We start from the raw sequence: 51,822 nt of genomic DNA, 5'->3' as shown, positions 1-51,822 counted from the left end.
CCCGCCCGTGAGTGTGGTGTCGCCACCGACCCGCACGTCAAAGCCCCCGTCCCCCGCACGCAGGGCCGACTGCTCGGCCACGCTCGCAAAGTCGCTGTCGATCTTCGCCTGGCCCACCTGCACGCTGCCGGCAAAGCCGTAGCCGATGGTGACTGAGCCACCTGCGCTCTTGTCGCGGCTCTCAAAGGTGCTGATGTCCTGCAGGCTCTCGATCACCAGATCCCCGCCCACGTCCGCCACCACCCGCTCACCCGAAGCAACGGCCCCCTTGAGCGTGGTGTCGTCGCCCGAGCGCAGCGTGAGCGTCTCGCCCGCGGACAGATGCGTGTTGCTCCAGATCAGATCGTCGCCCTCGGCGTTGCCGCGTGCGGCGCTGGCGTTGGCGGTGATGCCGAAGGCAAAGCCGTCCGAGCCGTAGGTGATGGCCACGCCCACTCCGCTGCTGCTGCTCTGGCTGGAGCGCTCCACGCTGGCGGTGTTTGCGGCGGCGAGCAGATTGATGTCGTCCTCGGCGATCAGGGTGAGGTCGCGCCCGGCGCTGATCTGACTGCCCTGCACGGTGATGTCGCTTTGCTCGCCTGCGCCGCTGGCGCGAATTGTCACATCGCCCCCGGCCGCCACAGTGGAAGCGGCGGCGGTGTCGGTCGTGACGCTGCTCGTGTCCTTGCTCTTGCTGCCGCCAACGGTAATGGAGATGCCCACGCCGCCACCCGAGGTGTTCGGGTTCTGCATGCCCTGATAGGCGTTGTATGCGGTCAGCGCGGTGGTGGCCCCGGCCAGTGCCTGCATGCGGCTGTCGTCGGTGTCTTTCGAGGCGCTGTGCATCTGCTGCGCGGTCTGCACGGCGGTGATCACCGGGGCGGTGATGGCAATGGTCAGCCCGCTTTGCTTGGTCTTGGTCTCCTGCGTGTGCAGGCTGCTCTCGCGCGCTTCGACGATGTCGACGCGTTCGGCGGCGATGTTGATGTCGCCTTGCGGGGCGAGCACGTCGGAGCCGACCTGGCGGTAATTCTGGCCGGCGAGCAAGGTGACGTCGCCTTCGACGCTGCCCACGGTGCTGCCTCGGGCGAGCGTGGTGGTGGTGTCGGCCTCGTTGCTCGAAGCGCGCGAGCCGATGGTCACGCCCACGCCGCCGCCGCTGAACATGCCGGAGGTCTTCTCTTGCAGGATGTGGGTTTCGAGGTGGGTTTCCTCGGCGGCTTCGATGGTCAGGTCACGCCCGGCCACCAGCGTGGTGCCGGAGGTGGACACCACGTCGCTGCCGCGCACCGACAGATCCTGGCCGGCGACGAGGGTGACGGTTTCGGCCGACAGGGTGCTGCCGACCGCGGTGGTGCTCTCGAAGCTGTCGCGCTGGTACTTTTTGGACGACGACAGGAAGCCGCTCTTGGACTTCTCGAAGGAGATGTCGCTGTAGTTGTGCTCGCTGCCGGCGTCGATGGTGATGTCCGCCGCCTGTGCGGCGATGCCGCCCTCGGCGCTGGAGAGGTTGGCGGCTGTCATGTCGATGCGGCCCGTTTCCATGTTGGCCGAGAGCACGATGTCGCCGGTGGTGTCGATGCGCGTGCCCACGTCGGTGCGCGAGCCGCTGTTGTTGATGTCGCGGCCGGCGCCGGTGTGATTGCGGGTGGCCTCGGTGACGGTGCCCAGCATGAGGTCACCGCCGGCCAGGATGCGGGTGGAGCCGGCATCCGTGCCGCCTTCGCCACTGGCGGCGGGCGCGTTGTTGAGCAGTTGCGCGGCGATCAGCGAGATGTCGCCGACCGCGGCGAGCTGCAGCTTGCCTCCGGGCTGCTGCACGTGCAGCGTGGCGACCCGATCAATGTGTGTGCGGGTGAAGTCGCCAGCCGCGAAGTTGTCGGTGTCGCGCGTGGTGCTGGCGATTTGCAGGTCGGTGCCGGCCGACAGGCTCATGGACTGGCCGGCGGTGATGTTGCCGCCGATCACGCGCAAGTCGTTGGCGGCTTCGAGATGAACGATGTCGCCGTGGATCTGGCCTCCACTGTGCGTGATGCGGTCGGCCTCGAGCACGACCAGCTTGCGGCCGGCCAGCGTGCCGAGGTTGGCGACCTGGCCGCTGGTCTGCACGTTGAGTATGTCACCGGCCAGCAATGCGCCGTCGGGGCGCAGGTCACCCACGCCGGGGCGGGCGTAGAGCTGCGGCACCAGCGCCCGGGCGGTCTGGCCGTCGGGCAGGGTGATGTCGCGTTCGACCAGCCAGACCATGTCGGTGGTGAGCGCGGCCATCTGCGCGGCGGTGAGGGCGACGCCGGGGACCAGGCCCCATTCCTGCGCGTAGGTGATGCCGGCATTCATCAGCGCCACGTACTGCGCCTCGTCACTGGCGTAGCCGTCGAGGAAGCGGTGGCCGGTGAGGCCGGCGATCTGCTCGCGCAGCAGTTGCTGCTCGTGGAAGCCGTCGCCGAGGCGCTTCTGCATGCCTGACGGGTCGAGGCCAAGCTGACCCAGCATGTAGTCGCTGGAGATCCACTGCCCGTAGTTGGCAAAGCGCGGATCGGTCTCGATCAGGTAGGTGGCGGTCGGGTCGGTAGCCGGGCGGAACAGGGTGTTGCGCCCATAGGCTGCGCCACCCGCGCCGCCGACCGAGAGCGGGGCAAGGGTGGTGCCGCTGCCGGTCACGCTCTGGTTGTCTTCAAGTCGCGCGATGTCGAGGTTGAAGCTCTCGAGGATGGGTGCGGGGCTGAAGGCGTGCTTGCCGCCGAACTCCAGTTCCTCGTCGTTGCCGTCCCAGTCGCGGAATTGCCGCCAGCCGTCGTAGGACGTGGTACGGGCGCCTTCGCTCGAATGGTTGATCAGGTCGCCGCCGGTGTGCACCAGCGCCCCGCCAGCCAGGATGCGGCTGTCGTGGTTGTCGACGTTGCCGGTCAGGTACAGGTTGCCCCCGGCCACCATGTCGCCGGGGCGGGACGACTCGACCCGCGTGATGGACTTGGTCTCGGTGTATTCGTAGAAGGTGTAGTCCTCGAAGCGGCCCACGACCACGCCGTCGACGACGTAGGGCTGCTTCTCCACGCGGTGGTTGAAGATGCTCGGGAAGAACGAGACATCCAGCCGTTGTGACCAGCCCTCGGGCTGCACTTCCTGGATGAGCCGGCTCTCCAGCACCTCTTGGCTGGTGACGAGGCCGGCGTTGCTGTTGTGGATGTCGGCGGCGGCGATGTCGAGTGTACCCAGCGCCTCGATGGTGGCGCCGTGGTTGCTCGCCAGCGTGGCGCTGCCGGCGGCGCGGCCACTCTCGTCGAGTTGCCCACCAATGGTCAGATCGCCGGCCGAGAAGATCAGCGCGTCGTTGCGGTTGGTGAGCGTGCCCACGCCGATGTCGAGCCGGTTGCGCGCGGCGATGACCGGGGCGACATCGCCCTCTTCGTCCTGATGCAGGACGTCGGTGGCGATGGCCAGATCACCACCGTAGATGCGCCCGCCCGCGAGGTTGTCGCTGCGCGTGGTGGCGATTTGCACCGTGTTGCCGTCGATCAATCCGCGGTTGGTCAGCGTGTCGGCGGTGAGGTCGACGTTGTCACCGGAGAGGCTGCCGGCGCTCTGGTTGTCGACGCTGTCGGCGGCAAGTTGCAGTGCGCTGCCCGCTTCGATGCGGCCGCGGTTGCTCAGGGCGTTGGCAACATCGAGCGTGACATTGCCGTTGGCCGCGACATCACCCTCGTTGTCGAAATCCCCGCCCAGTTGCAGGCTCAGGTCGCCGTGTGACAGCAGCGACCCGTCGCCCGTGAGGCTGGCGGCGGCCACATCGAGCTGCTCGCCGGCAATCAGTAAGCCGCCGGTGTTGGTGATGGCCAGCGTGCCCTGCGGGTCGCGAATGGCGACTTCCTCGAGCGCGCTGATCAGGCCATTGCGGTTGTCGAGGCTGCCGCTGCTGGTGATCTCGATGTCGCGGTCGGCGCGCACGGCGCCGTGCTGGTTGTCGATGGTGCTGGCCGTGATGCGCACATCGCGCCCTTCCAGGCCCAGATCGTCGGCATGCGTGTTGGCGTTGTCGAGCGTTGCGATGGTGATGTCCAGCGTCTGCGCGGACGAGATCAGCCCGCGGTTGGTGGCGTCGGCCGTAGTCAGCCGGATGTCACCGGTGGCGCTCATGATGCCGGTGTTGGTGAGCAGGCCATTGGCGGTGACGACGATCTCCCCCGCGCTGGCGCCGATCTCGCCCGCGTTGCGCACGCCGACACCGGCTTCGGTGCCGATCAGGGTGATCTTGCCGGCGTACATGCCGCCCAGCGCGGCCACGTCGATGGCGAAGGCGGGCGCGGCATCGCTTGCGGCCACATCGACGCCGGGCGTGCCGTCGGGCGCGCGCAGGCCGGGGCCGACGGTGAGGGTGAGGTCATTGGCCCAGATGCCGGCGTTGATCTCGACGGCGCGGGCGATGATCGACGCAAAGTCCGCACGCAGCGCATCCATGCCGGCGCCTTCGATGATGATCTGGCCGCCTTCCACGCGGTAGCCGTCAAGGCGGCCATCGAGCATCACGGCCTGGCCGGTGGTGAGCGTGGCGCGGTCGGCGTTGATGAAGCCGCAGCCGTTGCAGGTGATGCCCGAGGGGTTGGCCACGACGATTTCGGCGCGCGTGCCGGCGATTTCGATGTAACCCCGCAGATGGCTGGGATCGCTGGAGTTCACCTCGTTGAGGATGATGCGTGCCGAGCCGGAGCTGAGGTTGACGTTGCCTTCCACCCAGCCGCCAAGCTGCGTCTGCGCGTTGGTACGGGCGTTGTTGAGAATCACGCCCTGCTGCTCGACGTCGAACTGCGAATAGGTGTTGCGCGACACGCCGGCCGAGGTGGGGCGGGCGATGTTGACCAGCGGCACGCCATTGGTGGCGGCATGCACGTGCGGCTGCTGGCCGGTCGGGGCGGTGGGGTCGGCCACGATCTGGGCGTGGGCGGGCCAGGCCAGCGTCAGCAGGGTGGCCAGCGTGAGTTTGCGCAAGGCCGAGGTGGCGGTGCGCGCAGGCCCGGCGCCACGGCTGCGCGGCGTGCCGCCGCTGGAGCTGCGGGCGCTTTCGGCAACGACCATGAGCTGGCCGCGGTTGCGGTTGAAGACGATGCGGTGAAGCGTGGCGTTCATGTCGTTACCTGTGCGAGAAGTCCGGGCGCAGCGGCGCCGTCAGAAGGTCCAAACGAGGTTGAAACCGGAAGCGGTGGAGCCGGTGCTAAAGCCGCCGGGCTTGTTCAGCGGCCGGCCGGTGAAGACTTCGTACTGCAGCGCGCGGTAGCTGCCGCGCAGGCCGATGACCGCGCCGGTGAGGCGGCGGCCAGGCTGGCTGGCAGCGGCGTCGCCGCCGGTGCGGCCGTGGTCAAGGCCGACAAAGGCCGACTGCCCGCTGTCGCCCAGCGCTACCGACAGCTCGTTGCGCAGCAGCCAGCCGCGCTCGCCGGAGAGCACCTGCTCGCCGTCGAAGCCGCGCACGGTGTGGCGCCCACCGATCGAGAACTGGTCTTGCGGCAGCAGCCGGCTGCGCTCGCGCTGGCCGCGCAGGTCGGCCTGGTAGCGCCATCGGGTATTGCCGAGCTTGAACGGCACGCCGAAGCTGGCGCGGGCGGTGAGAATGCGCGGGCGGTCGGCCCCCTCGCCGTACTGCGCGCGGAATGCGCCGGTGCCGTGGCGCCACGTGGCTTCCACATCGAGCGTGGCTGCGCCGAGGTAGGCGCGGTGCGCAATGCTTGCCTCCCAGCCGGCGCTGCGGCGGCGCTGCACCAGGATTTCGGCGTCGTCGATGTAGTTGCGTGATTTGCGCAGGTACGCACCGAGCGACAGCGTGGTCTTGCCGGTGGCGCTGCGCTGCACGACGCGCGAGGCGCGTAGGTCGAAGCGCTCGCTGCGGCCGCTGTAGCGGTAGTCCTGCACGATGCCCGCCACTGTCTGGTGGTAGTCGTGGGCGCTGGTGTTGACGCCGAACAGCCAGTAACCGAACGGCACCGAGTAGTGCAGCGAATGCCCTTCGGTGCCGCGCCGGCCACGCTCGCCGCCGCCCAGGTCGTGGATCAGGCTGGCGTGGAACAGGTCGCCCAGCCCCAGCGGGTTGTGCCAGGCGAGGCTCAGCGCGCCCATGTACTTGCCGGTGCTGCGCGAGCCGGAGTCATCCAGCGCGAGGCTCAGGCGCAGCGGGAAGTTCTGCTTGCGTTCGATCACGATGTCGCTCTCGCCCGGCGCCTCGCCCGGCTCGATGCGGATGTCGGCATCGCCGCTGGGCAGACGGCGCAGGTTCTCCAGCCCCTGTTCGATGTCGCGCAGATTGAGCAGCTCGCCGGTCCGTGCCGGCATGGCGGCAGCGGGGTGTATGCGGCCGGTGCTGCCGTCGGCATAGCGCACGCTGCGCACGCGGCCGGGCACCACGGTGAGTGCGAGCGTGCCGCTGGTGAGGTCCTGCTGCTGGGCCAGCACGCGGGTGGTGATCAGGCCGTCGGCCACCAGCGCGTTCTGCACGCGCCGCATGACTTCGTTGATTCCTTGCGTGCCCAGGCAGCGCCCGATGGCCGGGTCGGCTCCGCCGGTGACGTCGGCCAGCAGGCGCGCGGCATTGCCGTTGGCGCCGGACAGCTCGACGCGATCGATGCGGAAGCACGGTGTTTCGTTGTCGGGAATGCGGCCGTCGCTTGCTGCGGGCGGGGCCTGCAGCCACACGTCGGTGGATGCATCGAGGCGTTCGCGCAGGGCCTCGTCACGTTCCTGCTGGCGCTGCAACTGGCGGGCTTCGATCTCGGCTGCGGTCTGGGCGTGGGCGTCGGGGGCCCCGGTCAGCAAGGCTGCAGCAACGGAAAGGACGATGGAAAGTGAGGGGAGTGTGCCGCTACGTGTGCTGAAAATGCTTTCTGCTGCCTGCATCCGTCAAACATTCCATGGTGAGCCTGTGAGCGCCACCGGAAGCGGTTTGCGGAATCAAGGCGGGTTTTGAGAATGCGAGGAGGATATTCGTAAAGGATATTTATGACAAGTGCGGTACGCCCAAAGTGATACCGCCCGGGGGCAAACGGGAGCGCAACGTGACGTGCGCCGAGCAGCCGTGTTAAGTGGCAGCGGCTCGGGTCGAAACGGGGAACGCGGGATTGCCTTGTGTCGGGCGTTCGGGCGTGAATGAGTGCGGCGGCGCTCGGCCAACGCCCTGTTTTCGCTTACAATCGCGCCTTCGTCCTGACCGAACCCCTCCCATGTTTTCCGGAATCGTGGCCGCCCAAGGCCGTATCGTCGAACTCACTCCGCTTGCCGATGGCGTGCGTCTGGTGGTCGACGCCCCCGAACTTGATTTGTCCGACGTGATCCTCGGCGACAGCATTGCCAACAGCGGCGTGTGCCTCACCGTGGTTGCGCTTGATGGCGGTCGCATGAGTTTTGACGTGTCGCGTGAGACGCTCAACTGCACCGTCGGGCTCGATGCCGTCGGTAACGAGGTGAATCTGGAAAAGGCGCTGCGCCTGGCCGACCGGCTGGGCGGGCATCTGGTGACGGGTCATGTGGACGGCGTTGGCGATGTGCAGCGTTTCGAGCCGGTGGGCGAGAGCCACGAGCTGGTGATCCGCGCACCGCAGGCATTGGCCGGCTACATCGCGCGCAAGGGCTCGATCACCGTCAATGGCGTGAGCCTGACGGTGAACCGCGTCGAGGGCGCAGACTTCTCGATCAACCTGATCCCGCACACGGTAGCGGTGACCAATCTCAAGCATCTGAAGGCAGGCAGCAAAGTGAACCTCGAAATCGACCTGATCGCGCGCTACGTTGAACGTATGCAGGCCTGGCGTGCGGAGGCCGTGGTATGAGCGATCTGGCTCCCATCCAAGACATCATCGAAGACATCCGCCTGGGCCGCATGGTCATCCTGGTGGATGAGGAAGACCGTGAGAACGAAGGGGACGTGGTCATTGCGGCGGAGTTCATCACGCCCGAAACCATGAACTTCATGGTCAAGCATTGCCGTGGTCTGGTGTGCCTGACGCTGACCGACGCGCGCTGCCGTCAGCTCGGGCTGGAGCAGATGGTGCGCAATAACCGCACTCCGCACGGCACGGCATTTACCGCCTCGATCGAAGCCGCCACCGGGGTGACCACCGGCATTTCGGCGCACGACCGCGCCCGCACCGTGCAGGCTGCCGTGGCGCGCGCCGCGCGCCCGGACGACATCGTGCAGCCGGGCCACATCTTCCCGCTGCGTGCGCAGCCCGGTGGGGTGCTGATCCGTGCCGGTCATACCGAGGCAGGCTGTGACCTGGCCCAGCTGGCCGGGCTGGAGCCGGCCGCGGTGATCTGCGAAATCCTGAAGGACGACGGCACCATGGCCCGCTTGCCGGACCTCATTCCGTTCGCGCAGGAACATGGATTGAAGATCGGGACCATCCGCGATCTGATCGAATACCGCGCCGCCAATGAATCGCTGGTCACGCGTGTGACCGAGAAGGAAGTCGTCACGCCGCAGGGCAAGTTCCGCCTCTCGGCGTTTGAAGACCGCACGTCGGGTGATGTGCACTTTGCGCTGACGCACGGCAACATTCGCGCCGACCGCGACACGCTGGTACGGGTGCACGAGCCGATCTCGGTGGTCGACTTCCTCGACCCGGCGAGCGGCGCCCACAGCTTCCCGATCAACGATGCGCTGACCCGCATCGCCGCCGAGCCGGCGGGTGTGGTGGTGCTGCTGTACCGCCCGCAATCAGGCCGCGACCTGCTCGCCGGTCTGCAGGGTGAAGAGCGCCCCGCAGCACGCTGGGATCCGCGCCTGTTCGGCGTCGGCGCGCAGATTCTGCGCGACTTGGGCGTCGGCCGCATGCGCCTGATGGCCAACCCGCAGAAGATCCCGAGCATGGCCGGCTTTGGCCTTGAAATCACCGGCTTCGTCGATCAGGACTGAGCCGCAATTACCGGAAAACCAATGTCCCGCTTCCACAACATTCCTGAAACCGAGATCAACCTGGACGGCCGCGGCCTGCGCGTCGGCATCGTCATGAGCCGCTTCAATCAGGACGTGTGCGAAGGCCTGCTGTCGGCCTGCAGCGACGAACTGATCAAGCTTGGTGTTGATTCCGCCGCGATGCAGATCGTCACCGTGCCCGGTGCGCTGGAGATTCCGCTGGTGCTGCAGACCATGGCCAAGAGCGGCCGTTTTGATGCGCTGGTAGCGCTCGGTGCGGTGATTCGCGGCGAGACCTATCACTTCGAGATCGTCTCCAACGAGATGGCCGCCGGCATCAACCGTGTCGGGCTCGATACCGGCATGGTGATCGCCAATGGCGTGCTGACCACCGAGGACGACGATCAGGCGCTGGCGCGCATGCGCGAGAAGGGCGAGGACTGCGCCCGTGCAGCGGTCGAGATGGCGCGACTGCTCAAGGGGCTGAAATGAGCGGCAAGGCGGCCCGTCGACGCGCGCGCGAGTTCGCGCTGCAAGGGGTGTACCAGTGGCTGCTGTCGGGCAACTCGGTATCCATGATCGAAGACCACGTGTCCGAAGTCAGTGGTTTCGACAAGGCCGATCTGGCCTTCTTCACGCGCGTGTTGCGTGGCACCGTCAATCACGCGGCCGAATTGCGTGAGGCGTTTGCTCCGTTCATTCACCGTGGTGTCGAGGAGCTGTCGCCGGTCGAGCACGGCATTCTGCTGATCGCCACCTTCGAGCTGAAGAACGACATCGAGACGCCGTATCGCGTGGTCATCAATGAGGCCATTGAACTGGCGAAGGAATATGGCGGCACGGACGGCCACCGCTTCGTCAACGGCGTACTCGACCGTCTGGCGGCCGAACTGCGCAAGATCGAAGTGGATGCAGCCCGCAAGGCGCGCGAAAGCTGAGAGAAACGCGGCTGCGCAGGCGCCTGCCGGTGTAGCCAGAAGCGAAAAGGCCCTGCCGGTTGGCAGGGCCTTTTCGCTGATCGGTGAAGCGCGCTTACTTGCCGTTGACGGCAGACTTCAGCGAGGCGCCGGCGGAGAACTTGGGCACCTTGGAAGCAGCGATCTTGATGGTGGCGCCGGTCTGCGGGTTGCGGCCGGTGCGCGCAGCGCGAGCGGAAACCTCGAAGGAACCGAAGCCCGTGAAGGCCACTTTCTCGCCCTTGGCCATGCGCTCGGTGATCAGATCCAGCACGGCGGACAGGGCACGATCGGCCTGAGCGCGCGAAACTTCCATGCGGTCAGCCAGGGCTTCGACAAATTCACCTTTATTCATGCTTTTCCTCGATCAGAGTTTGAGTGTTTAAAACCGTTATCCCGCCGGGATTCCGGCAATGCGCGGTGAGTGTTCGGCGGCTTTCGGGTGTCCTTGGAGGTCTTCCCCTAAAACCCGATTCAGCGCTCCGCGCGCCTCCCTGCGAACCCAGCGCGAATGGTCTCTCGCGACTGAAATTCAGGCAGGGACAGTCTGCACAACGGCGCAGGATCACACAAGACCTTTTTTCGTAACAGCGCGGGTTTGCGGCCCGTTTGCCACATTCCGAAGGCGAATTCCGGATTCCGAAGGCACCCGCGGGCTTGCTACCATGACACGGCTTACAAAATGCGAACGGAGTAGTGCATGCAGATCGTCCAGTCCAATGGCCTGAATTTCGCCCTCGAACGTCGCGGCAGCGGCGACCCGCTGTTGTTTCTCGGTGGTACCGGATGGGACCTGCGCGACCGGCCGAATCCGCTCGACGGCCCGCTGGCAAAGCAGTTTGAGGTGATCCTGTTCGACCAGCGTGGCATGGGCCAAAGCGACAAACCGGCGTGCGAATACAGCATGGCCGACTACGCCGAGGACGCTGCCGGCATCCTCGACGCGTTGAGTATTGCTTCGGCGCATGTGGTGGGCTTCTCCTTTGGCGGCATGGTGGCGCAGGAGTTGGCCATTCGCCATCCCGGCAAGGTGCGCCGGCTGGTGCTGGCCGGCACTACCTCGGGTGGGGCGGGAGGTTCGTCGTACCCGATCCAGGAGTTTCTCGATCTGGACGCCGAAACCCGCGCCCGGCGCGGCCTGGAAGTGATGGACGCGCGCTTCACGCCAGCGTGGCAGGCCGATAACCCGAAAGAGGCCGCGCGCCTGATCCGCGAACGCATGATCCTCGCCGCTCGCCGCGCCGACGACGTCGAACTGGAGGCCGCCAAACGGCGTCAGCTCATGGCGCGTGCGCAACACGACTGCTTTGACCGGCTGCAGAACATTGTCGCGCCGACACTGGTGATTGCGGGCGAACACGACGGACAGGCGCCGGTCGAACTGGCGCGCAATCTGGCTGCCGGGATCGGTGGCGCCCGCATGGCAGTGGTGCCCGGCGCGCACCACACCCTGCTCGGTGGCAGCCCGGATGCCTATGCGGCCATGCTCGAATTCCTCAACGCCGACTGAGCTCGCGGAACCTTCCTAATTCTGACATGTCAGTTGTCCGCCGATTCTGATGACGTGCTTGAGCGCGCTCGGTCGGCGGACCGAGTAGGCGCTCAAGATCGCAGCGCATTACGCCGATAGCCCTTCAGTAAATCGTTTTTTTCTGATGAACGGCTGGACATGACTTCGCACCCTGGAAGAAGACTGCTGATCTGTGCTCTGGCATTGCTGTGGCTGGGCTACAGCGCCGCCGTGCTGGGCTGGCACGCCTGGACTTCGCCTGCTGCTGACGTCTGTATCACCCGCTGAAACGTCGCACTGCGGAGAGCGAGATCATGCATGGCAGGGAATTGACTACTGAGGAGTTGTTGCGCGCGCAGCGGCTGTCGGCTGACCGTGTGATGCTCGTCAGTCTGGGTGTGCTGTTGCTGATCAGCCTCGGGGTGGCTTACGCCACCGGCTCCTGGCTGGTGGCGCTGGCAGTCGGGCTGCCGGCGGTGGTGGTGCCGGGCCTGATCTATCACATGGCGCCGGGCAGCGTGATCAGCCGCAGCGTTTTCGCCTGTGCGCTGATGATCTTCTCGGCGCTGACCATCCAGCAGACCGGCGGCGCCATCGAGGCCCACTTCGGCATCTTCGTGCTGCTCGCCTTCCTCTTGTACTACCGTGACTGGCGGCCGATCCTGGCTGCGGCCGTGCTGATCGCCTTGCATCACCTGTCGTTCAATTACCTGCAGGCGGCTAACCTCGGCATCTACATTTTCGATTCCGGCTCATCTCTCGGGCGCGTGCTGGTGCATGCGGCCTATGTGGTGGTCGAGGCGGGCATGCTGATGTACATGGCCGTGCGGCTGCAGGCTGACAGCATGGAAGCTGCGCATGTGGCTGCTGCTTCGCGCGCCATTGGCAGCGGCGACCTTGCGCAGCGTATTGAGGTAGGCGATGGTGACTCGTTGCTGGGCGCGGTGGAGCAAATGCGCGTCGAACTCGCACGCACCATGGGCGAGGTGCGCGAGGACTCCGAAACCGTGGCCCGCATCGTGTCGTCGCTGACCACGCTGGCTGACGAAGTCGACCGCATGAGTTCGCGGCAGCGTGATGAGACCGGCCATCTCGCCGCGGCTATCGCCGAGATGGAGTCGGCCATGGAAAGCCATGCCGAGGAGGCTGAACGCGCCCGCAGCATTGCCTTGCGTTCCGGCACGCTGGCGCGCGACGGCGGCACTGTGGTGCGCGCGTCCATCGACAGCATGATCGACATCGAACGCAGCATTCGGGACTCTTCGGTCAGCGTGGAGGAGCTCGGCTCGCGCAGCGCGCGCATCGCCGAAATGGTGCAGCTCATTGGCGACATCGCCGCCCAGACCAATCTGCTCGCGCTCAACGCGGCAATCGAGGCTGCGCGCGCCGGTGAGCAGGGCCGCGGCTTCGCCGTGGTGGCCGACGAAGTGCGCAAGCTCGCCGAACGCACCTCGACCGCCACCGGTGACATCACCCGCCTCATCGACGACATCGACATTGCCCGCAAGCGGGCGCTCGAATCCATCAGCCAGGCGGTCGAGCGCGCCAGCGCAGGCGCGGTGCATGCGGGCGAAGCCGAGACCAGCATCAACCGCATCACGGCTGAGTCGGGCGAGGTCGAACACGCCATCGAGGAGATCGCGGTGACCTTGCGGCAACAGCTTGCCGCGTCGCGCCGGTTGGCCGAGAGCGTGAACTCCGTGGCAGATATTGCGGAACGCTGCAACGCCGCCGCTCGCAGCGTCAATGGCGAGGCCACTGCATTGGGCAGCGCCTCGGGCTCGCTCGAAAACGTGGTGTCGCGCTTTCGCATCGCCTGATTCGTCTCCAGCGGGGCGGCTTGTGGCACAGTAATGCCCGCCATGCGACCAGCCCGCGCCCTCATTGATCTCGACGCCCTGCGTCACAACTATCGTCTCGCCAGAGCGCGCCACGGCGCGCGCTCGCTTGCCGTCATCAAGGCCAACGCCTACGGGCATGGCGCCGTGCGATGCGCACGGGCGCTGGCCGACGCCGATGGTTTTGCGGTGGCATTCATTGACGAGGCGCTGGCGCTGCGCGAGGCCGGTATCACCCAGCCCATCCTGCTGCTCGAAGGCGTGTTTTCGGCCGACGAGCTGATACGTGTTTCCGCCCTTGATCTGTGGCCGGTGATGCATCACGCCGCCCAGATCGAGATGATCGAAGCGGTCGGGCTGTCGCGGCCGATCGACGTCTGGCTCAAGATCAACAGCGGCATGAACCGCGCGGGTTTCGAGCCGGACGAAGTGCGCGGGGTGTGGCAGCGTCTCAAGGACAGCGGCAAGGTCGGCGCGATCACCTTCATGACCCATCTGGCGCGCGCGGATGAGCCGCAGGTGATCGTCACCCCGGAACAGACGAGGTGCTTTGACGCTGCCATCCGTGATCTGCCCGGAGCGCGCAGTCTGTGCAATTCGGCCGGCATCCTGGGCTGGCCGCTGGCCCATGCGGAGTGGGGGCGGGCCGGCATCATGCTCTACGGCGCCGATCCCATGCCGGGTGAGGGCAACGGCTTGCGGCCAGTGATGACGCTGGAAAGCGCGGTGCTGTCGGTACGTAATGTGCCGGCTGGGGCGCCGGTGGGCTACGGCGCGCGTTTCCGCACCGATCGCCCGACGCGTGTCGGGCTGGTAGCCATGGGCTACGCCGACGGCTATCCGCGCAGTGCGCCGGACGGTACGCCGGTGGCCGTTGACGGTGTGATGACGCGCCTGATCGGGCGCGTATCGATGGACATGATGACGGTCGACCTGACTGACGTCGCGCAGGCCGGGCCGGGTAGTCGGGTCGAGCTGTGGGGGCCGCAGGTGTCGGTTAACCGCGTCGCCGAGGGCGCCGGCACAATTGCCTATGAGGTGCTGTGCAACGTCAAGCGCGTGCGCTTCGACTACCGCGGCTGAACCTCACTCCGCCCAGCGCATCACGATGCGCTCGCCGCTTTGCGGCGCCAGATCGACAGTCTCTTCAAGCATGACCCCGTTCAACTGTGCGCGGATGCGATAGCTGCCGGCGCGCGTGACGTCGACGTGGGCAACCGGGCCGCAGCGCTCGTTCGAGGCCACGGCCCCTGATTGCGCGGTGTCGACCGAAGTGCGCACGTCGGCGACATAGCCACCGTCTTTTGTCGCGAACAGGATCGTCAGTGAATGCGACTGTTGCGCCTGACGCATCGCCTGCGATTCGTCGATGCCGACGCCCCCGCACGTGAGAACGATCTGGGGTTCTTGCGCGGCAAGCGGAAAAGCCACCCCGAGCAGCATCGCAAACAGGGCGGGGCGTAGCGGTGAAGTGATGGTTTTCATTCGAGCACCCGATCAATGACCAGTTCAATGTTGGTGGCGCCAGGCGACACCAGTTGCGTGGCGCTTTCCAGATCGCCCGAGCGTGGCGCGGCGTCGCCGTTCATCGAGATGCGCGCAGCCACCACGATCTGGTCGGGCAGCGGGGCATCGCTGATGCGCTGGGCGTTGCTGAAATCAAAGCGCGTCGGCAGCGCCGAAGCCGGGATGCGGATGGCCGCGTAGGGCATGCCACCTTCCGGCGGACGGGCGAAGATGTACACCACGGCGTCTGCCGGCATGCGGCTGTCGGCGAGTCGTTCGGCCAGGCTGATACTGCCGTCGACGCCAAGCAGACGTGCAGAGGGTGGCACATCGAAGAGCTCCATGCCACCCCGTGAGCGCGCTTCGTTCACGCTGGCGATTACTGAAGCATAGGCCGGATCGCTTTCCGGCACTTCCTTCAGGATGCGTTCCCAGTAGGCTGAAGCGCTCTTGTAATCCTGACGTTCAAAAGCCGCCGCGCCGGCCAGGGCGAGCGCCTTGAAGTGGGTCGGAGCGATTTCCAGCGCGCGCTCGATCAGGCGGCGCGGCTCGCCTTCGAAGTCGCCCTGCCGCGCGGCGACCAGCAGATCGGCCCATTCGGTCAGCACTTCGGGCGAATCCGGCGCGTTGTCGCGCAATTTGGCCCAGGTCTGAGCGGCTGTGTCGAACTGGCCGAGCATCATGTAGGAGCGGGCCAGCATGATCCAGCCGGTTTCGTCGGAGGGATCGGCCTCGAGCCGCTGGGCCAGCTGTGCAACCAGGCCGGCAAACTGCTCCGGCGTGACGTCTTCCGGGTTGGTCTGCGCGACGTGGGTTTCGGGGTTCAGTGCATCCGGTTCGCCGATGAAGCCATACACCAGCAGCGCCGACAGCGGCACGACCAGAATCAGCGCAAGCGCCCAGCCGGCGGCAGGGCGCTGATCGGCGCCGTCCTCGACCACCAGGCCTTCTTCGAGCACGCGCTGCTCGATCTCGGCGCGGCTGCGTTCAAACGCGGCGTCGTCGATCTTGCCGGCGGAATGCTCGGCTTTGAGATCCACCAGCTGTTCGCGCAACACCCCGATCGTGACCTCGGCCTGCGCACGCTTGGCAGCGTGGGCCCGGCGGCGCGCACCGCGGCCGAGCAGCGGCGGCACGAGCAGCAACAGCGCGCATGCGACCAGCAGGGCGGAAAAGAGGACGAATTCGATCACGTGCGGGACTCCGGCGGGGTTTCGTTGTCTGTGTCGCCGAGCAGGGCGCGTGCCTGACGGCGCTGCGCATCGCTCAGTTCGGGCGTGCTTGCCTCGGCGGCGCGGCGGCGCAGGCGCAGGCTCAACCAGCCGAGGCCGAACACGCCCAGCGCGGCGGGCCCGAGCCACAGCAGCAGGGTATTGGTGCGGAACGGCGGGGTGTACAGCACGAAGTCACCATAGCGGGTGACGAGGAAGTCGACGACGTCCTGCTCGGTCTTGCCGGCGGCGAGCTGTTCGCGCACCTGATTGCGCAGGTCGACGGCGAGCGGTGCGCGTGAGGCGGCAATGGTCTCGTTCTGGCACACCAGGCAGCGCAGCTTCTGCGACAGCTCGATCACGCGCGCTTCGAGTTTGGGGTCTTCGGCTACCGGCGTGGCTTCGCCCGCGGCAAAAGCGGCAGTCGAAAACGCAATGGCTGCGACCGCCAGCAGGTGACGCAGCGAATCAGCTTTCACGGGACAGCTCCGCGATCTTCGGCAGCAACACGTCGCGTAGTACGCCGGCGTGCAGCGGGCCGATGTGCTTGTAGCGAATCACGCCCTGCTTGTCGATCAGGAAGGTCTCGGGCGTGCCATACACGCCGTACTCGATGCCAATGCGGCCGTCGGCGTCGACCACGTTCATCGCATACGGATTGCCGCCGTCGCGCAGCCAGTTGATGGCGGCGTTGCGTTCGTCCTTGTAGTTGAGCCCGATCACCGGGATCACGCCCTCACGCTTGAGCTGCACCAGCAGCGGGTGCTCCTGTCGGCACGACACGCACCACGAGGCCCACACATTGAGCAGGAAAACCTGCCCGCGCATGTCGGCTAGTTTGAACTGCTGCTCGGGTGCATCGAGCCGCGGCGCGCTGAACTCGGGCGCAGGCTTGCCGACCAGAGGCGACGGGACTTCGCGCGGATTGAGCGTCAGCCCGTAGGCCAGAAAACCGGCCAGCGCGATGAACAGGGCCAGCGGAACGAGGAATTTGGCTTTCATGGTGGTCTTCATCCTGCCTGTACGGATGCGGCCGAGGCCGGATCGGCCGCGTCGCGTTCGGCGAGTTTGCGGTAGCGCCGGTCCATTGCCGCGAAGATGCCGCCCAGCGCCATCAGGATGCAGCCCAGCCAGATCCAGCTGATGAACGGGCGGTAGTGCAGGCTGACGATCCACGCCCCGGTTTCGACCTGGTCACCCAGCGAAACATAGACATCTCGCAGCGGGCCTACATCGATTGAAGCTTCGGTCATCGGCATGCCTTGCGCGCGGAACTGGCGTTTCTCTGGCGTCAGCGTTGCGATCATGCGGCCGTCGCGGGTGACTTCAATGACGGCGCGGTCGGCATCGTAGTTCGGGCCAGCGATCTCTTCGGCGCCCAAAAAGGTGAAGGTATAGCCGGCCAGCTGCGCCGTTTGCCCGTCGCGCATCTTGACGTCGAGGTCTTCCTCGAGACTGCCGACCATGGTCACGCCGATGACGAAGATGCCGATGCCCAGGTGAGCCGTCCACATTCCCCACCAGGCGCCCGGGATGCCGCGCAGGCGGTTGCCCAGCGGCGTTCCCGGTCGTTCGCCGAGGCGGCGCCGCAGCAATTGCACGCTGGCAAGCAGCACCCAGGCCGACAGCGACAGGCCCAGCACGGTGCGCCACGTCACGTGGTCGATGGCCAGTGCCACGCCGCCGCCAATGATTACGCTGGCCAGCGCCGAGAGCCACAACATGCGGCCGATGCGGGCGGAGTCGTCGCCCTTCCAGCGCACGAAGGGGCCGATCATCATCAGGATCAGCACCGGCGTCATCAGCGGCACGAAGGTGGCTTCGAAGTACGGCGGGCCGACCGAGATCTTTCCCATGTTGAGTGCGTCGAGGAACAGCGGGTAGAGCGTGCCGAGCAGCACCGCGCTACAGGCCACGACCAGCAGCACGTTGTTGCCGAGCAGGGCTGTTTCGCGCGACACCAGATCAAAGCTTCCGCCGCCCGAGAGTTTCGGCGCACGCCATGCAAACAGCGCCAGCGAGATGCCGATCACCAATACCAGCAGTGCCAGGATGTACAGGCCGCGCGCCGGATCGGTGGCGAAGGCGTGCACCGAGGTAATCACGCCCGAGCGCACCAGGAAGGTGCCGAGCAGCGACAGCGAAAAGGCGCTGATGGCCAGCAGTACGGTCCAGCTGCGGAAGGCGCCACGCTTTTCGGTGACGGCCAGCGAGTGGATCAGTGCGGTGCCCAGCAACCACGGCATGAAGGAGGCGTTCTCGACCGGATCCCAGAACCACCAGCCGCCCCAGCCCAGCTCGTAATAGGCCCAACCGGAGCCAAGCGTGATGCCAGCGGTCAGGAACACCCAGGCCACCGTCGTCCACGGGCGCGACCAGCGCGCCCAGGCCGCATCCAGCCGGCCCGTGAGCAGCGCCGCGATGGCGAAGGCAAAGGCCACCGAGAAACCCACGTAGCCCATGTAGAGCAGCGGCGGGTGAATGATCATGCCCGGATCCTGTAGCAGCGGATTCAAGTCGCGGCCCTGTGCAGCGGCCGGCAGCAGACGCTCGAAGGGGTTGGAGGTGAACAGCGTGAAGGACACGAAGCCGGCGCTGATCCAGCCCAGCACGCCGACTACGCGCGCCATGAAGGCTTCGGGCAGGTGGCGGCTGAACACCGTTACGGCCACGGTCCAGCCCGACAGCGCCAGCGCCCATAGCAGCAGCGACCCTTCGTGGTTGCCCCATACGCCGGTGATCTTGTAGATCAGCGGCGTGTCGCTGTGCGAGTTGGCTGCCGCCAGACGCACCGAAAAGTCGCTCTGGATGAAGGCCCAGGTCAGACAGGCGTAGGCAAAGACCAGGAACAGGAACTGGCCGTGGGCGGCCGGGCGGCCTATCGCCATCAGGGCCATGCGATTGCCGTGTGCGCCGATCATCGGCACGATGGCCTGCACCAGCGACAGCACCAGTGCGAGGATGAGGGCGAAATGTCCCAGTTCGGCAATCATTGCTGCACGCTCTCCGCGGCCTTCTTCATCTGCGCCGCGTCGAGCGCGTACTGCGCCTCCACCGGCATGTAGTTTTCATCGTGTTTGGCCAGCACTTCGGTGGCCGTGAAGCGGCCGTCCGTTCCGAGCTGACCCTGAACCACCGCGCCCTTGCCCTCCTGGAACAGGTCGGGCAGCGTGCCGCGGTAGGTCACCGGCACGGTCTGCGCCATGTCGGTGATGACGAAGGCCACGGTCAGGCCGTCGGGCTGGCGCTGGATCGAGCCGGCCTCGACCATGCCGCCGACGCGGAAAGTGCGGCCCTGCGGCGCCTTGCCGGCCACGACTTCGCTCGGGGTGTGGAAGAACACCAGGTTTTCCTGGAAGGCGGTCAGCACGAGCGCAACCGCCCCGACCAGAAGGGATACGGCGCCGCCCAACAACAGCAGGCGCTTGCTACGCGGTTTCATCGAACAATCTCCTCGTTCCCGCCGGGCGCCGGATGGCCCTTGGGTGCCGCGCGGCGCAGCCTGAGCAGCCGGCGCGCGGTGTCGTTACGACGGCGAAACAGCAAGAACAGTTCCACCGCGACGCACGCTGCAGTCACGCCGTAGCTGCCCCACACGAACATTGCTGATCCGCCCATGTCCCAGAACGCGCTCCACGATTCCCACTGCATCACTTGCTCCCCACGCGTTCAAGCTCGGCGCCAACCCAGTCGGTATGGCGCTCGCGCTCGAGAATGACGCTGCGCACGCGCCAGAAGGCCACGGCAATCGTGTAGGCCCAGGCTGCGATGGCCATGATGAGCATGCCCATCAGCATGGTGGTGGCCATCGACGGCGCCTTGTTCAGGCTCACCGAGGCGCCCTGGTGCAGGGTGTTCCACCACTGCACCGAGAAATAGATGATCGGCACGTTCACCGCGCCGACCAGCGCAATGATGGCGCCTGCGCGATCCGAGCGGCGCGAATCCTCAATGGCCTCGGTCAGAGCCATGTAGCCCAGGTAGAGGAACAGCAGCAGCAGTTGCGAGGTCAGGCGCGCGTCCCACACCCAGTATGTGCCCCAGGTCGGCTTGCCCCACAGGGCGCCGGTCCACAGGGCGATGAAACAGAAGATCGCCCCGGTTGGCGCCAGTGCGCGCGCCATCATGAACGACAGCCGGGTGTTCATGACCAGCCCGACGGCCGACCAGAAGGCCATCACCAGATACACCAGCATCGACATCCAGGCCGCCGGCACGTGGATGAAGATCACGCGGTAGACGTCGCCCTGCGTGGCGTCGGTGGGGGCTACGAAGAAGCCGATATATAGCCCGATCACGGTGAGTACCAGCGCGATGCCCGCGAACCACGGCGCGAGCATGCCCGCCACCGGGTAGAACACCTGTGGCGAGGCAAAGCGCAGCAGGCTCCGTCCGCGCAGGTCCTTGTTGTCGAGATCTCTCATGCAGGGCTTCTCATTCCACAGCAATTCTCAGGGCCGCCGCACACGCGAACGGTGCCAGCGCCAGCGCGCCGAGCAGGCCGCCGCCGAGCAGCAGCAGGTGTGCCGTTGCGCCCACGCCGCCTAGCAGGGCATCGACCGCGCCTGCACCAAATATGAGCACCGGCACGTACAGCGGCAGCACCAGCAGTGCCAGCAGCACTCCGCCGCCGCGCAGGCCCAGTGTCAGCGCTGCGCCGATCGCACCGATCAGCGCCAGGATGGGTGTCCCCAGCGCCAACGATAAGGTCAGCACGCCCAGCGCTTCCTGCTCTACATCAAACAACAGCGCCAGCAGCGGTGCGGCCAGCACCAGCGGCAGGCCGGTCACGATCCAGTGCGCGGCGATCTTGGCGGTTACCCACAGCGCGGCTGGTTCAGGGGTAAGCAACAACTGCTCCAGCGTGCCGTCGGCGTGGTCCTGCGCGAACAGCCGGTGCAGCGACAGCAGCGTCGACAGCAGCGCCGCGACCCACAGCACGCCCGGCCCGATGGCGCGCAACTGGTTGGTTTCGGCGCCGACGCCGAACGGAAACAGGCACACCACGACGACAAAGAACGCAAGTGTAACAAGCACATCGGCCCGCCCGCGCCACGCGAGCATCAGATCGCGACGAAGTACCGCCGCGAAGGCGCCGCCGGCGCCGCTCAACATGCGACCTCGGCCAGATCGAGGACGTCGGGTGCGCGCTTGAATGGTGCGTCCTGATGGGTCGTCATCACCACCGCGCCGCCCGCTTCGCAATGCGCTTCGAGCGTGTCTGCCAGGTCGGCCACGGCGGCTACATCGAGTGCGGTGAAAGGCTCGTCGAGCACCCACAGCGGGCGCTCGCCGGACACGAACAGCCGCGCCAGCCCGACGCGGCGGCGCTGGCCCTGCGACAGCACCTTGGCTGGCAGGTCGATCTGCGCGCCGAGTCCGATGCGTTCCAGCGCGGCGATGCAGCGCGCGTCATCCGCCGCCTCGCCCCCGGCATGGATGGCAAAGCGCAGGTTTTCGAGCGGAGTCAGCAGATCGTTGAGGGCCGGCGCGTGGCCCAGGTAGAGCAGATCGGAATGGAAGTCGTCGCGGCAACGGCGGATGTCTTCGTCGTGCCAGTGTACCGAGCCATATTCGGGCGTCGCCAGCCCGCACAGGATGCGCAGCAGACTGGTCTTGCCTACGCCGTTGGGGCCGGCCACGCGCAGCATGCGGCCCGCGTCGAGCGCGAGGCCGAGTCCGCGAAACAGCAGGCGATCACCCTTGAGGCAGGCGAGGTCAGTGGCGACAAGCATGGGGCGCAATTGAACCATAGCCGCCCGAAATCAGGGAAAACTTATATGAGCCGAAACTCATACGCACCGCGGCCTCAGCCCATTTGATCCGCGATGTCGACCAGCGCGCCGACGATGTCGCTCATGGTCACGATGCCGACCAGTTCGTTGTCGGCGGTGACCAGTACGCGGCGGATGTCGAAGTTGCTCATCAGCTTGGCGGCGTGCTTGACCTCGAGCTCGCGCGAGACGGTCAGCGCCGGCTTGGCGCAGATGTCGTATACGTTGAGCAGGTCGATGTCGCCTTCCTCGGCGACGATGGCCTTGAGGATGTTGTTGTAGGTGATCAGGCCGAAGGCGTCGTGCGGGTGACGCTTCTCGACGGCCAGAGCCTTGACTTTTCTTTCCTTCATCACCCGCATCGCCTGGCGGATGGTTGCAAGCGGCGAGATCGTTACGACCTCGCGCACCATGATGTCCTTGACCAGCATGTTTTCCTCCTCGGGCTGTTTCAGCCTCAGATGTCGTCCTTGAGTTTTTCCTCGAACAGCGTGATCTGCCCCATGTCGATGCCGGCGATGTGTTCGAGCGGGATCGTGAACACCACGCCGCGGCTGTTGGTCTTGAGATCCAGCTCGCGCGTGAGGTTTTTCATCACCGCCAGCGAGAGCTTCTTCTCCAGCACGAACACCAGCACCGACTGGCTGCCCTCATAGGTCAGGCCGAAGAAGGTCTTTTTCTCTTTCGCCCCGATGCCGCGTGCATCGAGAATGGTCACGCCGCCCGCACCGGATTCCTTGGCCACGTCGATGGCCTTGTCCTCCAGATCGTCGGCGAGGATCGCAACGAGTACCGAAAACTTCACGATGTCGCTCCTTCGTCTTTGTGCGTGGCCCGCTCGGCGATGATCGCGTAGAGCATGACGGTCACGATGGGAAAAATCGACGCGAATGCGATCAGGCCAAAGCCGTCGATCAGCACGCTGCGTCCCTCGATGTGCGTTGCAAGCCCGATGCCCAGTGCGGTGACCAGCGGCACCGTCACTTCCGACGTGGTGACCCCGCCCAGATCAAATGCCAGCGGCACGATGTACTTGGGCGCGAAGGCGGTCAGCGCGATCACCAGCGCGTAGCCACCCATGATGTAGTAGTGGATGGAATCGCCGGTGATGATGCGGTGTACGCCGATGGTGATGCCGGTGGCCACACCCAGTGCCACCAGCAGGCGGATGCGGTTGCCGTTGAGCTTGCCCTTGGCGGCTTCCTCGGCCTGGCTGCCGATGGCGATCAGGGCCGGCTCGGCCATGGTGGTGGCAAAGCCGATAGCGAACGCGAACAGATAGACCCACAGCAGGGTGTCGAGTGCCACCAGTTGCGTGGCCATGCTGGTACCGATCGGGAACAGCCCGAGCTTGAGGCCGACCACGAAGGCGTACAGCCCGACGATGACCAGCACGAAGCCCACCACCACCCGCGGCAGGTGCGGAATCGACTTCTGTAGAACCATGTACTGGAAGAACAGGATCACCATGATGATCGGCGCTACATCGCGGAACATGCTGGCCAGATCGGTCAGCATGCCCAGCGCGTAGCTGCCAGCGGTCTTTTCGACGATCTGCTCGTCGGCGAAAGCGACTGCGCCGGCCGCTGCGCCCGCGACGTCGGCGACCTCCGCGAAGTTGTACACCCAGATGCCGTAGAGCTGCACCGAGATCATCGGCACCATCACCGCCAGCGCCACCAGCCCGAAGCCGTGCATCAGCGGATTGCGCCCGCGCAGCGACGCCGCCAGGCCGATGCCCAGCGCGGCGATCAGCGGCACGGTGACGATGTTGGTGGTGACCCCGCCCGAATCGTAGGCCAGCCCGACGATTTCCTCCGGCGCGAAGAAGGTCACCGACACCACCAGCACGTAGCCGATGATCATGTACCAGTGCAGCGACTGGCCAAGGATGGTGCGCAATACGCCGATGGCCACCACGCAGCCGACCGACAGCGCCACCAGCAGGCGCAAGGTGAGTCCGTCGATGCGCCCCTCGGAGATGGTCTCGGCCTGCGCTGCAACGGCGATCAGCGCCGGCTCCGCGACCACCGCCGAAAAGCCCAGGCAGAAGCCGAACACCATCAGCAGCGGCAGCGAGCCGCGCCGCGCGAAATCGTTCGACAGCCCCTTGCCGACCGGAAAGATGCCCAGCTCCAGCCCCTGCAGGAACAAGGCCACGCCGAACACCACCACCAGCAGGCCGAAGCTCATGCTGGCCAATCCGTCCGGCAGTTCCTGCATGACCGCGAGCTGGAAGAACAGGACGACCGCAATGATCGGCAGCAGATTGCGGAAGGAGTGCTTCAGGTGCGCCAGAAACTCACGCATCGGAGGAGTGCTTCCCGAGACCGGCCGGGCCGCAGACGAGCATGGGGGCGGCGCGCCAAAGGGCGTCGGCCAGGGTCCGGCCCAGGGCACGCTCTTCGCATTCGGCAGCAATGGCCGTGACCGGCAGGCGGATTCTCATTTGGTGTTTCACGTGCCCAGGAGAGTTTCGATCGGGAGGCGCCGGAGGCGGCAGCGGGCCGGATGAAGTGCGCGGCGATGCCTGCATGCAGCAATTCATTCAGCGTTTCCCTAACACTTCGAAATGATACATGGCGCAGATGAAGCCCCATTGACATGTATCAACGGCACCGCCGCGAGTACCATGACCTTTCACCAATGCATCGGGAGTACGCCATGGGTATGGAAGTCGGAGGCATTCTGGGCCTCATCTGGCTGGTCATCATCATCTGGGCCATCGTCAAGGTCGCCAAGAGCGGGGCTGGATCGTTTGCCAAGCTGTTGTGGATTCTGATCCTGCTGTTTCTGCCTTTCATCGGCTTGATCGCCTGGTTCCTGCTCGGGCCGAAAGGCAACTAGCTGCCCGCAAATCGGCCATGGCAGCGGAATGGCGGCGTTTCATGGATAATCGGGCGGTGACATGTCACCGCCCCGAAAAGGCCTTCGCCGTTCATGACGCAAACGCCACCGACCGCAAGCGACGAATCCTCCCCGCAATTCCATTTCAGGGACATGCATCTGCAGCCGGGCGACCGCCTGCAGATTCACTGCCCTAGCCATCCCGACCGCGCGCGACACATCTCCCGCGTGGTCGGTTTCGTTGACGATCTGAGCCTCATCGTCACGGTGCCCGCGCCGCGCGGCATGCGCGCCGAGTTCATCGAGAGCGAAGTTGTCGTCGTGCAGGCCTTCTCGCGCAACAGCGCCTTCGCCTTCAAGTGCACGGTGCTCAACGTGTGCCGCCGGCCCTTCGATTACATGCATCTGAGCTTTCCGGACCGTATCCAGGGCAGCGTCATCCGCAATGCCACGCGCGTGCGTGTCGGCATCGAGGCGCAGGCGGCGCCCTCGGCCGGGGATCCGGTCACGGCCAGGCTCGGCAACCTCAGCGCCACGGGCGCGCTGGTGGTGGCGCCGTCGGTGCTGGGCGCGGTGGGCGACAAGCTGCGCCTGGCCTTCAAGGTGAAGCTGCACGACGTGGTCAGCGATATCGCCGCCGATGCCGCCATTCTCAAGGTGAGTGGCGAAGAGGGGGCTCATCAGTACGGCGTCGAGTTCGGCGAAATGCCGCCTCACGAGCGCATGATCCTGCGCAGCCTGATTTACCAGCAGATGATAGAAAATCCACGAACCATCGTGTGAAACCGCTGCCGCGGGGCGGGACGCGCGTGCCGCCAAGTTAGACTGGCGCCACGAAACTCCTTCTGGAGAGCAGTCGGATGCGGACAGTACGGCGCGGTTTCCAGTGGGTCATGTCGCGGCGGACGTTGCTTGCAGCGCCCGATCAATGCGCCGGGGCGCGCATTAGGAGTGACCAATTGGTGGCTTTGCTGCGCAAGCTGCAGCGGCCTGACGCCGCCGCATCCTCGGCTGCGACGATCACTGCGTCCATCGGCATCTCGCCGCATACCCACAATGACGAGAACGTCGAAACCCCCTCGCGCTGCTCCGACCGTGCCACGTGCAGCGTCAAGCAAGCCGGGCGCGACAAGATGATGTTTGCCACATGAAGACTTCCGCCTGTCCCTGCGGCAGCGGCCGCCCGCTGAGCAAGTGCTGCGCTCCGTTGCATGCCGGGGCGCCAGCGCCAGATGCCGAGGCGCTGATGCGCTCGCGCTACAGCGCCTGGGTGCTGGGCGACATGGACTATCTACGCGCCACCTGGCACGCCGACACCTGCCCGCCAGATCTGACACCCGATGCTGGCCAGCTGCGCTGGCTGGGACTCAGCGTCAAACGCCATGGGCTCACCGGGCCGGCTGCGGCCGAGGTGGAGTTCGTTGCCCGATATCGCGTGGCGGGACGCGGCGCGCGCATGCACGAGATCAGCCGCTTTGTGTGTGAGGGCGGTCGCTGGCTGTATGTCGATGGCGACGTGCTGGAGTAGTGTACGTTCTGCCGTATTGCATATGCCGAGCGGCGCTGCTCGCTGCACGGGGTATGCTTTTCGGGTGTTCGTAAGGGGCGGCCGCGACAGAGCTGTTCCGCGCTGGGTGAGGGTAACAGTGATTGAACGGTCGACCAGTCGCGAACGCGTCTGCATGACGACCCGCCGGGCGCGCAATACGCCCTGGGGGGGCTGACGCGTGCCCCCTGTGCATCGCTTCGGCGCCGCCACCATTGCCATGATTTACGCCGCCTTTGCGGCCTTGTGGATCGTCGCTTCCGGCACGCTGCTCACCGTTGCCACGGCGGACCCGGTGCTGCAGGGGCGTATCGAGATCGCCAAGGGCATTGTCTTTGTGCTGGTCAGCAGCGCCTTGCTGTACTGGTTGATCCGCTCACGGCGCGAAGTACCGCCCGATCCGTCCGATGCCGCGGTCCACGAGCCGACCGGCGCCGACGTCTACCAGCTGGTCATCACCAGCGTGCTGATTTCGTTGGCGGTGCCGTCGATCAGCCTGGCCGTCTTTGCGCTCAATGCCCGGCAGGTCGAGCTCGACACCACACGCAGTCTGCAGGCCATTGCCGGATCCACCGCGCAACACATCGAAGGCTGGCTGTCCGAGCGCCGCGGCGACGCCGCCACGCTGGCGGCCAGCCGCGGCTTCATCCGTCAGGTGATCGAGCTGCAGGCCGACCCGCAATCGTCGGAGCGCACGGTCGTGCTGGAGCGTCTGAGTTCTCTGCAACGCGTGTTCAACTACGAATCGGTGACGCTGCTCGACGCGCTCGGCAAACCGATGCTTACTGCCGGCAGCCCTTTCGTACCCGATGCCGTACAGCTCGGTCTGGTGGGTGCGGCGATCGCCGCCGGCGAGGCGCGCATGGACGATCTGCGCCGTGATGGCGATCGCGTCCATCTGTCGTTCGCCGTGCCGCTGCACGACGAGAAGGACGGCCGTACGGTGGCCGTGGTGGTATTGCGATCCGATCCGGGCCACTTCCTGTACCCGTTGGTCAGTTCCTGGCCGTTGCCCGGCATGAGCGGCGAATCCCTGCTGGTGCGTGCCGAGGGCGATGGCGTGCTGTTCCTCAACGAACTGCGCCACGGCGATGCCAAAGCCCTGTCGCTGCATCTGCCGTTGGGCGATACCCGGCGGGCTGCGTCGGCGGCGCTGGCGGCTGATGGGCCGGGCACCATTGTTGGCATCGACTACCGCGACGAAACGGTGTTGGCGGCCTGGAGTCCGGTCGGCGGCACCGCCTGGCGTCTGGTGGCCAAGATCGATCGCGACGAGGCATTGCGTCCGGCCTGGGTCACCGCCTGGTGGACGGCGGCCGTGGCGCTGCTCGGCGTGATCTTTGTGGCCCTGGTGATCCTGCAGCTGTTCCGACAGCAGCGCGCCACCCAGCGCATGCAGCTCGAATTGCAGGCCGACCGTCTGCTCAAGCATTTCTACGATTTGCCCTTTGTCGGCATGGCGGTGAGCGAGGCCGGCTCGCACCGCTGGCTGCGCTACAACGATCATCTGTGTCACATGTTCGGCTACGACGTGCGGGAGTTCGCCGATCAGACCTGGGAGAGCCTGGGTCATCCCGAGGACGCCCAGATCGGCGCCGACGACCTGGCGCGCATGGAGCGCGGCGAAGAGGACAGCTTCACTTTGGAGAAGCGGTTGCTGCGCAAGGACGGCAGCGTGTTCATCGCCTGTCTCGACGTGAAGGCCGTGCGCAAGCGCGATGGCACGCTCGACCATATCGTCACCACCGTCGAGGACGTTACCGAAGCCCGCCGCACCGAGGAGGCCCTGCGCGAGAGCGAAGAACGTTTCCGCACGCTGCTGCACAACGTGCCGTCGGTGGCCGTGCAGGGTTATGCGCTGGACGGCACCACGCGCTACTGGAACCGCGCGTCGGAAGCGCTGTACGGCTACACCGCCGAAGAGGCCATCGGCCGAAACCTGCTCGACCTGATCATTCCGTCCGAGCTGCGTGAGCCGGTGCGCGAGGCCATGTCCCGCATGGCCGCAACCGGCGAACTGATTCCGGCCTCCGAGCTGACGTTGATGCGCAAGGATGGCTCCGCAGTCACCGTGTTTTCGGCTCACGTCGCCGTGCATGTGCCGGGGCGCGATGTCGAGATGTTCTGCATCGACGTCGATCTGAGTGCGCGCAAGCAGGCCGAAGAGGCACTGCGTGCCCGCGAGGCCGAGTTCCGCACGCTGGCCGAGGCCACGCCGCAGATCGTGTGGGTCACGCTGCCGGACGGCAATCACATTTATTTCAACCGGCACTGGATGGAATTCACCGGCCTCACGCTCGAGCAGAGCATGGGTTTCGGCTGGAACCCGGCCTTCCACCCGGAGGACCGCGAGCGCGCTGCAAGCTTGTGGCAGCAGGCCATCGACAGCGGCGAGCCCTACGAAATCGAATACCGCTTGCGTCGTCACGACGGCGTGTACCACTGGATGCTCGGCCGTGCCCTGCCGCTGCGCGACGAGGTCGGCAACATCGTCAAATGGTTCGGCACCTGCACCGACATCGACGACCTCAAGCGCACCGTTGAACGCCTCGACGAGGCGCAGCGCATCGCCCGTCTTGGCGACTGGGAATGCGACCTCGACACCGAGGCCATCCGCTGGTCGTCGCAAATCTATGAAATCTTCGGCCGCGATCCGGCCCTCGGCCCGCCGGCCGATTTCAACGAGAACGCGCTGCTGTTCGATGCCTCCACGCGCTCCACCGTGAACGAATACGTCGAGCGCGCCATCTCGACCCGCAGCACACAGGCCTACGAGCTGCGCGTGCTGCGTGGCGATGGCAGCGAACGCTACATCAGCGTCGTGGCCGTACCGCGCGAGGACGAAACCGGCCGAGTGGTCGGCCTGTTCGGCACCGTGCAGGACATCACCGCCCAGAAATGCGACGAGTTGGCCCTGCGTTCGAGGGCGCAGCAGCAGGTGTTGGTGGCTGCGCTGGGCCGGCTGGCCTTGTCCGACACCGAGTTGGGCGATGTCTATGATGCCGCCGCCGCGGCCGTGGCCGAAGGCCTGAGCGTGGAGTTCGGTCGGGTGCTGGTGGCGGCTGACGACGACGCCTTCGACATACGCGCCGGCGTAGGTTGGGCGCCCGAATGGTTGGGCCGCCGTGTGCATTGCGGCGAGGGCAGCACGCACGTCGGATTCGTCGTCGAAGCGCGCGGCCCGGTCATTACCTACGATTTCCGCGCCGAAGGCCGCTTCTCCGAATTCGGCATGCTGGCGGCACACGGCGTTGTGAGCGGCATCGACGTACCCATCGGGCACCCCGACAAGCCGCTCGGCATCATCAGCGCCTATTCGCGTGCCACTCACCGCTTCTCGCCGGACGACATCGGTTTCGTGCAGAGCATCGCCAACACGCTCAACACCGCCATCGAGCGCGCGCGTTCCAACGAGCGGCTGACCTACATGGTGCAGCACGACGCCCTCACCGGCCTGCCCAACCGCCTGCTGCTGACCGACCGTCTCAACGTCGCCATGGCGCAAGCTGAGCGTAGCGGCAAGCGTCTGGCGCTGATGTTCATGGACCTGGATCGCTTCAAGAACGTCAACGACGTCTTCGGCCACGAAGGCGGCGACATGATCCTGCAGGAAGTGGCCCGACGCTTGCGCGGCGCGGTGCGCGCGTCCGACACCGTGAGCCGCCAGGGCGGCGACGAATTCCTCGTCGTGCTGCCCGAGATTGACAGCGACGAGGACGCCGCTCGCGTGGCCGAAAAGCTCATCGCCGCCGTGTTTGAACCCTACGAGCTGAACAACACCGAAGTCGTGCTCGGGGCCAGCATCGGCGTCGTGTGTTTCCCCGAAAACGGGCGCGAAGTCGAATCCCTGCTGCGCAACGCCGACGTGGCCATGTACGCCGCCAAGGATCAGGGGCGCGGCCGCTACCAGTTCTATTCCGCCGAGATGAACGCCCGCGCCCACGAGCGCCTGCTGCTTGAAGCCGATTTGCGCCACGCGCTGCAGCGCGGGGAACTGTTCCTCGCCTACCAACCGCAGGTGAATCTGGCCAACGGCGCCGTGGTCGGCCTCGAAGCCCTGATGCGCTGGCGCCATCCCGTGCGCGGCCTAGTGTCGCCCGCGCAGTTCATCCCCATCGCCGAGGATTGCGGCCTGATCGTGGCCTTCGGTGCCTGGGCCATGGAAACCGCCTGCCGCGATCACGCCCGCTGGATTTCCGAAGGGCTCATCGACGGCACCATGGCCGTAAACGTTTCCGCACTGCAGTTCCGCCAGGGCGACTTCGTCGATTCCGTCTCGCAGGTGCTCGCCCGCAGCGGCCTGTCGGCCGATCGGCTCGAGATCGAAGTCACCGAAAGCGTCGTCATGCGCGACATCGACGAGGTGCGCGCCAAGCTCAATGCGCTCGACGCGCTGGGCGTAAAGCTCGCCATCGACGACTTCGGCACCGGTTACTCCAGCCTCAGCTACCTCAAGCAGTTCCCCATCTATCGCCTCAAGGTGGATCAGTCCTTTACCCGCGGCCTGCCCGACGACCGCGAGAGCGCCGCCATCACGCAGGCCATCATCGGCCTGGCGCGCAGCCTCGGGCTCGACGTGCTGGCCGAAGGCATCGAAACCGAAGGCCAGGCCACGTTGCTGCGCTCCATGTTCTGCGACGCCGGCCAGGGCTACCTCTACGCCCGACCCATGCCGGCCGAAGACTGCACCGCCTATCTGCGCACACACGCTCCCGCCTGAGCCGCGGCTGTACCTCTCCCGCGTGCTTTGCTAGTCTTGCCCCCCTCGCGACCGCTGCGGCGGCCGCCAAGTACTGGAGCATTGCATGTCTTTTGTTGTCTATCTTTCCGGAGAAATCCACACCGATTGGCGCGACGAGATCCGCCGTGGCGCCGCCGCTCGCCGCCTCGACGTCACCTTCACCTCGGCCGTTACCGACCATGAAGCCAGCGACGCCGCAGGCGATTCCCTCGGCCCGGAGAGCGCTGGCTACTGGCGCGACCACAAGTCTTCGCTGGTGAACTCCATCCGCACCCGCAATCTCATCGAAAAGGCCGATCTGGTCGTGGTGCGCTTCGGTGACAAGTACAAACAGTGGAACGCCGCCTTCGACGCCGGCTACTGCGCCGCGCTGGGCAAGCCCTACGTCACCCTGCACGCCGAAGACATCATCCACCCGCTGAAAGAGGTCGACGCGTCCGCCCAGGCCTGGGCCGCCACGACCGAGCAGGTGGTCGACATCCTCGCCTACGTGCTGCGCGACTGATTCGGTCGCCTGGCATGAAAAAGCCCGCCAATCGGCGGGCTTTGTTTTTTGTGGCAGGGGCTGTCAGCGCAGGCTGGCCATGTGTTCCACCAGCCGGTCGTTGGCCTTGCTCAGCAAGTCCTGGCTCAGCGTGCGGTAGCGCTCGACGTCGGCCTGCACCTCGAAATCGCGCCGCTGGCTGGTGCCCATGCCGGCCAGCGCGCGGAACACGTTGAGCCCGATCTCCGCGCCCTTTGCTCCGTCGGAGGTGGTCTGCACCATCGTGCCGAACTTCTCTTCGGCGTACATGGGCTGCCCCAGTTTCATGCTGCTGGAGTGATTGGCGGCGAGCATGCCTTCGCCCCCGAAAATCGAAATGCCGCCTTCCGGCGCCAGCGTCAGCGCCTGGCCCACCTGCACGCTCGCACTGGAGCGGAAGCTGCCGCCATAGCCTTCCGAGCCGGCGAAGTCGATCACGTAGTACACCGACAACACCTTGATGCCGGTCTTGCCGTACTGCGTCGAGGCTGCCGTCGAAGCGTTCGAGAAACCGAAGCCGCCGATCTTGTCTGACTCGCCCAGGAACCAGTACAGGTCGCCGTGGCTGCTCGGCGCAAAGGTCGCCATCTCCGTCTGGTCACCAAAGAACGAAGCGGTTTTACGCTGTGGCGACTCTTCCGGCTTGGCCTTGGCAAAGTCGGGCTGCGCCTGCAACTCCTCGCGGCTCGTCACCGTGTAGCCGGCCTTCGCCATGCGCGCCACGAAGTCCGCGTAGGCCGCGTCGGTGATGGCCTGCATTTGCGCCTCATCCACGCCGGTCAGCTTGATGCCGGCCGTCGCGTTGCCGCCATAGCCGCGCCCGGCCTTCTTCAACTCGACCTTGCTCTGCACGAAAGACACCTTGAACGAGGCAATCGCCAGCTTGCTGGCTCCCTTGAACGGCGCCTCGCGCTCCACCTTGATTTCGTCCGCCACCGCCAGGCCCATGAAGCCAGAGCGCTGCTCCGACGGCTTCTTGACCTCATCCGTGCTGGTCACCGCCGCGCAAGCCGACAGCCCCGCAACCAGCACCGTGATTACCCCGCTGCGCATCTTGCTCATGCGAATCCACCTCGTGAATGTCAGAAGAAAAGCGGCCCCGGCAAGCTCGGGCGGCAGATCGAGTATGCCGCAGCGCGTGAGGGGGCTATGGGCGTGGCGAGCGGGAAGTTAGTCAATACTTCACAGAGTTGTCGTGATTTCGCGGAGATGGCCATGTCGCATTGAGCCGACTGGGTTCCCCCGCCAGGTGCGCGGCGGGTGAGCAGCGCCTGGAGATCCGCAAGGGATTGTTTCGGAAGCCGCTCGCGGGCGTGCAACTCAGCGAAGCCTGGAACGACCGCAAACCCCCGACCCAAGCTCCATGCAGCGCATGCGTTCAGGCAGCTTGCGCCGAGCCTGCAGCGCCGGCCGGGCACGCCCGTTGCCTGTGGAAGTCGCAGGTGGCCGCTTCATGTTCGAGCGAATGCCGGCAGGAAAGTGTGGCCGAAAAGCGGTGGCCGCTCGCTTCGCTCCCATGTGGCCGCGCAGGCAAAGGCGCCAGGGGTCCGCCAATCAACCGATCAAGGAGAACTTCGGATGCAGAAAAAGTCGGAACGGTATTCCAAGTTTGCAAAGGCAGCGGCGCATTTCTGCGGCCGTCCCCGCGTGTTCCTGCTGGCCGTCGGAGCCATTCTGCTGTGGGGGGTGTCTGGCCCCTTCTTCGGTTTCAGCGACACCTGGCAGCTGGTGATCAACACCGGCACCACGATTGTCACCTTCCTCATGGTCTTCCTGATTCAGAACACGCAGAACCGCGATACCGAAGCCATGCAGGTGAAACTCGACGAACTGATTCGCGCTACCAAGGGCGCGCACAACGCGCTGCTGGACCTCGAAGAGCTGGGGGAGGATTCGCTCGAGGCCTCGCGCCAGAAGTATGAGGCACTCGCAAAGGCGGCCCGCGGCGAGGACGAGGGCAGCAAGCGGGGTGCACAGGGGGCGGAGATCTGAGTCCGGCGGCTCTCCCGATCAATGGGGTCAGACGTGACGCGTCACCTCGACACTTCGCATCGCTGCACTTTTCTCCCGCTGCGGCTCTCGCGCACTGGGCGTCACCGGGTCCAGCAGGCGATCGCCCTGCGCATCCCGAATACGCGTCACCAGCCCCATGCGGTTCATGCGTGCGATGAACGGGCGCGGATCGAGCTCTTCGACGTTGGCCATGCTGCCGGTGTCCCAGCGGCCTTCGGCGATCAACAGGGCGGCGGCGACTACGGGGACGCCGGCGGTGTAGGAGATGGCCTGGCTGCCGACTTCCTCGAAGCAGGCGGCGTGGTCGCAGACGTTGTAGATCAACACTTCTTCAGGCTTGCCGGCCTTGTGACCGCGGATGACGTCGCCGATGAAGGTCTGGCCGGTGTAGTCGGCGGCGAGCGATGCCGGATCGGGCAGCACGGCCTTGACCACTTCGAGCGGCACCACGCTCTGGCCACGAGCAGTGCGCACGGGCTGTTCGGAGAGCAGTCCGAGGTTCTTGAGCACGCTGAAGACGTTGATGTAGTGCTCGCCAAAGCTCATCCAGAAGCGGATGTCGGGCACGCCGAGGTTCTGCGACATGGAATGCAGTTCGTCGTGGCCGGTGAGGTAGCAGGTGGCCTTCCCGGTGATCGGCATGTCCCATTCCTTGCGGCGCTCGAACATGGCGTTGGCTTGCCAGGCGTTGTTCTCCCACGACCAGACGGTGGAGGTGAACTCGCGGAAGTTGGTTTCCGGGTCGAAGTTGGTGGCGAAGTAGCGGCCGTGGCTGCCGGCGTTGATGTCGACGATGTCGATGGAATCCACGCGGTCGAAGCACTGATCCACCGCATAGCGTGCGTAGGCGTTCACCACGCCGGGATCGAAGCCGACGCCCAGCACGGCGGTGACGCCGGCTTCACGGCAGGCCTGACGGCGTTTCCACTCGTAGTTGGCGTACCACGGCGGGGTTTCGCAGACCTTGGCGGGGTCTTCGTGGATGGCGGTGTCGAGGTAGGCGGCGCCGGTGTCGATGCAGGCCTGCAGCACCGACATGTTCACGAAGGGCGCGCCGACGTTGATGACGATGTCGCTGCGCGTGGCGCGGATCAGCGCGCTGGTGGCGTCCACATCCATGGCGTCGAGCTCATGGGCCTGCAGCAGGCCGGGCTCCTGCAGGCTGCCCTTGTCGAGCACCGACTCGATGATGGCGTGGCATTTGGCCAGCGTGCGCGAGGCAATGTGGATGTCGCCCAGCGCGGCGTTGTTCTGCGCACATTTGTGGGCCACCACGTGGCCCACGCCACCCGCTCCGATGATCAGGACATTGCGCTTCATTGAGTTGTTTCTCCTCATCCGCTGTGTCGCCTGCGTTCAGGACAGGCTGCTGACGTAGTCGTCGTACGAAAAGTCGCGCACCAGGCGCACGCTGCCGTCCGTTTCACGGATGGCGATGGACGGCATATGCACGCCGTTGAACCAGTTCTTTTTGACCATGGTGTAGCCGCCGGCATCGCCGATGGAGATGCGGTCGCCGACCTGCAGCGGGCGCTCGAAGCGCGCCTCGCCAAAGATGTCGCCGGCCAGGCAGGTCTTGCCGCAGATCTGGTAGAGATGCTCGCCGCGGTCGGCGCCGATGGGCGCGGTTTCGCGGTAGATCAGCAGATCGAGCATGTGCGCTTCGGTGGAGCTGTCCACTACCGCCAGCTGTTTGCCGTTGAAGCCGGTGTCGAGCACGCTCACTTCCAGCGTGGTGGTGTGGCGCACGGTGGCCTCGCCCGGCTCCAGATACACCTGCACGCCCCAACGCTGCGCGAAGCTGCGCAGGCGTTCGCAGAAAGCGTCCACCGGGTAGCCCGGCGCAGTGAAGCGGATGCCGCCGCCCAGGCTGACCCACTCCAGCTGCTGCAGGATGTCGCCGTAACGCTGTTCGACTTCACCCAGCAGCGCGTCGAAGCGCGCGAAATCACCGTTCTCGCAGTTGTTGTGGATCATCACGCCGCTGATGCGGCCGAGCACTGCGCGGAGGCGCGCCGGGTCGGATTCGCCCAGCCGGCTGAAGGGCCGCGCCGGGTCGGCCAGATCGAAGCCTGCGTGGCTGATGCCGGGGTTCAGGCGCAGGCCGACGGGTTTGTCGCCAGCATGCGCGGCGAAGCGTTCGAGCTGGTTGATGGAGTTGAAGATGATCTTGTCGCAGTGCGCGACGACTTCGGCAATTTCGTGGTCGGCAAAGGCCACGCTGTAGGCATGCGTCTCGCCGCCGAATTTCTGCTGGCCCAGCTTCACTTCATACAGCGATGAGGACGTGGTGCCATCCATGTGCTCGCGCATCAGGTCGAACACCGACCAGGTGGCGAAGCATTTGAGCGCCAGCAGCACCTTGGCACCGGAGCGCTCGCGCACGGTGTCGATGATGCGCAGATTGCGCAGCAAGGCGGCTTTGTCGATGAGGTAATACGGGGTGGGAAGGGTGTCGTGCATGGGATTCGTCATGGTTCGCCGTGGGCCGTCACGTGCTTGCGGCCGTTCTTGCCGGCGCTGCTCGTGGAGTCGCCAAGGTGGTCGATGACCACCGTCGGTCGGTCGGGAAAGCTCGCCACCAGCGCCAGCTCGCCGCCGATGCTCTCGACGTAGTGGCGCAGCGTGGACAGCAGCAGATCGCTGCGTTTCTCGAGCCGCGAAATCGTGTCCTGGCCGACGTGCAGCGTCGTCGCCAGATCATCCTGCGTCAGCCCGGCGGCCTTGCGCAGCTCCTTCAGACTGGCGCGCGGCAGGCCGCCCGGCGTCGGGAACTCGAGCACATCGGCAGCGCGCTTCTTCCCCATGAGGCATACCTTGGGAGTCGTGTGGGACCCGGATTATGTCTCAAAAGCCATATGGCTCCAAGGGCATATCTTGTGCTGGAGTGCGAGCCCGACGCGTTGCGCGTTGTTTTCACGTGTTTACGACTGCAAGATGCAAGGCACATGCGGTGCAGTGTGCTGCGCATCACTGCCATCACCATGCTGGGGAGACCACCGTGAACATCAAGCCCATCCAGTCCGGCAAGCTGCGTGGTGCGGGCTACGACGTCCGCACGCGCACGCTGCGCATCGAGCTCGAAGGCGGCGTGCTCATCGACTACGCCAACGTCGGTGAGGAGATCTGGCGCCGGCTGGAAAACTCGTCGTCGGCGTGGAGCTACTACCGCGACAACGTCGAAGAGGAATTCGCCGGCAAGCGGGTGTCGGAGCGAGCTGGCGACAAGAGGAATCCGCTCGACGACCTGTTCGGAACGTAAGCTGTTCGGAATGCCTTTGGCATCGCATGGCGTAGCCATGCCATCAGGCTACGCCCCGGCCTGTTGCGCTGGCGTGCAGTGAATCCGGAATGGGAGCTTGGTCATGGCGCTATTCGAAGCCGCCTCAGCGGCGATTGGAGAGCTTGTCGCTTGTGCGGTGGGGTATATCCTCGGCCGCAGGTTCCAGCTGGCGCCGGATGAGGCGCGACGCGTGGGTGAGTGGGTGGTGATCGGAGCCCTCTGCACCGCATTGGTTGTCGTCACGCTGGCCTACGGGTGAGGCGTGCCGTTGGTCGCATCGCCGCTGCGGTTTCAGTTCCTTGCCAACCCCGCCTCATACCAGCCGCGGCTGCGGTTGACCACGCGCACCAGCCACAGCATCACTGGCACCTCGATCAGTACGCCTACGACGGTGGCCAGCGCCGCACCGGAGTCGAAGCCGTACAGCACGATGGCGGCGGCTACAGCCAGCTCGAAGAAGTTGGACGCGCCGATCATCGTCGATGGACCTGCCACCGAATGCGGCGCCTTGAACGTGCGGTTGAGCCAGTAGCCGAGCGCGGCGATGAACAGCACCTGCAGCAGGATGGGCACGGCCAGCATGCCGATGATCAGCGGCTGGTCGATGATGGCGCGGCCCTGGAACGAGAATAGCAGCACCAGCGTGGCCAGCAGCGCAAGGATCGAGAACGGGCCGATGCGCTCCAGCGTGCGCTGGAAGAAGGCCTCGCCGCGCTTGAGCAGTTGCGCGCGGATGAATTGCGCAATCGCCAGCGGGATCACGATGTACATCACCACCGACAGGAACAGCGTCGCCCACGGCACCGGAATGGCCGACACGCCCAGCAGCAGCGCCACGATCGGCGCGAAGGCGAAGACCATCACCAGATCGTTGAGCGCGACCTGCGTCAGCGTGAAGTTGGCGTCGCCGCGGCACAGGTTGCTCCACACGAAGACCATAGCCGTGCACGGCGCGGCGCCGAGCAGGATGAGGCCGGCGATGTAGCTGTCCAGCTCCTCGGCCGGCAGCCACGGCGCGAACACGTGGCGGATGAAGATCCAGCCGAACAGCGCCATCGAGAACGGCTTGACCGCCCAGTTCACGAACAGCGTCACGCCGATGCTGTTTTTCTGTTTGCGCACCTCGTGCAGCGCGCCGAAGTCGATCTTCATCAGCATCGGGATGATCATGATCCAGATCAGCACGCCGACCGGGATGTTCACGTGCGCCACTTCCAGCGCCCCCACGGCCTGCGCGAACTCGGGCGCGAACTGCCCGAAGGCCGTGCCGGCGACGATGCACAGGAACACCCACACGGTGAGATAACGCTCGAAGAATCCGATGGGGGCGCCGGCAGATTGTTTGGCGGCGATTTCGCAGGGCGAGGACATGTTCAGGCAGTCCGTGTGGATTCAGGGACGAGGGTGCCGATGCGCGCGCATTCGGCCTTGAAGGCGGCCGGGTCGCGTTCGGCCAGATCGCGCGGCAGCGCCAGCAGCGCCTCGATGCGGTGGCGCAGCGTGCGGTAAGCGGTTTCGAAGGCCTGATCGATTTCGGCTTCGGTGCCCGTTGCCTTGGCCGGATCAGCCACGCCCCAGTGCGCGCGCGGGGCTGGCGAAAGGTACACCGGGCAGGTTTCGCCGGCGGCGCTGGCGCACACGGTGATGACCAGATCGTGCGTCGCCGGCAGGTCGTCCCAAGACTTGCTGAAAAGCCCGTCGGTCGCGATGCCTTCGCGTTCGAGCAGTGCCAGCGACTTCGGATGCACGTAGCCAGCCGGCTGGCTACCGGCGCTGATGGCGCGCCAGCCCTCGGGCGCGAGTGCGTTGAAGGTGGCCTCGGCGAGGATCGAGCGGCACGAGTTGCCGGTGCACAAAAAGAGCACGTTCATGGTTTGCAGACTCCGTCGGCGATGCCGCTGAGCTCGCAGCTCACGCCTTCGCCGCAGCAGTTTTCGGTGAGGAAGCCGATGGTGTCGACCATCAGCGCGATGTTGGCGCGGTAGCGCTGGAAGCGGCCTTCCTGCTCGGCCGTGATCAGCCCGGCTTGCGTCAGGCCCTTGAGGTGAAAGCTCAGATTGGTGGGCGGAATGTCGAGCGTCGTCGAGATGTCACCGGCCACGCGTCCGTCCGGCCCGGCCTGAACGAGCAGGCGGAACACATCCAGCCGGACGCCGGAAGACAGCGCTTCGAAGACCTGCAGGGCGGTGTTTTTGTCCATGTTTCAATACTTCAAGAAAAGTTGAAGTATTTTCTGCCGTTCGGACGCGGGCGTCAAATTTCACGTACCGTGTGTTTGGCTGACTCGCCGAAATCAACTATTTTCACGCCTCGACGTCCAACCCGCTCCAGCAACCGAATCGGATCGCATCCCCATGCCGCTCAAGACCGCCGTCGCCCTGCTTGCCCTGCTCGCTTCGAGCGCTGCATTTGCCCAGACCCTCACCGTGGATGGCTGCAACATCCGTCGCGGCACCTTCTGCGTGAACATGAACCTCAATGGCGCCGAACTGCCTGGCGCGAACCTGGCCAATTCGCAGTTTTCGCGTTCGCGCCTGGTCGGCGCGAATCTGGAGGGGGCAACGCTGGATGAGGCGACGCTGAGCAGTACGGTGTTCACCGGTGCGCGGCTGGCCGACGCCTCGTTGCGGCGGGTCAATGCGCGCGGAGCGAGCTTTGATGAAGCCGATCTGCGCCGTGCCCACCTGGAAAACGCCAATCTGCAGAACGGGCGCATGGAGCGCGCCCGCCTCGACGACGCTCGGCTGGCCAATGCGGATCTGAGCAATGCGCGACTGGGCGCTGCGGTGCTTGATGGTGCGGACCTGACGCGGGCCAACATGCGTGCGGCCGGCTTGCGCGGAGCGTCGCTGAAAGGCGCGAATCTGAGCGGCGCGAACCTGACTCGCGCCGATCTGACCGATGCCGACCTGACCGGTGCAAAGCTGGATCAGGCGAACTTCTTCGGCGCGCAGACCGCCGGCTGCATCGGCTGCCCGTAAAGCGGCTCAACCGCCGCGCCAGGCGCGGTCGAGAATTCCGCCAAAGGGTTCGGCACGCATGAAGCCGACCACGCGCAAGCCGTCGATTTCGCGGCCGCCCGGCGCGAAGAACACGATGCCGGGCGGGCCGAACAGATTGAATCGGGCCAGCAAAGTCTTGTCGTCGGCGTTGTTGGCGGTGACATCAGCCTTGAGCAACAGCATCTGCCCCATGCGCGCGGCCACCCCGGCATCGCTGAAGGTGAAGCGCTCCATCTCCTTGCACGACACACACCAGTCCGCATAAAAATCGAGCATCACCGGTCGGTCGGCGGCGGCGATGCGCGCCTCCAGCTCGGCCAGCGTGCTCACGCGCTCGAACTGCGGTGCCGCGACCGCGGCTTGCGCCGTGCCGCTACGCAGCACCGACAGCGGTTGCAGCGGGTCGCGTGAGCCGGCCAGCAGCCCGATCAGCATCGCCGCCCCGCCAATCAACAGCATCACACCCAGACCTTTCCAGAAACGGCGCCAGTTGCCGGCCTGCGGCGGCAGCGGGTCGAGCGCATGCAGGAAGATGCCCGAGAAGCCCAGCAGCAGCGCCCAACCGAGCATGCTGACGGCCGCCGGAATCACCGGCGACACCAGCCACAGCGCCACGGCCAGCAGCATCACGCCAAAGGCCTTCTTGACGCCCTCCATCCACGGGCCGACCCGCGGCAGCAGCGAGCGTGTGCCGACGCCGACCGCGATCAGCGGTGCACCCATGCCCAACGCCATCACGAACAGCGCCATGCCACCGAGCGTGGCGTCGCCAGTCTGCGCGATGTACAGCAGCGCGCCGGCCAGCGGCGCGGCCACGCACGGCCCGACGATGATGGCGGACAGCGCGCCCATGGCCGCCACGCTGCCCAGCGCCCCGCCCTTGCGGTGGCTGGCGGTGTCGCTCAGACGGCTCTGCAGCGCGCTCGGCAATTGCAGCTCATAGAAGCCGAACATGGACAGTGCCAGCAACACGAACACCAGCGCGAAGCCGCCCAGCACCCACACGTTCTGCAGGGCCGCCGACAGCATGGTGCCGGACAGCCCGGCGGCCACGCCGGCGGCCGCGTAGGTCAGTGCCATGCCCAACACATAAGCCAGCGACAGCGCGCCGGCACGGGTATGGCTGACGTGCTGGCCCTGCCCGACGATGATGCCGGACAGGATCGGAATCATCGGAAAGGTGCACGGCGTGAAGGCCAGCAGCAGGCCGAAGCCGAAGAAACTCGCCATCACCAGCGGTACGCTGGCATCGCGCAGCAGGCCGGCAACCCGTCCACTCTCGTCGCCGCTGACCGGCTTCGCGGCGGCGGGCGGGCTTGCGACGGGAGGCGTGCTGGTGGCGGCAGGCGTGTTCAGCGCACGATCGAGCAGTCCGCCGCCGGCGTTCGGTGGGGCGGTCAGGTCGACGCTGACTGTGCGCGTTTCGGGCGGATAGCAGATGCCGCCATCCCAACAGCCCTGACTCTTGACCGAGAGGTCGATGGCCGTGACGCCGGGCGGAGCCGACACCGGTACGAGGATGCTCAGGCGGCCGCGGTGGATCTCGGTGTCGCCGAAGAACTCATCCTTGTAGGTTTCGCCTGGCGGGATTTCGGCTTCACCGAGCGTGACGCCGTGGGTCAGCGACGTGAAGCCCAGCTTGTCGGCATAGAGGTAGTAGTTCTTGCGGATGTCAAAGCGCAGTTCGACCGTATCCGCATTCAATGCTCGCGCCGACAGCGGAAAGGCCTTTTCCGGCTCGACCGGGTCGGCCAGCGCGGGGCCCGCGATGAATACCGCGAGCAGGACCAGCAGGGTAACGATGCGCGACATGGAAATCCTTGAGTTTGGCAGCAGGGCTGAGACCGTCATTCCGGCCCGCCGGTTTCAGCAGCAACCCAGTCAAGATACGCGGGCAGGCCCTGCGTAACCGGCAGGGCGATGATTTCGGGCACGTCGAAGGGGTGCGCGTCGACAATCGCGCGTTCGACCTCGGCGTAGCGGGCGCGGGTGGTCTTGATCACCAGCGGCACCTCAACGGCGTCTTCCACCGCGCCTTGCCAGCGATATACCGAGCGACACGGCGCCAGCACGTTCACACACGCAGCGAGGCCGGATTCCACCAACTGGCCGGCGAGCGTACGCGCCGTGGCTTCGTCGGGGACGTTGCTGAGGACCACCAGGGTTTCGGGCATGCAGCGCTCCGGAATACGCGGAATCGGCCGCCATTATCGCGGAATCGGCAAGATGCGGCATTGTCGCGCCGCGGGTAGCCCATTATCATCCGGACAGTCCGGCGCTCCGCCGTGGCTATGGCGGCCGCCCGGACGAGTGGTCGCCCCATGCCAACCGCCGTTCCGGCCTGTCGCCGGAAGTGGCCCGCAAGGAGAACAGGCGTGCGTGAAGTTCTGTGGGTTCTGATCGGCGTCCTGTTCGTCTACATGCTCTATCAGCTCAACCGCGCCCGCGTGTTGCGCGCCGGCGTGAGCTTCTACGACGGCTACGAGCCGGATGAACCGCCACCATTCGAGGCCGCGCTCGACAACAGCGCGTGGCGCCAGGAAGTCGATGCCCTGCGTGAGGAAGTGAGCCAGCAGCGTGACGTGCTGACGGCGCTGTCGCAGAGCCTCGAAACCCTGCGCGAACAGATCGAATCCGTCAGTGCAGCGCAAGGCATCTCCCCCGAATACAACGAAGCGCTGGTGTGCGCGCGCCGCGGACTGGACGTCGAAGCCATCGCCGAGCGCTGTGGCATTTCCGTGGCTGAAGCCGAACTGGTGCGCTCGATGGCCGAACGACAGGGGAGTGACGATGCGACCCAGCCCTGACCTGGCAAGCGGCAGCCCCCGCGGCGCGCTGTTGCGTGCGGGCATTGCCGCGCTGTTGCTGATCGTGCTGCTGTACTTCGTGCTCAGCCCCGAGCCCGAGCAGGAAGCGCCCGCGCCGCCGCCTGCGCCGGAAGCTGCCGCGCCTGCGCCCGAGCCCGAAGTGCTCGATCCGCCGCCGTCGCTGTTGCTGCCGCAGCCCGCAGCGCCGGAGGCGGACTTCGTTGCGCCATTGCCCATCGAGTTGCCCACGCTGCCCCCGTCTGAAGCCGCGCCGGTGCAGGAGCCCGCTCAGGTGGCGCCGGCCGTGCCTGAGGCGGCGCCCGAACCCGCTCCGCCAGCCAAGCCCGCCCCGGCCCCGGCCCCGAGTCCGGCAAAGCCTGCCGCGACGTCCGGCGCCAAGCCGCATCTTGTCCAGCTTGCCGATTTCGGCCCCTTGCCGGCTGCGAAGAACCTGCTGGACGCCGCTGCCACGGCCGGACATCCGGGGCGTCTGATGCATCGGGTGCTGGTCGGCCCGTTCGCCTCGCGTGACGCCGCCCGCAAGGCGGTCGATGCCGGAACCAAAGGGATCGTGGTTGAAAGCGGCGGCTCGTGGTGGGTGCAGGCCGGCGTGTTCTCGGACGCCGAAAATGCCGATCGCCAACGCGCCACGCTGTCGATGGCCGGCAAGCAGGTCGTTGTCCATGGGCGCGCCGAAATCGGGCCGTTCCCGAGCCGGGCTGCGGCCGAGAAGGCCCTGCTCGGGCTGCGTGATTCATCCGGAAAGCCGCTGCGTGACGCAGCCATCGTCGCCGCGCGTTAATCGCGGCGACACCTACTCCTGCACAAAGGAATCAGCATGAAGATCGAAAGCCCGGTGCTCGGCGCCATCGAAGTCGCCGACGAAAAGATCATCGATTTTCCCGGCGGCCTGTCCGGCTTCGAGCAGCTGCGCCGCTTCGCCCTGGTGCATGACGAGGACGACGCCGCGCGCGAGCTGTTCCTGCTGTTGTCGGTGGATTCGCCGGACGTACTGTTCTCGGTCACCGACCCGGCCAACGTCGCGGTGCACTACGAACTGCGGCTGACCGACGAGGAGTCCGCCGAGATCGGGCTGGACGACCCGGCGCAGGCCGCCGTGCTGGTGATCCTCCGCCGCGACGACAGCGAGGGCGCCCCGGAAAGCGCTGGCCTGCGCGCCAACTTCATGGCCCCGCTGATCGTCAATCTGGACACCCGCCGTGGCCTGCAGAAGGTCATGAGCCGTGTCGATTGCGAGGTCACGCTGCGCTCGCTGTAAGCCGTATCAGCCGGCTTCACCCAGCCGTTTTTCGATGCGCCGCGCAAACACCGTCATTTCCTTTTCGGCCTGACGGTCGCCACGCTGTGACGCGGCAACAATGCCGTCGCGGTAGGCCGCCAGCGCGGCCGCATCGTCACCGCACTGTTCCAGCGCCTTGGCCAGACCCTTCCATGCTGCCGAATAGCTGGCGTCGAAATTCAGCGCGTCGCGGAAGTGAGCCGCCGCTTTTGCCGCGTCATCCGCCAGCCAGGCATTGCCCAGCGACAGCCGCAGCAGCGCGCCATCGCGCGGGCCACCGATGAGCTTTTCGAGGTTTGCGATCATTGGTTTCATGGGGCGTGGGTACAATCCAGCTTCGTCTCAAAGTAAGTCAGAGGATACCGAACATGACCCGCAGCATCATTTCCACGCCAAACGCCCCGGCCGCCATCGGCACCTATTCGCAGGCAGTGCGGGCCGGTAACACCGTCTATATGTCGGGCCAGATCGGGCTGGACCCGAAGAGCATGCAGCTTGTCGACGGCTTCGAGGCGCAGACCGTGCAGGTCTTCGACAACCTTAAGGCCGTGGCCGAGGCTTCCGGCGGCTCGCTTGCCGATGCGGTGCGCCTGACCATCTACCTCACCGATCTGTCCAATTTCGCCAAGGTCAACGAGGTCATGGCGCGCTACTTCGACCAGCCCTACCCGGCGCGCGCCGCCGTCGGCGTCAAGGAATTGCCGCGCGGTGCGGTGGTCGAGGCCGACGCCATCCTGGTTCTCGACTAAGCCTTCCCGCGCGAGCGCATGAGCCCCCGCCCGACTGCCGCCGCCGCGACGTCGGGCGATGCGCTGGCCAAACGGCTGGCCAAGCTCGACATACACCGCCAGCAGGACCTGCTGCTGCACCTGCCGCTGCGCTACGAGGACGAAACCCGCGTCATCCCGATTCGCAACGCGCGCGAAGGTGAGCCGCTGCAGATCGAAGGGGAGGTGGTGTCCTGCGAGGTCATGTTGCGCCCGCGCCGCCAGTTGGTCGCCCGCGTGCGTGACGAGTCCGGCGAAGTTGCCGCGCGCTGGCTCAACTTCTACCCATCGCAGCAGAAACAGCTTGCTGAAGGCCGCCGCGTGCGCCTGTTCGGCGAGTTGCGGCAGGGCTTTTTTGGCGCCGAGATGGTGCACCCGCGCGTGCGCAACGTCGAAGCCGGCGAGGCCTTGCCGCAAGCGCTGACGCCGGTTTATCCGACCACCGCCGGCTTGGCGCAATCGGCACTGCGCAAGCTCGTCAGCCGCGCGCTTGAAGCGCATGCTGAGCAAGAGCTGCTGCCGCCCGAGGTGTTGCGCGAGCTGCGTCTGCCGAGTTTTTCGGCCGCACTCGATGCGCTGCACCGCCCTGCGCCGCAAGTGTCGCTGGCCGCGCTCGAAGCGCACGACCACCCGGCTTGGCGGCGCATCAAGTTCGAGGAACTGCTGGTGCAGCAGATCTCGCTGCGCCGCGCCTACAACGCCCGCCGCGCTAAGCGCGCGCCGGGACTGAAGCCCCGCCACGACCTGACCCAAAAGCTCGCGGATGCGCTGCCGTTTGCGCTGACCGGCGCGCAGCGTCGCGCGGTGAGCGAGATCGCGCGCGATCTGGCCACACCGCATCCGATGCAGCGCCTGCTGCAGGGTGACGTCGGCAGCGGCAAGACGATTGTTGCGGCGATGGCCATGCTGCAGGCCGTCGAGAGCGGTTTTCAGGCCGCGCTGATGGCGCCGACCGAAATCCTCGCCGAGCAGCATTACCTCAAGCTTGCTGGGTGGCTCGCGCCGCTCGGGCTGACGGTTGAATGGCTGGCCGGCAGCCGCCCGAAGAAAGAGCGCGAGGCCGCGCTGGCGCGGCTGGCGGCGGGCGAAAGCATGCTGGCGGTCGGCACCCACGCCCTGATCGAAGACCCGGTGGCGATGCCGCGTCTTGGGCTGGCGGTGGTCGACGAGCAACACCGTTTCGGCGTGCGCCAGCGCCTGGCGCTGCGCGAGAAAGCCGCCGGCGGCCTCAACCCGCACATGCTGATGATGTCGGCCACGCCGATCCCGCGCACGCTGGCGATGACGCATTACGCCGATCTCGACGTGTCGGTGCTCGACGAGCTTCCGCCGGGGCGCACGCCGGTGCTGACCAAGCTGGTGTCGGACGCGCGGCGCGATGAGGTCATTGCCCGCGTGGCTGACGCCTGTGCCGAAGGCCGGCAGGCCTACTGGGTGTGTCCGCTGATCGAGGAATCCGAAGCGCTGCAGTTGCAGACCGCCGAGGAAACGTTCGAGCGGCTCACGGTCGAATTGCCTCAACTGCGGGTCGGGCTGGTGCACGGGCGCCTGAAGTCGGCGGAGAAATCGGCCACCATGGCGGCCTTTGCCGCCGGTGAGCTGGATCTGCTGGTGGCCACGACGGTGATCGAAGTGGGTGTGGACGTGCCCAACGCCAGCCTGATGGTGATCGAACACGCCGAGCGCTTCGGCCTGGCGCAGTTGCACCAGTTGCGCGGGCGCGTCGGGCGCGGCACGGCCGAGTCGGTGTGCGTGCTGCTGTTCGCCACCGAGCAGCCGCTGTCGGAGACGGCGCGGGCGCGGCTCAAGGTGATCTATGAGCACACCGACGGTTTCGAAATCGCGCGTGAAGACCTGCGCATCCGCGGCCCCGGTGAGTTCGTCGGCGCGCGCCAGAGCGGTGTGCCGCTGCTGCGCCATGCCGATCTGGAACGCGATGCCGATCTGGTCGAGCCGGCGCGGTCCCTGGCGGAGCGCCTGCTCAAGGACGCGCCACAGGCTGCAGATCGCCTGCTTGAGCGCTGGCTGGGCGGTCGCGAGGGCTTGTTGCGCGCCTGAGCCAGTATCATTGCTTGCTGATAAACAAGGGTCATGCGCAGCATGATCACAAGCATCTGGAGATCGCATGCGCCGCATGCTTGCAGTAGGAGTGTTGTTGCTGGCGGTGCTCGGCTTCGTCGTCCTGAGTGCGACGCGGCCCGAGCCGCCGGTGGTCGAGGTGCGCGAACGCGTGTGGCCGGTGGCGGTCGCCGAAGTGGCGCCGCAATCGGTACGCCCCACGCTGACGCTGTACGGCCGCATTGAGGCGCCCGACCGGGTGCGCGCATCGGCACCGGTGGCCGGTCGCATTCTCGACGTGAAGGTGCGCGACGGTGACTTTGTGCAGGCCGGCGCCGTGCTGGCGCGACTCGATCCACGCGACCTGCAGCCGCGCGTCGAACAGGCGCGCGCGGTGGTCGAGCGCGAACGACTGCGCGCCACTGCCGACCGTGCGGCGCTGGAGCAAGAGCGAGCGCTGCTAAAGCTCGCCGAGGCCAAACTCGCGCGCTTCGAACAACTCGCCCGCCAGAACTTCGGCTCCGCCGCCAGCTCCGATCAGGCGCGCGAGGAGGTTGCCCGCGCGAACTTGGCCGTGACGCAGCGCGAGCAGGCCATTGCCGAGCACCCGGCGCGGCTGGCCGAGGCGCGCGCCACGCTGGCGGTGGCCGAGCGCGACGCCGCACGCGGCGCGATCACCGCACCGTTTGCAGCGCGCATCGGCACGGTCGAGGTTGCAGCCGGCGATCAGGTGCAACCGGGCGAGACCGTGCTGACGCTGTATCCGTCGGACGATCTGTTCCTGCGCGCGCGCGTGCCGGCGCATCACGTGGCCGAGCTGAAGGCCGCGCTGGCCGCCGGCGAAGCCTTGCAGGCGCGGGCCGATTTCGGCGGCGCGCCACTGACTGCGCAGCTTGAACGAGTGTCCGGCGAGGCCGACGCGCGCGGCGTGGAAGTGCTGCTGCGCGTCGATTCCGCTGGCGGCGTGCCGGTTGGCTCCTTTCTGAGTGCTGAGCTGGAGCGGCCCGAAATGGACGGTGTGCTGTCGCTGCCGTTTTCGGCGCTGCATGGCGGAGACCGCGTCTACCGCGTGGTCGACGGTCGGCTGGCGACGGTGCGCGTCGAGCGCGTCGGCGAACACCGCATCGGTGCCGAGCCGCGCGTGCTGGTGCGCGCGCCCGAGCTGCCGCCTGGCAGCACGGTGATGGTCACGCATCTGCCCAACGCGATTGATGGTCTGGCCGTCGAGGCGCTCCCGCAATGAAGCAAGGCGGCACCATCGCGTTGCTGCTCAAGCACCGCGTCGCGGCCAATGTGCTGATGCTGCTGGCCTTCATCGCCGGCATGGCCGGCGTCGCGCGCATGAACGTGCAGTTCTTCCCGAGCTTCGAGCTGGATTTCATCTCGGTGCGCGTGGTGTGGTCGGGCGCGGCGGCAGAAGACGTCGAAACCGGCATCACGACCCCGCTCGAGGAGCGCCTGAAGACCGTCGACGGCCTCAAGAAGATGACCTCGACCTCGGCGCAGGGCGTGTCGAGCATCACGCTGGAATTGAACGAGGGCAGTGACCCGCTGCTGGCGCTCGATCAGGTTCGTCAGCGCGTGGACGAATTCCGCAACCTGCCGCGCGACGCCGAAACCCCCGAAGTCAGCCGCATATCGCGCTACGAACCAATCGCTCGCCTGCTGATACGCGGCGAGAGCGTCGAAACCCTGCGGCCGTGGGTGCGGCGCTTCGAGAGCGAACTGCTGGCGGCCGGCATCGACCGTGTCGATATCACCGGTCTGCCCGAAGAGCGCATTGCCATCGAGGTTTCCAGTGCTGCGCTTGAGACGCTGAACCTGTCGCTGGTGGAGATCGGTGATCGTGTCGCGGCGATTGCACGCGACGTGCCGGCCGGTGTGGCCGGCGAGCAGGACGGTGCGCGCGAAATCCGCGGGCTGGAGCAGCGCCGCACGGCGCGCGACTTCGAGAGCCTGCCAGTGGTGTCGGACGAGGGCGGCCTGATACGGCTGGGCGAGATCGCCGACATCACTCGCGAGGCGCGGCCCAACAGTCTGACCTTGTCCGAAGGCGGCGACGCAGCCGTTGAGCTGATGCTGCAGCGCGCCGAGAGCGGCCACTCGCTGCGCGCCGCCAAGGTGCTCCAGGGCTGGCTGGAGCAAACGCTGCCGACCCTGCCGCCGACCGTCAAGATCGAGGTCTTCGACGCGCAGTGGGAGCTGATTCGCGATCGCATCAACCTGCTGGTGAAGAACGGTCTGGGCGGTTTGCTGCTGGTGGTGGCGATCCTGTATCTGTTCCTGCCGGCGCGCATCGCGTTCTGGGTGATGGTCGGCATTCCCACGGCCTTTCTGGCCACGCTGGGGCTGATGCTGCTGTTCGGCGGCACCATCAACATGATGAGTCTGTTCGCGCTGATCATGGCGCTGGGCATCATCGTGGACGACGCCATCGTGGTGTCGGAAGACGCCGACACTCACCGCCGCATGGGCGAAGGCCCGGCGCAGGCGGCGCTGGGCGGCGCCCGGCGCATGTTCTGGCCGGTGGTGGCGGCGTCCGTCACGACCATCGCGGCCTTTCTGCCGCTGATGCTGGTGGGCGGCATCATCGGCAACATCCTGTTCGACATCCCCTTCGTGATGATTATGGTCATCACCGCCGCGCTGCTCGAGAGCTTCCTGATCCTTCCCGCGCACCTCAAAAGCGCGCTGCACGGCGAGGCGGCGGGAAAGGCCTCGCGTCTGCGCGAGCGACTGGACAGCGTGTTCGACCGCTTCCGCGATATCCGCTTCCGGCCGCTGGTAACGCTGGCGCTGCGCTGGCGCGGCACGACCATCGCCATCACGCTGGCGACCATGATCCTGGCCGTCGGCGTGGTGGCCGGCGGCCGCATCGGCTTTGTGTTCTTCCCGACGCCGGAAGGGCAGGTGCTGTACGGCAACATCGCGTTTGCGGCCGGCACGCCGCGCGCCCACACCGAAGCCTTCCTGCTCGAACTCGAAGAGGCGCTGATGGAAACCGACCGCGAATACGGCGGCGGCGTGGTGCGCACCGCCGTGTCGCGCCTGGGGGGTTCGATCAGCAGCACGTCTTCGGCGCGCGGCGACCAGCTCGCCTCGATCATGGTCGAACTCGTTCCGCCGGAAGCGCGCGAGGTGCGCAACGAGGCCTTTCTGCGCACCTGGCGCGAAAAGGCCGGCACCGCGCCGGGTCTGGAAAACCTGACGCTGCAGGCGCGTCAGTCCGGCCCGCCGGGGCGCGACTTGAGCGTGCGCCTCACCGGCGATGACCCCGAGCGGCTCAAGGCCGCGGCGCTGGCGCTGGCCGAGAGCGTGCGAGGCATTCCAGGCGTGTCGTCGGTCGAGGACGACATGCCCTTTGGCCGAGAACAGCTGGTGTATCGCATGACGCCGGCCGGCGAGGCGCTGGGCCTGACCACCGAAAGCCTGGGTCGCCAGCTGCGCGCCGCTTTTGACGGGCATCTCGCACAACTGGTGCAGAGCGGCCGCGATGAACTGGAAGTGCGCGTGCTGCTGCCGCGCGACGAGCGCGAGCGGCTGGACGTGTTCGAGCGCCTGGTCATCCACGCGCCGGACGAGCGCTTCGTGCCGCTCGGCGCGGTGGCCAGCTGGGAATCGCGTCGCGGCTTCGAGGCGCTGCGCCACGCCGATGGCCGGCTGGCGGTCGAGGTGTCGGGCGAAATCGACCCGGCGCAGGGCAACGCCGACGTGATCCGCGCCGAGTTGCAGCGCGAAGTGCTGCCCGGCATCGCGCAGCGCTACGTCGTCGATTACAGCTTCGAGGGCCGCGCCGCCGACCAGCGCGAGACCATGGACGACATGAAGGCCGGCCTCCTGCTCGGTCTCGGCCTGATCTACCTCACGCTGGTGTGGGCCTTCGCCTCGTGGAGCTGGCCGCTGGTGGTGATGTCGGCCATTCCGCTGGGCCTGGTCGGCGCCATCTTCGGCCACTGGCTGATGGGGCTGAACCTCACCATCCTGTCGATGTTCGGCCTGTTCGCGCTGGCCGGCATCGTGGTCAACAACTCGATCATTCTGGTGAGTCTGTTCAAGGAACTGCGTGGCAAGGGCATGGCGCTCGACGACGCGCTGATCGGCGCTTCCTGCGGCCGCCTGCGCGCCGTGCTGCTGACCTCGCTGACGACCATCGGCGGGCTGATGCCGCTGCTGTTCGAGACCTCGCTGCAGGCGCAATTCCTGATCCCGATGGCGGCCTCCATCGCCTTCGGTCTGGGCTTCTCGGCCGCGCTGGTGCTGTTCTTCATCCCCGCGCTGCTGTCGATTGTCGAGAGCTTCAAGGCCTGGCTGGCCGGCGAGCGCGAGGTTCGTGAGGCGGTCTAGGGCGCGTGCGGCCGCGTTCGGCCAGCGCGAGCCCATCGGGTAAGATGTTCGCCGTTGCATCCGCGTGAATACATGACAAATCGTTATCCGTCCGATCGGTGGCGCAGCCATCTTCTGCCCGCCCTGCTACCGCGCGGGATGGACGGCTGGCTGCGTGATACGGGTTCGCTGACGGCGCGCATCCGGGCGCGCTGCGATGGTTTTGCGGTGCGCGTGTTGCGCCAGCGACTGGGCAAGGTGCTCGACGATGAGGCCTTGCTGTTAGGCTTACGGCATGGTGACTGGGCATGGGTGCGCGAAGTGCTGTTGCTCGCCGATGATGTGCCGGTGGTATATGCACGATCGGTAATGCCGCAGGCCACGGTGCGCGCGGGCTCAAGGCTGTTCTCGACCATCGGTTCGCGCCCGCTCGGCGCGGCGCTGTTCGCCAATCCGCGCGTGCAGCGCGGTCCACTGGCCTGCGCACGCCTGGACCGGCGTGATGCACGGCACCGTGCCGCGACGGCGGCGCTTGCTGCAAAGGCGCTGCCGCACGAACTCTGGGGGCGGCGTTCGGTCTTCCGTTTGCGTGGCCGCGCGTTGCTCGTTACCGAAATCTTCCTGCCCGAGATCCTCGACCTGCCTGCATGACCGACATCCGTTTCAGCCTCTCCGAACGTCTGCCGCATTACTTCCGCCTCGCGCGCCTGCACCGTCCGATCGGCATCCTGCTGCTGTTGTGGCCCACGCTGTGGGGGCTGTGGCTGGCGGCGGGCGGCTTCCCGCCGTGGCATGTGCTGCTGACCTTCCTGGCCGGCACGGTGCTGATGCGTTCGGCCGGCTGCGTCATCAATGACTACGCCGACCGCGATTTCGACGGCCACGTCGAGCGCACGGTCGATCGGCCCATCGTCACCGGCCGGGTCGCCCCGGCCGAGGCCCTGT

The 51,822-nt window shown here is 66.3% G+C and carries 53 protein-coding genes (1 of these 53 cut by a window edge); 27 read left to right on the top strand and 26 right to left on the bottom strand.

Going from position 1 to position 51,822, the window contains the following annotated elements; all coding sequences use genetic code 11:
* The coding region (locus AC6H0N_RS15470) for a hemagglutinin repeat-containing protein (RefSeq protein WP_497575023.1) at positions 1 to 5,100 on the bottom strand (5,100 nt) is incomplete at its 3' end.
* A gap of 39 nt (positions 5,101 to 5,139) precedes the next feature.
* Positions 5,140 to 6,858, bottom strand: coding sequence for a ShlB/FhaC/HecB family hemolysin secretion/activation protein (locus tag AC6H0N_RS15465; RefSeq protein ID WP_497575022.1), 1,719 nt, complete (start codon positions 6,856 to 6,858; stop codon positions 5,140 to 5,142).
* A 323-nt stretch (positions 6,859 to 7,181) separates the two neighbouring features.
* On the opposite strand from AC6H0N_RS15465, the gene AC6H0N_RS15460 reads away from it, so the two are divergent.
* From AC6H0N_RS15460 to nusB, 4 genes are read left to right on the top strand one after another with little or no spacing between them, the layout of a single operon-like run.
* A complete protein-coding gene (locus AC6H0N_RS15460) occupies positions 7,182 to 7,787 on the top strand; it encodes a riboflavin synthase (RefSeq protein ID WP_497575021.1) in 606 nt (201 codons plus the stop codon).
* Entirely contained in the window at positions 7,784 to 8,872 is a 1,089-nt protein-coding gene (ribBA, locus tag AC6H0N_RS15455) for a bifunctional 3,4-dihydroxy-2-butanone-4-phosphate synthase/GTP cyclohydrolase II (protein ID WP_497575020.1), read from the top strand. Before AC6H0N_RS15460 ends, ribBA begins: the two co-directional genes overlap by 4 nt.
* Positions 8,873 to 8,893: 21 nt before the next feature.
* Complete coding sequence (gene ribH / locus AC6H0N_RS15450; protein ID WP_497575019.1) at positions 8,894 to 9,364, top strand: 6,7-dimethyl-8-ribityllumazine synthase; 471 nt, start codon at positions 8,894 to 8,896, stop codon at positions 9,362 to 9,364.
* A complete protein-coding gene (gene nusB / locus AC6H0N_RS15445) occupies positions 9,361 to 9,810 on the top strand; it encodes a transcription antitermination factor NusB (protein WP_497575018.1) in 450 nt (149 codons plus the stop codon). Before ribH ends, nusB begins: the two co-directional genes overlap by 4 nt.
* 94 nt (positions 9,811 to 9,904) lie before the next feature.
* Here the strand turns inward: nusB and AC6H0N_RS15440 are convergent, their stop codons facing one another.
* Positions 9,905 to 10,183 (bottom strand): HU family DNA-binding protein, encoded by a 279-nt coding sequence (locus AC6H0N_RS15440; protein ID WP_497575017.1) that lies wholly within the window; start codon positions 10,181 to 10,183, stop codon positions 9,905 to 9,907.
* 345 nt (positions 10,184 to 10,528) lie between these two features.
* Here AC6H0N_RS15440 and AC6H0N_RS15435 point away from each other — a divergent pair, with 345 nt between their 5' ends.
* From AC6H0N_RS15435 to alr, 4 genes are all read left to right on the top strand, one after another.
* Positions 10,529 to 11,338 carry an alpha/beta fold hydrolase gene (locus tag AC6H0N_RS15435; protein WP_497575016.1) on the top strand — a complete coding sequence of 270 codons (810 nt, stop codon included), beginning with the start codon at positions 10,529 to 10,531 and terminating at the stop codon, positions 11,336 to 11,338.
* Positions 11,339 to 11,497: 159 nt separating this feature from the next.
* Positions 11,498 to 11,626, top strand: coding sequence for a hypothetical protein (locus AC6H0N_RS15430; protein WP_497575015.1), 129 nt, complete (start codon positions 11,498 to 11,500; stop codon positions 11,624 to 11,626).
* Between the two features lie 26 nt (positions 11,627 to 11,652).
* Positions 11,653 to 13,158 carry a methyl-accepting chemotaxis protein gene (locus AC6H0N_RS15425; protein ID WP_497575014.1) on the top strand — a complete coding sequence of 502 codons (1,506 nt, stop codon included), beginning with the start codon at positions 11,653 to 11,655 and terminating at the stop codon, positions 13,156 to 13,158.
* Positions 13,159 to 13,200: 42 nt separating this feature from the next.
* On the top strand, positions 13,201 to 14,259 hold the full coding sequence (gene alr / locus AC6H0N_RS15420; RefSeq protein ID WP_497575013.1) for an alanine racemase: 1,059 nt from the start codon (positions 13,201 to 13,203) through the stop codon (positions 14,257 to 14,259).
* A gap of 3 nt (positions 14,260 to 14,262) precedes the next feature.
* Here the strand turns inward: alr and AC6H0N_RS15415 are convergent, their stop codons facing one another.
* The 13 genes from AC6H0N_RS15415 to AC6H0N_RS15355 all read right to left on the bottom strand — a co-directional run bounded on the left by AC6H0N_RS15415 (position 14,263) and on the right by AC6H0N_RS15355 (position 23,977).
* Positions 14,263 to 14,661: a hypothetical protein gene (locus AC6H0N_RS15415; protein ID WP_497575012.1), complete on the bottom strand. Its 399-nt coding sequence runs from the start codon at positions 14,659 to 14,661 to the stop codon at positions 14,263 to 14,265.
* Positions 14,658 to 15,875 (bottom strand): c-type cytochrome biogenesis protein CcmI, encoded by a 1,218-nt coding sequence (gene ccmI, locus AC6H0N_RS15410; RefSeq protein ID WP_497575011.1) that lies wholly within the window; start codon positions 15,873 to 15,875, stop codon positions 14,658 to 14,660. The genes AC6H0N_RS15415 and ccmI overlap by 4 nt, the downstream gene beginning before the upstream one ends.
* A complete protein-coding gene (locus AC6H0N_RS15405) occupies positions 15,872 to 16,372 on the bottom strand; it encodes a cytochrome c-type biogenesis protein (RefSeq protein WP_497575010.1) in 501 nt (166 codons plus the stop codon). The genes ccmI and AC6H0N_RS15405 overlap by 4 nt, the downstream gene beginning before the upstream one ends.
* Positions 16,362 to 16,895, bottom strand: a complete 534-nt coding sequence (locus AC6H0N_RS15400) for a DsbE family thiol:disulfide interchange protein (protein ID WP_497575009.1) — start codon at positions 16,893 to 16,895, stop codon at positions 16,362 to 16,364. The genes AC6H0N_RS15405 and AC6H0N_RS15400 overlap by 11 nt, the downstream gene beginning before the upstream one ends.
* Before the next feature lie 8 nt (positions 16,896 to 16,903).
* On the bottom strand, positions 16,904 to 18,886 hold the full coding sequence (locus AC6H0N_RS15395; RefSeq protein WP_497575008.1) for a heme lyase CcmF/NrfE family subunit: 1,983 nt from the start codon (positions 18,884 to 18,886) through the stop codon (positions 16,904 to 16,906).
* A complete protein-coding gene (ccmE, locus tag AC6H0N_RS15390; protein WP_497575007.1) occupies positions 18,883 to 19,335 on the bottom strand; it encodes a cytochrome c maturation protein CcmE in 453 nt (150 codons plus the stop codon). The genes AC6H0N_RS15395 and ccmE overlap by 4 nt, the downstream gene beginning before the upstream one ends.
* Positions 19,332 to 19,544, bottom strand: coding sequence for a heme exporter protein CcmD (gene ccmD / locus AC6H0N_RS15385; protein ID WP_497575006.1), 213 nt, complete (start codon positions 19,542 to 19,544; stop codon positions 19,332 to 19,334). The genes ccmE and ccmD overlap by 4 nt, the downstream gene beginning before the upstream one ends.
* Complete coding sequence (ccmC, locus tag AC6H0N_RS15380; protein WP_497575005.1) at positions 19,544 to 20,317, bottom strand: heme ABC transporter permease CcmC; 774 nt, start codon at positions 20,315 to 20,317, stop codon at positions 19,544 to 19,546. The genes ccmD and ccmC overlap by 1 nt, the downstream gene beginning before the upstream one ends.
* Before the next feature lie 10 nt (positions 20,318 to 20,327).
* On the bottom strand, positions 20,328 to 21,008 hold the full coding sequence (ccmB, locus tag AC6H0N_RS15375; protein WP_497575004.1) for a heme exporter protein CcmB: 681 nt from the start codon (positions 21,006 to 21,008) through the stop codon (positions 20,328 to 20,330).
* Positions 21,002 to 21,628 carry a cytochrome c biogenesis heme-transporting ATPase CcmA gene (gene ccmA, locus AC6H0N_RS15370; RefSeq protein ID WP_497575003.1) on the bottom strand — a complete coding sequence of 209 codons (627 nt, stop codon included), beginning with the start codon at positions 21,626 to 21,628 and terminating at the stop codon, positions 21,002 to 21,004. Before ccmA ends, ccmB begins: the two co-directional genes overlap by 7 nt.
* Positions 21,629 to 21,702: 74 nt before the next feature.
* Positions 21,703 to 22,098, bottom strand: a complete 396-nt coding sequence (locus AC6H0N_RS15365) for a CBS domain-containing protein (protein ID WP_497575002.1) — start codon at positions 22,096 to 22,098, stop codon at positions 21,703 to 21,705.
* Between the two features lie 26 nt (positions 22,099 to 22,124).
* Positions 22,125 to 22,472 (bottom strand): P-II family nitrogen regulator, encoded by a 348-nt coding sequence (locus AC6H0N_RS15360; RefSeq protein WP_497575001.1) that lies wholly within the window; start codon positions 22,470 to 22,472, stop codon positions 22,125 to 22,127.
* Positions 22,469 to 23,977 carry a DUF1538 domain-containing protein gene (locus tag AC6H0N_RS15355; protein ID WP_497575000.1) on the bottom strand — a complete coding sequence of 503 codons (1,509 nt, stop codon included), beginning with the start codon at positions 23,975 to 23,977 and terminating at the stop codon, positions 22,469 to 22,471. Before AC6H0N_RS15355 ends, AC6H0N_RS15360 begins: the two co-directional genes overlap by 4 nt.
* Positions 23,978 to 24,331: 354 nt before the next feature.
* On the opposite strand from AC6H0N_RS15355, the gene AC6H0N_RS15350 reads away from it, so the two are divergent.
* The 6 genes from AC6H0N_RS15350 (at position 24,332) to AC6H0N_RS15325 (ending at position 31,306) form a co-directional block, all read left to right on the top strand.
* Positions 24,332 to 24,514 carry a PLDc N-terminal domain-containing protein gene (locus tag AC6H0N_RS15350; protein ID WP_497574999.1) on the top strand — a complete coding sequence of 61 codons (183 nt, stop codon included), beginning with the start codon at positions 24,332 to 24,334 and terminating at the stop codon, positions 24,512 to 24,514.
* 153 nt (positions 24,515 to 24,667) lie between these two features.
* Complete coding sequence (locus AC6H0N_RS15345; protein WP_497574998.1) at positions 24,668 to 25,297, top strand: flagellar brake protein; 630 nt, start codon at positions 24,668 to 24,670, stop codon at positions 25,295 to 25,297.
* A gap of 179 nt (positions 25,298 to 25,476) precedes the next feature.
* Positions 25,477 to 25,665, top strand: a complete 189-nt coding sequence (locus AC6H0N_RS15340) for a hypothetical protein (RefSeq protein ID WP_497574997.1) — start codon at positions 25,477 to 25,479, stop codon at positions 25,663 to 25,665.
* On the top strand, positions 25,662 to 26,042 hold the full coding sequence (locus tag AC6H0N_RS15335; protein WP_497574996.1) for a YchJ family protein: 381 nt from the start codon (positions 25,662 to 25,664) through the stop codon (positions 26,040 to 26,042). The genes AC6H0N_RS15340 and AC6H0N_RS15335 overlap by 4 nt, the downstream gene beginning before the upstream one ends.
* Positions 26,043 to 26,241: 199 nt before the next feature.
* Entirely contained in the window at positions 26,242 to 30,780 is a 4,539-nt protein-coding gene (locus AC6H0N_RS15330; RefSeq protein ID WP_497574995.1) for an EAL domain-containing protein, read from the top strand.
* Between the two features lie 85 nt (positions 30,781 to 30,865).
* Positions 30,866 to 31,306 (top strand): YtoQ family protein, encoded by a 441-nt coding sequence (locus tag AC6H0N_RS15325; RefSeq protein WP_497574994.1) that lies wholly within the window; start codon positions 30,866 to 30,868, stop codon positions 31,304 to 31,306.
* Positions 31,307 to 31,369: 63 nt separating this feature from the next.
* Here AC6H0N_RS15325 and AC6H0N_RS15320 read toward each other — a convergent pair whose 3' ends face one another.
* Positions 31,370 to 32,386, bottom strand: a complete 1,017-nt coding sequence (locus AC6H0N_RS15320) for a hypothetical protein (RefSeq protein WP_497574993.1) — start codon at positions 32,384 to 32,386, stop codon at positions 31,370 to 31,372.
* A 516-nt stretch (positions 32,387 to 32,902) separates the two neighbouring features.
* Between AC6H0N_RS15320 and AC6H0N_RS15315 the strand changes: the two genes are divergently transcribed.
* Positions 32,903 to 33,316: a low affinity iron permease family protein gene (locus AC6H0N_RS15315; RefSeq protein ID WP_497574992.1), complete on the top strand. Its 414-nt coding sequence runs from the start codon at positions 32,903 to 32,905 to the stop codon at positions 33,314 to 33,316.
* 27 nt (positions 33,317 to 33,343) lie between these two features.
* Here AC6H0N_RS15315 and AC6H0N_RS15310 read toward each other — a convergent pair whose 3' ends face one another.
* Genes AC6H0N_RS15310 through AC6H0N_RS15300 form a run of 3 tightly spaced genes read right to left on the bottom strand, consistent with a single transcriptional unit; the run spans position 33,344 to position 36,144 of the window.
* A complete protein-coding gene (locus tag AC6H0N_RS15310; protein WP_497574991.1) occupies positions 33,344 to 34,657 on the bottom strand; it encodes a saccharopine dehydrogenase family protein in 1,314 nt (437 codons plus the stop codon).
* 36 nt (positions 34,658 to 34,693) lie between these two features.
* Positions 34,694 to 35,812, bottom strand: coding sequence for a carboxynorspermidine decarboxylase (locus AC6H0N_RS15305; RefSeq protein WP_497574990.1), 1,119 nt, complete (start codon positions 35,810 to 35,812; stop codon positions 34,694 to 34,696).
* Positions 35,809 to 36,144 carry a helix-turn-helix domain-containing protein gene (locus tag AC6H0N_RS15300; protein WP_497574989.1) on the bottom strand — a complete coding sequence of 112 codons (336 nt, stop codon included), beginning with the start codon at positions 36,142 to 36,144 and terminating at the stop codon, positions 35,809 to 35,811. Before AC6H0N_RS15300 ends, AC6H0N_RS15305 begins: the two co-directional genes overlap by 4 nt.
* Positions 36,145 to 36,338: 194 nt before the next feature.
* Here AC6H0N_RS15300 and AC6H0N_RS15295 point away from each other — a divergent pair, with 194 nt between their 5' ends.
* Complete coding sequence (locus AC6H0N_RS15295; protein ID WP_497574988.1) at positions 36,339 to 36,599, top strand: KTSC domain-containing protein; 261 nt, start codon at positions 36,339 to 36,341, stop codon at positions 36,597 to 36,599.
* Positions 36,600 to 36,702: 103 nt separating this feature from the next.
* A complete protein-coding gene (locus AC6H0N_RS15290) occupies positions 36,703 to 36,879 on the top strand; it encodes a hypothetical protein (protein ID WP_497574987.1) in 177 nt (58 codons plus the stop codon).
* Between the two features lie 32 nt (positions 36,880 to 36,911).
* On the opposite strand, the gene arsB is transcribed toward AC6H0N_RS15290, so the two are convergent.
* From arsB to AC6H0N_RS15275, 3 genes are read right to left on the bottom strand one after another with little or no spacing between them, the layout of a single operon-like run.
* On the bottom strand, positions 36,912 to 37,991 hold the full coding sequence (gene arsB / locus AC6H0N_RS15285; RefSeq protein WP_497574986.1) for an ACR3 family arsenite efflux transporter: 1,080 nt from the start codon (positions 37,989 to 37,991) through the stop codon (positions 36,912 to 36,914).
* Between the two features lie 2 nt (positions 37,992 to 37,993).
* Entirely contained in the window at positions 37,994 to 38,491 is a 498-nt protein-coding gene (locus AC6H0N_RS15280) for an arsenate reductase ArsC (RefSeq protein ID WP_497574985.1), read from the bottom strand.
* Complete coding sequence (locus AC6H0N_RS15275) at positions 38,488 to 38,820, bottom strand: ArsR/SmtB family transcription factor (RefSeq protein ID WP_497574984.1); 333 nt, start codon at positions 38,818 to 38,820, stop codon at positions 38,488 to 38,490. The genes AC6H0N_RS15280 and AC6H0N_RS15275 overlap by 4 nt, the downstream gene beginning before the upstream one ends.
* Positions 38,821 to 38,974: 154 nt before the next feature.
* Here AC6H0N_RS15275 and AC6H0N_RS15270 point away from each other — a divergent pair, with 154 nt between their 5' ends.
* Positions 38,975 to 39,601 (top strand): pentapeptide repeat-containing protein, encoded by a 627-nt coding sequence (locus AC6H0N_RS15270; protein WP_497574983.1) that lies wholly within the window; start codon positions 38,975 to 38,977, stop codon positions 39,599 to 39,601.
* Between the two features lie 6 nt (positions 39,602 to 39,607).
* On the opposite strand, the gene dsbD is transcribed toward AC6H0N_RS15270, so the two are convergent.
* Both dsbD and cutA read right to left on the bottom strand, forming a co-directional pair.
* Positions 39,608 to 41,434 carry a protein-disulfide reductase DsbD gene (gene dsbD, locus AC6H0N_RS15265; protein ID WP_497574982.1) on the bottom strand — a complete coding sequence of 609 codons (1,827 nt, stop codon included), beginning with the start codon at positions 41,432 to 41,434 and terminating at the stop codon, positions 39,608 to 39,610.
* A 35-nt stretch (positions 41,435 to 41,469) separates the two neighbouring features.
* Entirely contained in the window at positions 41,470 to 41,796 is a 327-nt protein-coding gene (gene cutA / locus AC6H0N_RS15260; protein WP_497574981.1) for a divalent-cation tolerance protein CutA, read from the bottom strand.
* 201 nt (positions 41,797 to 41,997) lie between these two features.
* Between cutA and AC6H0N_RS15255 the strand changes: the two genes are divergently transcribed.
* Genes AC6H0N_RS15255 through fliW form a run of 3 tightly spaced genes read left to right on the top strand, consistent with a single transcriptional unit; the run spans position 41,998 to position 43,708 of the window.
* Entirely contained in the window at positions 41,998 to 42,429 is a 432-nt protein-coding gene (locus tag AC6H0N_RS15255; RefSeq protein WP_497574980.1) for a DUF2802 domain-containing protein, read from the top strand.
* Positions 42,413 to 43,231 (top strand): SPOR domain-containing protein, encoded by an 819-nt coding sequence (locus tag AC6H0N_RS15250; protein ID WP_497574979.1) that lies wholly within the window; start codon positions 42,413 to 42,415, stop codon positions 43,229 to 43,231. The genes AC6H0N_RS15255 and AC6H0N_RS15250 overlap by 17 nt, the downstream gene beginning before the upstream one ends.
* Positions 43,232 to 43,267: 36 nt before the next feature.
* On the top strand, positions 43,268 to 43,708 hold the full coding sequence (gene fliW / locus AC6H0N_RS15245) for a flagellar assembly protein FliW (protein ID WP_497574978.1): 441 nt from the start codon (positions 43,268 to 43,270) through the stop codon (positions 43,706 to 43,708).
* Positions 43,709 to 43,714: 6 nt separating this feature from the next.
* On the opposite strand, the gene AC6H0N_RS15240 is transcribed toward fliW, so the two are convergent.
* Positions 43,715 to 44,044 carry a hypothetical protein gene (locus tag AC6H0N_RS15240; RefSeq protein ID WP_497574977.1) on the bottom strand — a complete coding sequence of 110 codons (330 nt, stop codon included), beginning with the start codon at positions 44,042 to 44,044 and terminating at the stop codon, positions 43,715 to 43,717.
* A 53-nt stretch (positions 44,045 to 44,097) separates the two neighbouring features.
* Between AC6H0N_RS15240 and AC6H0N_RS15235 the strand changes: the two genes are divergently transcribed.
* The 6 genes from AC6H0N_RS15235 to ubiA form a co-directional block, all read left to right on the top strand.
* Positions 44,098 to 44,478 carry a RidA family protein gene (locus tag AC6H0N_RS15235; protein WP_497574976.1) on the top strand — a complete coding sequence of 127 codons (381 nt, stop codon included), beginning with the start codon at positions 44,098 to 44,100 and terminating at the stop codon, positions 44,476 to 44,478.
* Between the two features lie 18 nt (positions 44,479 to 44,496).
* Positions 44,497 to 46,554, top strand: a complete 2,058-nt coding sequence (recG, locus tag AC6H0N_RS15230; RefSeq protein WP_497574975.1) for an ATP-dependent DNA helicase RecG — start codon at positions 44,497 to 44,499, stop codon at positions 46,552 to 46,554.
* A gap of 67 nt (positions 46,555 to 46,621) precedes the next feature.
* Positions 46,622 to 47,797 carry an efflux RND transporter periplasmic adaptor subunit gene (locus AC6H0N_RS15225; protein ID WP_497574974.1) on the top strand — a complete coding sequence of 392 codons (1,176 nt, stop codon included), beginning with the start codon at positions 46,622 to 46,624 and terminating at the stop codon, positions 47,795 to 47,797.
* Positions 47,794 to 50,898 carry an efflux RND transporter permease subunit gene (locus AC6H0N_RS15220; RefSeq protein ID WP_497574973.1) on the top strand — a complete coding sequence of 1,035 codons (3,105 nt, stop codon included), beginning with the start codon at positions 47,794 to 47,796 and terminating at the stop codon, positions 50,896 to 50,898. Before AC6H0N_RS15225 ends, AC6H0N_RS15220 begins: the two co-directional genes overlap by 4 nt.
* A gap of 72 nt (positions 50,899 to 50,970) precedes the next feature.
* Complete coding sequence (locus AC6H0N_RS15215; RefSeq protein ID WP_497574972.1) at positions 50,971 to 51,528, top strand: chorismate--pyruvate lyase family protein; 558 nt, start codon at positions 50,971 to 50,973, stop codon at positions 51,526 to 51,528.
* Positions 51,525 to 51,822, top strand: the 5' portion of a protein-coding gene (gene ubiA, locus AC6H0N_RS15210) for a 4-hydroxybenzoate octaprenyltransferase (protein WP_497574971.1). It continues 584 nt past the right edge of the window; 298 of the gene's 882 nt are visible here — the first part of the coding sequence; its start codon is at positions 51,525 to 51,527; its stop codon lies off the right edge, out of view. Before AC6H0N_RS15215 ends, ubiA begins: the two co-directional genes overlap by 4 nt.

The organism is Pseudazoarcus sp. NS34 (assembly GCF_059703725.1).
The sequence above is the reverse complement of the archived record's forward strand: the minus strand, read 5'-3'. Positions and strand labels throughout refer to the sequence as shown.

What these genes read in the sequence shown, in the direction of transcription:
- AC6H0N_RS15465 (WP_497575022.1), bottom strand. Translation starts at nt 6,858, where the DNA reads ATGCAGGCAGCAGAAAGCATTTTCAGCACACGTAGCGGCACACTCCCC.
- AC6H0N_RS15460 (WP_497575021.1), top strand. Translation starts at nt 7,182, where the DNA reads ATGTTTTCCGGAATCGTGGCCGCCCAAGGCCGTATCGTCGAACTCACT.
- ribBA (WP_497575020.1), top strand. Translation starts at nt 7,784, where the DNA reads ATGAGCGATCTGGCTCCCATCCAAGACATCATCGAAGACATCCGCCTG.
- ribH (WP_497575019.1), top strand. Translation starts at nt 8,894, where the DNA reads ATGTCCCGCTTCCACAACATTCCTGAAACCGAGATCAACCTGGACGGC.
- nusB (WP_497575018.1), top strand. Translation starts at nt 9,361, where the DNA reads ATGAGCGGCAAGGCGGCCCGTCGACGCGCGCGCGAGTTCGCGCTGCAA.
- AC6H0N_RS15440 (WP_497575017.1), bottom strand. Translation starts at nt 10,183, where the DNA reads ATGAATAAAGGTGAATTTGTCGAAGCCCTGGCTGACCGCATGGAAGTT.
- AC6H0N_RS15435 (WP_497575016.1), top strand. Translation starts at nt 10,529, where the DNA reads ATGCAGATCGTCCAGTCCAATGGCCTGAATTTCGCCCTCGAACGTCGC.
- AC6H0N_RS15430 (WP_497575015.1), top strand. Translation starts at nt 11,498, where the DNA reads ATGACTTCGCACCCTGGAAGAAGACTGCTGATCTGTGCTCTGGCATTG.
- AC6H0N_RS15425 (WP_497575014.1), top strand. Translation starts at nt 11,653, where the DNA reads ATGCATGGCAGGGAATTGACTACTGAGGAGTTGTTGCGCGCGCAGCGG.
- alr (WP_497575013.1), top strand. Translation starts at nt 13,201, where the DNA reads ATGCGACCAGCCCGCGCCCTCATTGATCTCGACGCCCTGCGTCACAAC.
- AC6H0N_RS15415 (WP_497575012.1), bottom strand. Translation starts at nt 14,661, where the DNA reads ATGAAAACCATCACTTCACCGCTACGCCCCGCCCTGTTTGCGATGCTG.
- AC6H0N_RS15400 (WP_497575009.1), bottom strand. Translation starts at nt 16,895, where the DNA reads ATGAAAGCCAAATTCCTCGTTCCGCTGGCCCTGTTCATCGCGCTGGCC.
- AC6H0N_RS15395 (WP_497575008.1), bottom strand. Translation starts at nt 18,886, where the DNA reads ATGATTGCCGAACTGGGACATTTCGCCCTCATCCTCGCACTGGTGCTG.
- ccmE (WP_497575007.1), bottom strand. Translation starts at nt 19,335, where the DNA reads ATGAAACCGCGTAGCAAGCGCCTGCTGTTGTTGGGCGGCGCCGTATCC.
- ccmD (WP_497575006.1), bottom strand. Translation starts at nt 19,544, where the DNA reads ATGCAGTGGGAATCGTGGAGCGCGTTCTGGGACATGGGCGGATCAGCA.
- ccmC (WP_497575005.1), bottom strand. Translation starts at nt 20,317, where the DNA reads ATGAGAGATCTCGACAACAAGGACCTGCGCGGACGGAGCCTGCTGCGC.
- ccmB (WP_497575004.1), bottom strand. Translation starts at nt 21,008, where the DNA reads ATGTTGAGCGGCGCCGGCGGCGCCTTCGCGGCGGTACTTCGTCGCGAT.
- ccmA (WP_497575003.1), bottom strand. Translation starts at nt 21,628, where the DNA reads ATGCTTGTCGCCACTGACCTCGCCTGCCTCAAGGGTGATCGCCTGCTG.
- AC6H0N_RS15365 (WP_497575002.1), bottom strand. Translation starts at nt 22,098, where the DNA reads ATGCTGGTCAAGGACATCATGGTGCGCGAGGTCGTAACGATCTCGCCG.
- AC6H0N_RS15355 (WP_497575000.1), bottom strand. Translation starts at nt 23,977, where the DNA reads ATGCGTGAGTTTCTGGCGCACCTGAAGCACTCCTTCCGCAATCTGCTG.
- AC6H0N_RS15350 (WP_497574999.1), top strand. Translation starts at nt 24,332, where the DNA reads ATGGGTATGGAAGTCGGAGGCATTCTGGGCCTCATCTGGCTGGTCATC.
- AC6H0N_RS15345 (WP_497574998.1), top strand. Translation starts at nt 24,668, where the DNA reads ATGCATCTGCAGCCGGGCGACCGCCTGCAGATTCACTGCCCTAGCCAT.
- AC6H0N_RS15335 (WP_497574996.1), top strand. Translation starts at nt 25,662, where the DNA reads ATGAAGACTTCCGCCTGTCCCTGCGGCAGCGGCCGCCCGCTGAGCAAG.
- AC6H0N_RS15325 (WP_497574994.1), top strand. Translation starts at nt 30,866, where the DNA reads ATGTCTTTTGTTGTCTATCTTTCCGGAGAAATCCACACCGATTGGCGC.
- AC6H0N_RS15320 (WP_497574993.1), bottom strand. Translation starts at nt 32,386, where the DNA reads ATGAGCAAGATGCGCAGCGGGGTAATCACGGTGCTGGTTGCGGGGCTG.
- AC6H0N_RS15315 (WP_497574992.1), top strand. Translation starts at nt 32,903, where the DNA reads ATGCAGAAAAAGTCGGAACGGTATTCCAAGTTTGCAAAGGCAGCGGCG.
- AC6H0N_RS15310 (WP_497574991.1), bottom strand. Translation starts at nt 34,657, where the DNA reads ATGAAGCGCAATGTCCTGATCATCGGAGCGGGTGGCGTGGGCCACGTG.
- AC6H0N_RS15305 (WP_497574990.1), bottom strand. Translation starts at nt 35,812, where the DNA reads ATGACGAATCCCATGCACGACACCCTTCCCACCCCGTATTACCTCATC.
- AC6H0N_RS15300 (WP_497574989.1), bottom strand. Translation starts at nt 36,144, where the DNA reads ATGGGGAAGAAGCGCGCTGCCGATGTGCTCGAGTTCCCGACGCCGGGC.
- AC6H0N_RS15290 (WP_497574987.1), top strand. Translation starts at nt 36,703, where the DNA reads ATGGCGCTATTCGAAGCCGCCTCAGCGGCGATTGGAGAGCTTGTCGCT.
- arsB (WP_497574986.1), bottom strand. Translation starts at nt 37,991, where the DNA reads ATGTCCTCGCCCTGCGAAATCGCCGCCAAACAATCTGCCGGCGCCCCC.
- AC6H0N_RS15280 (WP_497574985.1), bottom strand. Translation starts at nt 38,491, where the DNA reads ATGAACGTGCTCTTTTTGTGCACCGGCAACTCGTGCCGCTCGATCCTC.
- AC6H0N_RS15275 (WP_497574984.1), bottom strand. Translation starts at nt 38,820, where the DNA reads ATGGACAAAAACACCGCCCTGCAGGTCTTCGAAGCGCTGTCTTCCGGC.
- AC6H0N_RS15270 (WP_497574983.1), top strand. Translation starts at nt 38,975, where the DNA reads ATGCCGCTCAAGACCGCCGTCGCCCTGCTTGCCCTGCTCGCTTCGAGC.
- dsbD (WP_497574982.1), bottom strand. Translation starts at nt 41,434, where the DNA reads ATGTCGCGCATCGTTACCCTGCTGGTCCTGCTCGCGGTATTCATCGCG.
- cutA (WP_497574981.1), bottom strand. Translation starts at nt 41,796, where the DNA reads ATGCCCGAAACCCTGGTGGTCCTCAGCAACGTCCCCGACGAAGCCACG.
- AC6H0N_RS15250 (WP_497574979.1), top strand. Translation starts at nt 42,413, where the DNA reads ATGCGACCCAGCCCTGACCTGGCAAGCGGCAGCCCCCGCGGCGCGCTG.
- fliW (WP_497574978.1), top strand. Translation starts at nt 43,268, where the DNA reads ATGAAGATCGAAAGCCCGGTGCTCGGCGCCATCGAAGTCGCCGACGAA.
- AC6H0N_RS15240 (WP_497574977.1), bottom strand. Translation starts at nt 44,044, where the DNA reads ATGAAACCAATGATCGCAAACCTCGAAAAGCTCATCGGTGGCCCGCGC.
- AC6H0N_RS15235 (WP_497574976.1), top strand. Translation starts at nt 44,098, where the DNA reads ATGACCCGCAGCATCATTTCCACGCCAAACGCCCCGGCCGCCATCGGC.
- recG (WP_497574975.1), top strand. Translation starts at nt 44,497, where the DNA reads ATGAGCCCCCGCCCGACTGCCGCCGCCGCGACGTCGGGCGATGCGCTG.
- AC6H0N_RS15225 (WP_497574974.1), top strand. Translation starts at nt 46,622, where the DNA reads ATGCGCCGCATGCTTGCAGTAGGAGTGTTGTTGCTGGCGGTGCTCGGC.
- AC6H0N_RS15220 (WP_497574973.1), top strand. Translation starts at nt 47,794, where the DNA reads ATGAAGCAAGGCGGCACCATCGCGTTGCTGCTCAAGCACCGCGTCGCG.
- AC6H0N_RS15215 (WP_497574972.1), top strand. Translation starts at nt 50,971, where the DNA reads ATGACAAATCGTTATCCGTCCGATCGGTGGCGCAGCCATCTTCTGCCC.